Origin of the sequence: Pseudohalocynthiibacter aestuariivivens (assembly GCF_018457175.1) — a bacterium.
Classification (GTDB): domain Bacteria; phylum Pseudomonadota; class Alphaproteobacteria; order Rhodobacterales; family Rhodobacteraceae; genus Pseudohalocynthiibacter; species Pseudohalocynthiibacter aestuariivivens.
In genome coordinates this window covers 1-57671 of record NZ_JAGFNU010000005.1, presented here as the reverse complement: position 1 = coordinate 57671, position 57671 = coordinate 1, and the positions used below count along the sequence as shown (strand labels likewise).

The window sequence follows — 57671 nt, the reverse complement described above, 5'->3', positions numbered from 1 at the left end:
ACTATATGCGCCCTGCAACCCCGGGGCAGCGCATAACTGCACGGGCAGATTGTTACCACGTAACAAGGAGCGTTGCCTTTGTGCGCGCCACTGCGTTTGACGAAGATACAGAACGTCCGGTTGCCAGCGCCACAGGTGCCTTCACGATAGAAGCCGGGAAACCAGAACAGGGGGATCGAGAATGACAAAGCAACCCGAACCCGTTCAGATCGTAAAACAACGCCGTGATGCTGCGTTGAAGGCGTTGGCAGACGGTGTTCCTTACATCGGGTTTCTTGGTATTGGCTTTGACCGCCGCGGGGATGAACTTACGGCGGTACTGCCTTTCGATCAGAAACTCATAGGCAACCCGTTTCTTCCGGCGATTCATGGAGGAGTGACAGCAGCGTTCCTGGAAGTCACTGCGATTATCGAGCTAAGTTGGTCAGTGCTTTGGAATGAAATCGAAAGCGGCGAGGTTTCCGCGGCAGAGATGGTGGCAGGAAACTATCCGCGCCTGCCTAAAACGATTGACTTTACAGTCGATTACCTACGCAGCGGCCTGCCACGCGATGCTTATGCGCGTGCGCGCGTGAACCGGTCTGGCCGTCGATATGCAAGCGTGCATGTCGAAGCCTGGCAAGACAACCGTTCGCGTCTTTTTGCGCAGGCAACTGGGCATTTTCTGATGCCCAACCGCAATGGCTGAAACCGTCCATCTGACACACAGGCGGGTGCTGAACATCGCGCTTCCAATCGTGCTGTCAAACGCAACGGTGCCGATATTGGGTGCTGTCGATACAGGGGTTGTTGGACAGATCGGACTGGCGGCACCTATCGGGGCCGTTGGGATTGGTGCGATCATCCTGACTGCGCTGTATTGGATTTTTGGTTTTCTGCGGATGGGGACGGTTGGATTGACCGGGCAAGCCTTGGGCTCGGGAGATTCAGACGAAGTTCAGGCAATGCTGTCGCGCGCGCTGATGATTGGTGGAGCCGCTGGTTTCTGCGTCATCCTGATGCAATTGCCGTTGTTCTGGGCAGCATTTCATCTCTCGCCCGCCTCGGCAGAGGTCGAGGGCATGGCACGAAGTTACATGCGCATCCGCGTCTATTCCGCCCCGGCCGCAATTGCGCTTTATGGTATTACGGGGTGGTTGATTGCGCAGGAACGTACGCGGGGCGTTCTGGTGCTTCAGCTTTGGATGAACCTGCTCAACATCGTGCTTGATCTGTGGTTTGTTTTGGGCCTCGATTGGGGGGTGGAGGGTGTTGCCTTTGCAACGTTCCTTGCGGAATGGAGCGGTCTGGGCCTCGGGCTTTGGCTGTGTCGCGACGGTTTTGCCGGTGACGCATGGCGAAGGTTTGACAATGTGTTCAACACCCGGCGGCTGAAACGCATGCTGCTTGTGAACATTGATATTCTGATCCGTTCGCTGCTTCTTCAGGCGATGTTTGTCTCTTTCCTGTTTCTGGGATCGGATTTCGGCGATGTTGAGCTGGCGGCAAATCAGATTTTATTGCAATTTCTTGAAATTACCGCCTATGCGCTAGATGGTTTTGCATTTGCTGCCGAAGCACTGGTCGGGCAGGCGCTTGGCGCGCGGAATCGGCTGCGCCTGCGACGTGCAGCCTTGATATCGAGTTTCTGGAGCGCAATTTGGGTTGTGTTGCTGACGCTGGCTTTCATGCTTTATGGCGGGAAAATCATTGACATAATGACCACCGCGCCAGAAGTGCGTGAAGCTGCGCGCACCTATCTTGGATACATGATCGCGGCACCTGCGCTGGGCATAGCAGCCTGGATGTTTGACGGAATCTTTATTGGTGCAACGCGTACAAAGGATATGCGCAACATGATGGCAATCAGCGCGGTGGTTTACCTGATTTCACTGGCGGTTCTGTTGCCGACGTTTGGAAACCACGGGCTGTGGATATCACTCTTGATCAGTTTTGTTGCGCGTGGTGTCACGCTTGCATTGCGTTACCCTGCGCTGGAACAGGAAGCAGCCTAAAGAATATCCAGAACAGATTCTGGCGGACGACCCATGGCGGCTTTGTTGTTCACAATAACAATAGGGCGTTCAATCAGGGCCGCGTGTTTGGTCATTGCATCGATCAGAATAGCGTCAGAGGCATCAACCTTCAGCTCAAGTTCTTTGAATAGCGCATCTTTCGTACGCATGATATCTGCGGGTTTTGCACTTAAAAGTGTCAGCACAGACCGGATTTCTTCGGCTGAAGGCGTGTCGTTGAGATAGAGCCGTACTTTCGGCTCAATGCCATTTTCCTCAAGCAGTGCAAGCGTTTGACGCGATTTTGAACAGCGTGGATTATGCCATATTTCAATCATAACCAATCCTCTTTTGCGGTGCCGACGGCGTCAGCAACATTTTCAAATCCATCTCGTTCCAGAAGCTGATCAAGCCCGCGGGCAATATCAGCCCCAAGCGACAGACCTTTGTAAACCATCGCTGTGTAAAGCTGTATGGCAGACGCCCCAGCACGGATTTTTGCATAAGCCTGTTCTGGGCTCGAGACGCCACCGACACCAATAAGCGGCAGTTTCCCAGCCGTGATTTCAGAGAGCTTTGCCAAAACGCGGGTGGATTTTTCAAACAGTGGGGCACCCGAAAGACCGCCTGCCTCCACACTGGCTGCGCTTGTTAAACCTTCCCGAGATAGCGTTGTGTTGGTGGCGATGATTGCATCAAGACCAGAGGCGAGTGCAACCTTGGCAATCTCTGACAGTTCACTATCAGAAAGATCCGGTGCGATTTTCAGAAAAATAGGGATGGAACGGGGCAGGGCTTTTCGGGCTGTCATAACGCCGGCAAGAAGACCGGCCAGCGCTTCAGAGCCTTGAAGGTCCCGCAGTTTTTCTGTGTTGGGCGAAGAAACATTGACGGTCGCAAAATCTACATATGGGCCACAATGTTCGAGAACCCGGGCGAAATCTTCAGCGCGATCTTCGCTGTCTTTGTTTGCACCCAGATTAATGCCGGCAACGCTGTTTTTGGGGCGTAAGGCAAGGCGTCGCCCGATGGCCTCCATCCCTTCATTATTAAAGCCAAACCGGTTGATAGCTGCCCGGTCTTCGGTCAGACGAAAAAGCCGTGGGCGTGGGTTGCCGGGTTGTGCATGGGGTGTTGCAGCCCCGACTTCAATAAACCCAAATCCTGCGCGGCTGAGTGGCGCGAGCGCTTCGGCGTTTTTGTCATATCCTGCTGCAAGACCAATTGGGTTTGGCAATTTAAGACCGGCAAGCGTTGTTGCAAGACGCGAGGATGTGACAGCACCGGGCAGCGGTGCGAGGCCAAGCCGCAGTGCTTTGATAGATAGGGAATGCGCGGTTTCAGGATCACAGCGATGCAAGGCCGCAAGCCCAATCCGTTCAATTAGGTTCATAGTACACCTTCTGGAAACATGTGGCTTTTACCATCGCAGGGCAGTGGCTTTACCCAAAGCATTTCGGATAACTGCAACGCGCGATAAAGGTGCGGAAACAACGCCCCACCCCTTGACGGTTCCCATTTCATATCGTCGCCAAAGACGTCGGATTCAAATGCCAGCAGCATCAAGCCGTCAGTATTGGAGAAGTGCTTTGCCGCTGTTTCGACGACTTGTGTGCCCGTGGAGAAATGGATGTAGCCGTCAGAAAGGTCGACCGGAGCACCAGCAGTCCGGCCAGCGCGTTCGAACTCATCCCATTCACTCGCGCGAAAAATCTTAAAAATTAACATGTGGCTGACATGCCGAAAGCCCGCCGATAGGTCAAGCAATTGCAGCACCGGACGTGATTGGAATTGAAGACTCCACATGCGTTCAAACTTTGACTCCTGCGCTTGTTGTCGGCAATCTGATCAGGTCCAACAAAATGGGGTATGAAATGACAGATCGATTCCTGACCGCATCTTTTGCTTTTACGCTTATGGCTGGAACGGCAAGCGCTGATTATTCGCTCACCATTTTGCATACCAATGATTTTCACGCACGGTTTGAACCTATTTCAAAATATGACTCCGGTTGTTCCGCCGAAGATAACGCAGCTGGTGAATGCTTTGGTGGGACCGCACGCCTTGTTACCGCGATTACCGAGGCCCGGACCCGAAGTAACAATGCGATCCTTGTGGACGGTGGTGACCAGTTTCAGGGCACGTTGTTTTACACGTATTACAAGGGCGCCCTTGCCGCAGAAATGATGAATAAACTGGGCTACGACGCGATGACCGTGGGTAACCACGAGTTTGATGATGGCCCCGAAGTACTGCGTGGGTTCATGGACTCAATAGATTTCCCGATATTGATGTCAAACGCGAATTATTCGAGGGAAGCTTTACTGTCAGGAACTTTGCAAAAATCAGTCGTTATAGAACGCGGTGGCGAAAAACTAGGGCTGATCGGGTTGACCCCTCAGGACACAGATGAACTGGCGAGTCCCGGTCCAAACATAGTGTTCACAGACCCTGTTGACGCAGTTCAGTCAGAAGTTGACCGGTTGGAAGACGAGGGTGTTAACAAAATCATTGTGCTGTCCCATTCGGGTTATGTCGTTGATCAACGGGTTGCGGCGGAAACCACGGGTGTGGACGTGATTGTTGGGGGCCACTCCAACACGTTGCTCAGCAATACCAACGAACGCGCCACAGGCCCTTATCCGACAATGGTTGGGAGCACTGCAATTGTTCAGGCCTATGCGTACGGGAAATTTTTGGGTGAACTAAATGTTACCTTTAACGATGCCGGCGAAGTTACAGAAGCCGTGGGTGAGCCGCTTGTTATGGATGGCTCGGTTGCTGAAGATAACGCAACGACCGACAGAATTGCGGAGCTTGCGAAGCCTCTGGATGAAATTCGCCAGCGTGTCGTCGCAGAAACAGCAGCACCAATAAACGGTGACCGCGATGTTTGCCGTGCACAGGAATGCGAGATGGGCAACCTTGTCGCCGACGCAATGTTGGCGCGTGTGAAAGATCAGGGTGTTTCGATCGCGATTGCAAATTCCGGCGGGCTTCGCGCCTCCATCGACGCGGGCGAGGTAACAATGGGTGAAGTGTTGACGGTGCTGCCATTCCAGAACACACTTTCAACATTTCAGCTTTCAGGTGCGGGTATCCTGGCGGCGCTTGAAAATGGAGTAAGTCAGGTTGAAGAAGGGGCAGGGCGCTTTCCACAGGTTGCAGGGATGAAGTTCATTTGGGATTCTTCGGTAGCAACTGGAGAGGGGCGTGTTGTCGAGGTGATGATTGCAGAGGGGGACGCTTGGGTTCCGCTGGACCCGGCGAAAATTTACGGAGTCGTCACAAACAACTATGTACGAGGCGGCGGGGATGGCTACAAAATATTCTCGACCGACGGTATGAACGCCTATGACTATGGCCCAGATCTGGCAGATGTTACGGCCGAGTACCTTACGTCGCAGGGGCCATACCGTCCCTATACCGATGGTCGTATTTCAAAGCGCTGAACAGCGGGAAAACGAGAACGCCGCCTGCTACAACATGCGCCTTTTTTACCGACGATATGGCTGCTAAAGTCATGCGATGTGCGGACGTTTTGCCAATACCCTGCCAACCGATGCTATGGCGCAGATTTTTGACGCCGTTCCCTCGAATGATCTGCCTGACGTTCCAAATTTCAACGTCTGCCCAACAACGCAGATCAGTGCCGTCACAAATGCCGAAGGGCGCAGGCTGGTTTCGATGCGATGGGGCTTTATTCCATATTGGTGTAAAAGCCCGAATGACGGGCCATTGCTGATCAACGCGCGGGCAGAAACAATTGCTGAAAAGCCAGCGTTTCGCGAGGCGTGCCGCTCACGGCGCTGTCTTATCCCGGCGACAGGTTTCTATGAATGGACAAAGACTGCAGATGGAAAGCGCCTGCCTTGGTACATACACTCAAAAGATGGTTCACCAGTTGTGTTTGCTGGTGTTTGGCAAACCTGGGAAAAGGGGGAAGCGCCCGTCGCAAGTTGCGCAATTGTGACCACAGAAGCAAACGAAGAGATGTCAAAGATACATCATCGAATGCCGGTTACGTTGCAACCTTCTCAATGGGCTTTGTGGCTGGGAGAAAGCGGAAAGGGTGCAGCGAAATTGATGCAACCCGCGTCAAACGATGTCTTTGAAGCTTACCGGGTTGCAACGCTGGTGAATTCCAACCAGTCAAGCGGGCCGGAGCTTATCGAACCGCTGTATAAATAAACAAAGCCACATCCTGAGATGCAGCTTTGCCTAGTCGGGGAAGAATCCTCGACAGCACGCGTAGGGATAGACTGCTCAGTCTACGGGTGCCGGATCGAATGTAACAGCGCCTTCAGGATTTGCTATTTCGCCGTCTTCATATGTTGTCGTATCTGCACTTTCGAAAGTCAGATCCATGCCTGAAGCTACTTGCACATCGAAAGAACCCGAAGGTGCCAGTGAATCGGTGCTCCAGCTCTCGTCTTTAGCAAGTGCTGTGCGTGCGACTGTGTCGTCATTTAGAAAACGAATTGTGTCGCCGGGGTTTGCATAAACAAGTGGCGGCATAAAGTGGTTGTCGTAGATCGTTACGACATGAATTTCGCCAAAAGCTGTGGTTGCGCCAACAGACATGAAGCCTGCAAGGGTAAGTGAGACTAAAGATTTACGCAGCATCGGAACCTCCTAGATGCCGTAGGGTGCCCGCCCAAGTGAAAAGTTAATGATTATTTATTGCATCTGAATAAGGCGGATATATGGCGGGACTGTGGCGCGCTTGTATGACTTGGGGCAGTGGATCGCCACAATAGCGGCAAGGGGTTGTCGGCACGGTTCTGCACGCTACGCGGGAATGTCCGTACCCGCCACAAGTTTTATACAAGCGATTCTCGAAGCAAGATACTCGGTTTGAGACGGCATTGATTTTTTATCTAACTTAAAGTTTTTAATGTATTAATTCGCCACCAAAACTTAGGTGGCGCAGCCGTTTGGTTGGTAGGTTTTTCAGAAATCAATACCCCAAAAAAGCGATCTGAAGCCTAAATCAATGGCCGTGGTTTGGTTAAATTAGGACATACACGTGATGTGTTAACAAACCTAATATTCTGTGTTTACGAATAGTAAACAATAGAAAATCCTCAATTTTAACTGGAATCAGCGTCTCAACAGCCTGCAACGAATCATGCCTTTTTTTCGCAGAATGGCCGCTTACGTAGGATGTGGATTCATAAATGGAATTTTGGCATTGCAGAAACCGGCGAAACAGACTGAACAGCTTAGGTGTCAGCCAAACAGTGTTCTCGCGGAAGCTGATTAGGTTCAAGAGATGGCATAGTCGTCAGTCCAAGCTGCGCGAGTGTGAGGCTCGTTTCCTGAGACAGGACATCCCATAGCTGATTCAGGCCTTTCTCTCTGCGGGTCGCCATCGCGAAAAGCAAGGGCCGGCCAAAAAAGACGAAATCAGCACCCATGGCATATGCTTTGACGACGTCTTCACCAGACCGAAGGCCTGAATCGTAAAACAAAGGAAATCCCTCGCCAACCGCCTCTCGTATCTTGCGTAAGGCAAGAATAGCAGGCGGCGCGCTATCAAGCTGGCGCCCCCCGTGGCTGGAAACCTGAACCGCGTTAATCCCGATTTTCTTTAGCTGTACTGCGTCCTCAACATTTAAAACACCTTTGACGACAAGATTGCCTTTCCATTGATCTCTAAGCTTCGCGAGATAACCCCAATCTGCCCGTGCACGGCTTTCGGTTCTGTCAAATGTTGCATGTTCCCCGCCGAAATTGGCAAGCTCTGGCCGGCCTTTAAGCAGTGTTGAAAGGGACCATGTCGGATGCAGCGCAAAGTCGACAAATTGTTGCGGCCCGAGCCGGAAGGGCATTTTGAAGCCACGGCGCAATTCGCGTGGTCTGCGGCCAACCTCTGGCACATCAAGCGTCAATACCAAGGTTTTGAACCCGGCAGCCCGCGCCCGGTCGACCAGCGTTTGTGTTCCGCTTCCATCACCACTGAAGTAGAGCTGAAACCAAGCGTGTCCTTCCGCGACTTCAATCATCTGTTCCATCGGCGTTGACGCAACTGTAGAAACGCCAAATGGAACATGATGCGTCGCCGCCAAACGGGCCAGCATCAGATCAGCACCTGGGGTTGATAAGTTGCACATCCCCATAGGGCTGATGCCAAACGGCCGCTTTGCATCGTGACCAAATACCGGGACGCTAAGATCCCTTTTTTCAACGTTGTTCAGAATGCGCGGCTGCAAGCGCAAGTCGCGAAGCACCTGTCTGTTCAGGGCTTCACCATATTCTTCTCCGGCTGCGCCGTCGATGTAGTCAAAAACCATCCATGGCAGCCGTTTCCGGGCAAGCCTGCGCGCATCAGAACTCGAGTGAATTTCGTTTGATGCAAACATACCATGTTTCCTGATAAATCTCAGCGCGACGTTTGCGTTGAGATTATGATTTGAACTTGGCGGATCATGACAAGATTTACGATTTAACCTGTTTCATGAAACGATCACGGATAACGACCGGGTCCATGGTGATCACGGGAACCTTGATGTTGCCGCTTTCGCATTTACTGACAATGATCGTCATCTTGTTTGAGGCAAGCGCATCTTCAAGAGCTTTCTTTGTGTCCTCTGCTTTGCATTCAACGACCTGTTCGCATCCACACGCAAGCGCGACAGCAGTCAGCGACGTTTTCTTGCCAGCGTAGGTCGGCTGATCCCCGGTCGAGCCATAGCTGCCGTTGTCGATGATCAGCAGGATGAAATTGTGAGCGACATTGTTAGCAATTGTTGGCAATGTGCCAAAGTTCGTCAGAACCGACCCATCCCCATCAATCGAAATGACCTTTTTATCCTGAGCCAAGGCAACGCCAAGACCGATGGAAGACGACAGCCCCATTGTTCCTAACATGTAAAAGTTTGTGGGTTGATCATCTATCAAGTGCAATTCCTGGCTGGGAAGGCCGATGTTGCAGACGACCAGATGATCCCGGATCACAGGTGCGATATCGCGCAGAATGTCAGAGCGGATCATGATCAGTATCCTTTCCAGAAAGAAGCATCTGTCAGAATGGCGACAGGTTTGTTGCACATGAAGGTGTGTTTCAGGATCGCGTCGAATTCATTGACGTCATCTTCATGGTGAAAGTGGTAGGTCGGGATGTTGAGTTGCGCCAACAGCGCCTTGGTGTGCACAGCCATTTCAACCTGGCAGGCCACCGGTTCGCCCAGTTCACCACGGTAGCTGATCAGCATCGGCAGCGGCATTCGGTAATACTGGGTTAGGGTGACAAGTGTGTTGATCGTGACCCCAATTGCGGTGTTCTGCATGATGATCGCCGGACGTTTGCCGCCCATGAACGCACCGGCACAAAGCCCCATCCCTTCGTCTTCCTTGTTCGACGGGATGTGATAAATATTCTTGCACTCGTCGATTTTTTCGATGACGCCGGCCAGTTGCTTGCAGGGCACGGTAGTCACGAATTCAACCTTGTTTGCGACAAGGTCGGATACGATTTTTTCATTTACGGACACGTTTTGTACTCCTCACGTGCTGAAATTTGTTTTTTGCATCACTGTGCAGAACTGATGCGAAGTCCCGTTTTTGGAAAGTTATTCTATCGTTTCTAGCGCAACACGTGGACCGAACAAGGCGCATGGCGCACAATTCGGGCAGCCGTCGAGCCCAGAAAATAATCGCTCAACCCCGGTTTATGCGACCCAATAACAATACAATCGGCCCCACATTCTTTTGCGTAATCGGTAATCACGCGACCGGAATGACCTTTAAGCAATAGAGCTTTTACATCGGGCGATCCAGCAACACGTTCGGCAAGGCGGTCTTTGGTTTTTTGAAGCGCCGTCGCAACGGCCTCGTCCGTGACGTAAGTGCTGACAGAACCATGAAGCGGTTCATAGACATGGACCGCAATAATCTCTCCGCCTTTATCTACAAGGCTGCGGGCAGCCTCAATGGCCGTTTGGCCTATGCCATGGTCAAGGGCCAAAGAGACGATAACTTTTTTATACATGACCGTTCCTTAATTCTGCGACACTTCGATCGCGTTTTGCGTAGATTTCAACGTTTTGTTTGCAGGTTTTTCTCAAGGCCCTGCGTGATCGGGGATCAGTACTGTTTTGGGAGCGGCAACCTTGCCTGCGCGAATGTCTTTGAACGCGCGCGCGCCCTCAGACAGGGGTTTTGTTTCAATCCAGTCGAGTGCACCGAGGCGGCCATCGAAAATTGCTTGATTCGTCTGGCGAAAATCTTCAGCTGTATAGGTATAGGTGCCAATAAAAGTGATTTCCTGAAGGGTCATACGCCGTACATCTAGCCCGCCGGCATCTTCGCCCAAGCCGATATGCATGATGACGCCACCGGGCCGTGCATGTTTAGAAGCTGTCGCGCGGGTGCTGGCAAAACCGACACCATCGATGACAATATCGAACATGTCATTGCTGTTTAACTGATCAGCCGAAATAGCATTCTGATTGCAATTACGCTGAAGGTGCAGGCGCCGCTCGGCGTTAGGTTCAACGATTTTGATATCCGACACACCCTGAGCGGCAAGGCTTAGCGCGGCCCCTAGGCCAATCGCGCCACCACCTAACACAAGTGCACGAATATTGTCATGTTCAGCGCCCAACGTTTCGAGGCCAATCCGAACGGCATGCCAGCCACAGGCGATGGGTTCAGCAAGGGCTGCCTTTTCAAGCGGCACGTCTGCGGGCACAGTAACCAGATTGCTTTCGGGCATGGTCAGCCATTCGGCAAACGCGCCTTCGCGCGGTGGCATCGAGATGATCTGGCGCTCAGGGCAAAGGTTGTCCCGGCCGGACACACAGGCCGGACAGGTGCCGCAGGTTACCAGCGGGTTGACTGTGACACGCTCGCCATCTCGCGCGCCCCCCTTGATTGCGCCTGCGGCTTCGTGCCCAAGGATCAGCGGTGCAGGTCGCCGAGTATCATGCCCCAAATAGGCATGCATGTCTGACCCACAGATACCAACGCTTTCAATCCGGATCAGCTGTTCGTTCAGCATCGGTACAGGATCAGTCACATCGCGATAATCAAGCGATTCAACGCCGGTATAGACAAGGGCTTTCATTTCGCAGTGTACCCCCCATCAACCATCAGAACCTGACCCGTCACATAGGCCGAAGCGTTCGAGCACAGGAATAGGAGCGGCCCATCGAGATCTTCGGGTTCGCCATTCCGGCCGATACAGGTTTGCGTGGCGTTTTGCGCGGCGCGCTCCGGGTCGTTGAAAACGGGTGCGGTAAGTTCAGTACGGATAAAACCCGGTCCAATCGCATTCACATTGATCCCGTGCGGCGACCAGACCTCTGCCATTGCGCGCGTTAATTGACCGATCCCGCCTTTGCTGGCGCCGTAGGCAATACCCCCAGGAAAAGCGCGGGTCATTTGAAGAGAGGCGAAATTAACGATCCTGCCCCAACCTTTTTCTTTCATCCCGCTTACCAGGTGTTGGCTAAGGAAAAACGGCGCGGTGAGGTTCAAAGACAGCGTGACATCCCAGCCTTCGGGGGTAACGGCATCTGCAGCCTCACGGGTGTTGATCCCAGCGGCATGGACAAGAATATCAGGTTGCCCAAAAGGGTCAGCGGCGCGTTCAGCCAGTTCCGGCAGGCTATCGCGGTCAGACAGATCATGCGGGATCACGGCGGTATCACCGTTCACATTTGCCTGCCAGTCGGCCAGTTGATCAGCCCGACGTGCCACGCCCACAACGCTGGCCCCAGCCAGCGCAAGCAATGTCGCTGCGCGGCGCCCCAGCCCGGAACTGGCACCCGTGACACAAGCCACGCGCCCCTTAAGATCAAAAAGACCGGGAATAGGGGATTCGTCAGCCATTTGCAGTGAGGTCGAATTGTTCATCGGGGAAGTATTTTTTCAGTCGGATATCCGCAGTACGCGCATGTCCTTCCATACCTTCCAACCTTGCGATGCGTGCGGTTGCTTCGGCAATTGGTTTTGCTCCTTCGCGGGTGGATTTTTGCCATGTGACAATCTTCATATATTTGTGCACAGACAGACCACCAGTGTACTTGGCAGAGCGGGACGTTGGCAGAACGTGGTTCGTACCTGATGCTTTGTCGCCGAATGCCACGGTGGTTTCTTCACCCAGAAACAAAGAGCCGTAGCATTGCAGCCGGTCTAGCCACCAAGGCAGGTCAGCCGCTTGTACCGTCAGGTGCTCTGGCGCGTATTCGTCAGAAGTCGCCGCCATTTCTTCGCGATCATCGCAGACTATCACTTCTGCATAGTCACGCCACGCAGCTTCGGCATTCATGCGATTTACTTCTGGCAATTCAGCAATCAATCCTGGGACCAGCTTCATGACTTTCTTTGCCAGGGTTTGGTCTGATGTCACCAGCCATACCGGTGAGTTGTATCCGTGCTCTGCCTGTCCCACCAAATCGGTCGCAACAATTTCAGCGTCCGCTGTTTTATCGGCAAGTATAAGGCTATCGGTCGGCCCGGCGATCATGTCGATCCCGACCCGGCCAAACAAAATACGTTTGGCTTCAGCTACAAACTGATTTCCCGGTCCGACCAGAATGTCGGCCTTCGGAAGACCAAACAGACCAAAGGTCATAGCGGCGACACCCTGAACACCACCCATCGAAAGAATGGAGTCCGCACCACACAGGTTTGCGGCATAGATTATTGCCGGTGCGATACCCTCTCCCATCCGAGGAGGGGAGCAGGCCACAATGTGCTGACATCCCGCAACCTTGGCGGTTGTCACCGTCATGATGGCGCTCGCAATATGGCTGTAGCGCCCACCGGGCACGTAACATCCAGCCGCAACGCACGGGATGCTTTTTTGGCCGGCGATCAGGCCGGGCACGACTTCGAGCTCGACATCGCGCATGGTTTCTTTCTGCACTTCTGCAAAGCGGCGAACGTTGTCGTGCGCAAAGGCGATATCGTCTTTTAACCGTTGAGAAACCAGAACGGATGCAGCTGCTATTTCTTCCTCTCCCAGAAGAATTTTGCCCTGATACTGATCAAACTTTTGCGCGTACCGCAGGGCAGCTTCGTCGCCACCCTTTTCGATATCGTCCAGTATAGTCTGAACTGTGTCGCGCACATCACCTGCATCGGTTGAAGCAGTCTTTGTTGCCTTTTTTAAGTAATCACGAGCCATTTAAGACGTCCTATTTAAAACTATCAGGTAGAAGGAAGGTTGAAACTGCCGGAATGTAGGCGATCATAAGAACGACTAGCAGCATAAAGAATACAAAGGGTACTGCACGGTTTGCGATCCTTAAGATGGATTCACCAGTAATCCCCGACACAACAAAAAGATTGAGACCAAGTGGAGGGGTGATGAAGCCAACTCCGAGCGATGTGATCATCATGATGCAGAACTGAATTTCGTTCATTCCGATTTCATCTGCCAATGGTTTCAAAATGGGTGCAAGGATAACGATGTTAGGCGTCGTTTCCATCACGCAACCCGCAGCGATCAGAATGCCGATCATAAGCAGGATCAGAACATAGGGGTTCTCGGTAAGCGAGGTCACAGCATAGACAAAGCCCTGCGGTACACCCATTGCAGCAAGTGTTTGTGCCAGTGGAAGTGAAAAAGCGATGATTGGCAGAATAACACCGTTCACTTTGGCAGAGCCCACAAGCATTGATGGGAAGTCTGAGAGTTTCAGCGTACCAAGGATAAAGCCCAAAATGATCGTGACGACCACTGCAGTTGCGCCTGCTTCGGTTGGTGTGAGCCGACCCGAAAATATTCCGTAAAAGATGATGCCGGGCACAAGGAATGCATACCAGCCACTTTTCAGTGCTTTACCCAGATTGCTTAGCCATTCTGCGGTTGTGATCATCCCACCGCCTTCATAGGCGTGTTTGCGATTTACGATGATATTCGTGATCAGGATGGAAAGAAGCACTAAAATGCCAGGGATCAGGGCAGCCTGAAACAGGGTCGACGCGGAAATTCCAAGCACAAGACCAATAATGATATAGGCAATCGAAGGCGGGATGAGGATGCCGGTACAAGCCCCCGCAGCAACCAGTGCGCAAGCGTAAGGGCGGGGATAGCCGCTCTCGACCAACCGATCGATTGTCATCCGCCCAACTGCAGCAGCCCCTGCCGCATCTGAACCTGAGATAGCTGAGAACATCCCGCAAACCAGAACGGTGGCAGAGCCAAAACCGCCCTTGGCCCAACAGGTCAAAGCTTCTGCAACGTCAAGAAATTTGCGGCTTAAACCCGTCCTGACGAGCACGTCACCAGTCAGGATGAAAAGCGGTACCGCCGTGAGGGCGAAGGCGTCGATCCCGTCGAACAGGGACTCGCCCAATAGTGACATCGGCAAAACATCTGAAAGTATCAGCATGCTTACTGCGCAGGCACCAATGGCTGCCCATACGGGAACGCCGAGCGCGCAAAACAGGACGAAGATCAGAACCGGGCCGTAGAACGACCAACCAAGGTCAACCGTCTGTTGCTGTAGGGTTTGCCAGAGCATGTCGAACCTCAATCAAAAAGTTTATTGCCTTCAAAGACGGGGCGGCCTGCAAAAAGGTCCGTCACATCCCGAAGCAAAGATTGCAGTAACCGAAAGACGACAAGTCCAAACCCAATTGGAACAGCCATCAGAAACCAGACTTTTGAAATTCTCAGCCCGTCAGTGACCGAGCCGTATTTCCAGCTCACCCCGACTGTCTCGAAAGACCAATAAAGTGCCAGGACTGCGATCACTAACATCACCAGATCACCAAAAATGTAGAGCAATGCTTTCATGCGCGGCCCTACATAGTGAAAAAGCACATCTATTCGAATATGTGCACGTTCCTTAACGGCTGACGCAGCGCCGATCCAAGCCAGATAGATAAAGGAGTAGCGCACAATTTCCTCGCCCCAGATTGAAGAGTAAGAAAAGAGTTCACGCCGAAGCACCTCTATCGCCATAGTCGCAACAAGCAGCGTGTAAAACACGAGCAGCGCCCAGCGTTCCGCGTTTTTGTCGATGTTACGCAATATCTGACCCATATCAGCCCCACTATCTCAAATGAATTGGCTTTGGGCAGTGTGCTGCCCAAAGCAATTGTTGTCTGGTCTATGCGTCGTGTACGTAGTAGCGGCCCATGGTGTTCGCGCCTTCTTCAAGACGATTGAACACATCCATCGATCCGGCGAGATCAGTTTTGAACTGGTCCCATTCACTCCGCTGGTAGCCGCCCGCTTCTTTCCAGGCGTTCAGCTGATCATCGCTAAGGGAGTGGAATTCCACGCCAGCTTTTGACAGTTCAGACATTGCGTAAGCGCGTGCTGCCGGAACTTTTGCCAGATTCTGCTGTGTCGTGACTTCGGATGCGAATTCAATGCCTTCTTGAACGTCTTCAGGCAGTGAATTAAACCATTCGAGGTTGCACGAGAATATCTGGCTGTCCGGCACGGCTTGCGTAAAGGTAACGTGGCTCAGAATATCCTTGAAGCCAAAGACATAAAGCGCTCCAACAGATGGGTCGAGAGCATCGGCAACACCTTGTTTGATCGCCGATGGGGTTTCACCCCAGGCAACAGGCGTCGGGTTTGCGCCAACCATGCGATAGTATTGTTGCAGCATCTGGCTACCGGGAACGCGGAACTTCACGCCGGACAAATCACTTGGCGACAAGACGGGACCGGAGCCCCCTTTGCGTACAGCAACAACGCGTGGGTCAATCACCACATAGAATAGTGGTTTAAAGCCCTTTTCTGCAATTTTTGGATGCACTTCATTTTTCCAGGCATCTGAACCCACAAGGTTCGTGAACCGCTGATTAGAACCGCAGAAATAAGGGAGGTTGATCAGGTCAATTGCCGGGGCAAATGGTGCAAAATTTGACAATGAATGTTGAGCTGCCTGGATCGTGCCACCCTGTACCTTCTGTACCAGAGCGCCGCCTGCGCCGAGTTGCCCGCCGGGGGCGAGCTTGACATATACTTTGCCGTTGGTGGCGTTTTGGATGTTCTCTTTGAGGTCCAACTGCATAATCGGATAGCTGCGTGAGGCACCCAATACATAAGCGGTTGCTATCAGCATTGTGTGGTCAGCCGCCGCCTCGCGCTCACGTTCTTCTGATGCTGTTTGCGCTACGGCTTCTGAGGACCAAAGCGTTCCTGCCGCGCCCGCAACCATGGCTGCTGTAAACGCACCGCTACCCGTAAGCTTTAAAAAATTTCGCCGTGAGGCAGAGGTCAATTCAGTTGTTTCATGTTCAGTTGTCATTAAAAATCCTCCCAGATTTCGGTATTTTGTTATTCTTTCCCAGATTTTGATCGGTCGCGGTTTTCAAACGAAATTATTGCGGCCACAAAGAAAATACTGGTCAGAAGAAGTGTCAGCATCTCTCCGACATCCGAAAGGAAGCTCGCGTTCCAAAACGCGCCTGCCAGTACATTGGTCAGAAAAGCTGCGAAAACGATTAGCGCTGCGAAGAGCGCGATGTTGCCGAATTTATGCAATTCAACTCCCTTTCTGCAAAAACCCAGGGCTCCTCCCCGTAAGAATCTGCGTCTCCCTTTATTGACTGTAAGCGCTTACATTGATTCATGCAAGCGCTTACATTAATGTCGGCTATACTAGCATCCTTGATGTCAATATCGTGCGCGTGTAACCGGATAAGTGCGCCGGAAAGGTTCGATTGTGAAAAAGATAAGAATGAAAAACACAGGATCTCCGACACTAGAGGACGTTGCAGAGGCTGCAGGTGTTTCTACCGCAACCATTTCTCGTGCACTCAATGATCCGGACAAAGTTGCCAAGGAAACACGGGAGCGGATTCAGAAAGCAGTTGATCGGCTTGGTTATACACCGAATTTCGGCGGCCGGGTGTTGGCGTCGAACAGGACAAATACGGTAGGAGCAATAATTCCATCGATGGCCAATGCGATGTTTGCGAGCGGTCTTCAGGCCTTTCAGGAAGTCCTGGCTGAATCAGGTGTCACTCTGCTAGTTGCAAGTTCAGGGTATGATACAGAGCACGAATTTCGACAAATTCGTTCTCTCATGACACATGGGGCCGACGGTTTGTTGCTGATTGGGGATGAGCGCCCTCAGAAAACAAAGGATTTTCTGGCGCTACGCAAAATCCCCTATGTAATTTCATGGTGCTACAGAAACACTCCTGATGGTTTGTACGTAGGTTTCGATAACGAAAAAGCCGCTTACAAATTGACCAATCGCGTTCTTGAGTTTGGTCATCGGGACATTGCGATGATTGCAGGGATCTCAAAAGGCAATGATCGCGCCAGAAACCGTATTGAAGGGGTCAGTCGCGCTGTTCGTGAGAACACTGATGGTGCAAGGCTGACGAAAATTGTTGAAGCCAGATACAGGTTGGAAAACGGTGCAGAAGCATTTGACGAGATTATGTCGGCTTCAGATTTACCGACCGCGATAATTTGCGGCAATGACGTTTTAGCGGCTGGTGCGATTGTTCGGGCGCGCAAAAAGGGAGCTAGAGTACCGGACGACGTTTCAATCACCGGCTTTGACGATATTGGCTTAGCCTCGGTTGTTGAGCCGGGCCTGACAACTGTACGGGTGCCGCAGATTGAAATGGGACAAGAGGCAGCAAGACAGTTGCTTAGACTTCTTTCCAATCAACCAGCCACATCAAGCATAGAAATTGAAACCGAACTGGTAATGCGGGACTCCCTTGCAGCCCCAAAGGCCTTGGCGGTTTAGTCAGGACATTTCCGATAAAAACGGCGTCATGCATGGCTTGCTGGCAACATCGCGATAGGTCGCGTTTGTGAGAAGAAAATTAATCCATCCTAAGCACTGTCGTGCCGACGTCATAGACTACATAGAGAAGTATCGCCTCAGCAGCCGAGAGTTCGTTCTGAAAATACAAAAAACCAAACCGCCTGCCAAGAGACGAGATTTTGAAAGAACTTGAACCAAGGGTAGATTAAGATGTTCTTACTGGCTTCGGATGCTTTAGTTACCATGTTCAATTTGGACTCTGCGGTTCTTTGTTCTCGGGTAAGCAGTGTTTTCTTTCCCCGGCAAACCCCTAACCCTTTGGACAAAATAGAACCGTATGTTTGATTTTTTGAAATATTTCTCAACAGACAATAACTTTTTCGAATGAACCCTTTAGGATAAAAACAGAAGGTTTTTAGTTTACGATCGGCAAACAATTGCTTTCGTATTCAAACTGAATGCTTCGATCAAGAATTGGATCATGCATGACGGCTCGGAATCTTTTTGCGCTGCGAACGCTGTTGATTGCAGAAAAGGTACCACAAAGCATTGCGGAGTTATCCGGCATGTCGGCATCTTCGCGCAGTGTTTCTAGGGGTATCAGTTGGGCCAATCGCCCGTCCTGATAAAGTTGCCAATCGCTATTTTCCCATATCCAGGACCGTATTTCAATTTTGTCCAGATGCTGCGACAAGGCTCCGAAATCCCAAAGAATTGTTGCGCAGGGTTTTTGACAGGCTTGTTTTGACGCCGCAACAGATGTCACCTCAAGTTGCCTGTCGGTATGGTCAGATCCAAGGCCCAGCCAGATCTTGCCGTGGCTTTGAACCAACATTGGTTCTGCTTCGCCCGAGGTTTTTTCTCCTAAAACATTGATCTTAGTTTGCGCCGTCAAAAGCGTGTTTGACACCCGATAATACAGCGGAACTTTCGAAGGTGGAGAAACACCAATCGCCGCCAATTCGTCAATATGGTGTTGTACTGCGTCTTTATTGCGACCGGTCCAACCTGCGATAAAGAGGTGATCCACCTCGATTTCCACGGGACCATGTTCTGTTGTAAATTGCATCTGGATTGCGAACTTTCCTGAAAACTAGGTTACAGAGAGTGTGTGCACTGCAATAGTGTCCAGCACAACATTCAATCAGTTTGCGGAGAAACCCATTGACGTTTGATCAGCTCAAAACTTTTTTCTGGGTGGCTCGACTTGGTGGATTCAGACGGGCGTCTGAAAGGCTAAACCTTTCTCAGCCCGCGATTTCAACACGCGTTGGAACTCTGGAAGATGAATTGGGGGTTAAACTTCTCGAACGAACCTCAAAGGGAATAGTCCTTACAAAACCCGGAACACTACTTTTAGGGTACGCAGAACAAATGCTGTTTGTTCAAGAAGAGATCATGAAACGTGTCGCCGATACATCCGAGATTGAAGGGCTGTTTCGTGTTGGATCGTCTGAGACGATTGCACAATCATGGTTGACCGGCTTTCTTAAGGCATTCAGCGAGGAATATCCTCGGGTGAATATTGAACTGACCGTTGATATTTCGGGTAACTTGCGCAACAGCCTGCTTGAAAGAAAAGTCGATCTTGTTTTTCTGATGGGGCCAGTTTCTGAGTTTACCGTGGAAAATGTTCCGCTGCCGAAGTTCAATTTGCATTGGTTCAAATCAACAAAAAGCGGTCCGGTAGACCTGAACGAAACACCGGTTATTTCCTATGCTGCCAAGACACGGCCCTACCGTGAATTGATCGCTGAACTCGCGCGGCGTATTGGGCCGAATGTGCGTGTCTATTCATCTGCATCCTTGTCAGCCAGCCTGCAAATGATAGCGGCGGGAATTGCCGTTGGACCTTATCCTCGGGCGTTGGCCGCAAGCCTTTTGGAGTCAAACCAAATCGAGGAGTTTGACCCGGGATTTCAACCAAGCCCTCTTGAATTCACGGCGTCTTTTCTTAGTGAACCCCGCAGCTTTCTGGCAGAACGTGGGGCTGAGATTGCACATGTCGTTGCAACTCAATGGGATAAAGATCACGAGAATTAGATTGGGCTATCCAAATTATTTATCAAAAGTGATACAAAATGATAATTTGAGGGAATGTTAAAGCTGTGCGAGGCTCTTTTTCAAGTTTTGAAAGGTACTTGCGATGCCTCTACATGCTGCCCTTTACTCGGAGCTTCGGAAACGTGATGCGCAGGCAGTGCGCGCCGCGATCAGGGAAGGTAGCTATGATCGACATACCGCAGGTCTCGCTCCGGGCAAGTTGCAATGTAACCTTGCGATTGTATCAGAAAACGTTGCTTTGGATTTCCTGAGGTTTTGTCAGCGCAATCCAAAACCTTGCCCGGTTGTCGGTGTTGGAAACACCGGAGATCCATTTCTTCCGATACTCGGCAAAGATATCGACATTCGGACGGATGTTCCAAGGTATAGGGTGTTTCGCGACGGTCAGCTGGCCGAGGAAGTAACGAGTATCGGGCATTTGTGGTCAGATGACCTGGTTACAGTTGCACTTGGATGTTCCTTCACTTTTGAGAATGCTTTGATCGCGAACGGTATTCCGGTTCGCCATATCGAGCAGGACAAAACAGTTCCGATGTTCCGCACCAGCATCCCGCTGGTTCCGGCAGGTGTTTTTGCTGGTGAAATGGTGGCAACCATGCGGCCGATTCACAAGGATCGCGTCGAAGATGCCTATCGTATTAGCGCTGCATTTCCGCATGCTCATGGGGCCCCGATCGCACAAGGGAATCCGGCAGATATCGGAATTGCAGATTTGAACAAACCGGATTGGGGTGATCCGGTTGATGTCGGAAATGACGAAGTCCCAGTTTATTGGGCCTGTGGCGTGACACCGCAAAACGTTTTGCTCAATGCCAAATTGCCGCTCTGTATTACCCATGCGCCCGGCCACATGCTGATCGCGGATGTCGATGAAACCTTGGAAGGTCCAGCCTTTCAGACCATGAAACAAACTTAAAAGAGCGAACTCAACAAGGAGAAAATCAATGCGTAAGACACTTGCAATACTCGCTGCCTCAACAGCGCTTGCAGCGCCCGCAGCTGCAGAAGACCTCGCCGTCGTTGGTAGTTGGTCTGGACTGCCGCTGCACAAACAGTACGAAGCACCCTTTTGGGGCACCACCTTGCCTGAGGCATCGGGTGGGTCGATCAATGTCGAATTGACGACGCACAATCAAATGGGACTAGGTCTTGGCGATATCTACAACCTGCTTGGTCAGGGTGTTTTTGATGTCGGTATGACCGTTGCTGATTATGCTGTGGCAGACGCCCCCGAGCTTGAAGGTCTTGACGTGCCGCTGCTCGCCCTAACTGCGGACGAAGCGCGCGCGATGGTCGATGCTGCGCGCCCGATGGTCAACGACATCTACCGCGACCGTTTCAATTCGCACGTTTTGGCTATTGCGCCTTATCCGCCTCAAGTTGTTTTTTGTAATGCAGAGATCGCAGGGTTGGATGATCTTCAGGGTTTGAAAGTACGCGCTTCTGGCCGTATGACCGCGAAATTGCTGGAGGCGCTTGGCGCTGAAGGTGTGAACGTATCGTTCTCGGAGGTGCCTGGCGCACTACAAAAAGGTGTTGTTGATTGTGCCGTTACAGGGGCAGGGTCAGGCTATAGTGCCGGATGGTGGGAAGTTTCGACCCACCTGATGCCTCTGCCTTTGGGCGGATGGGACCCCGTTGTTACAGCAATCAATATGGATAAATGGAACAGCCTCAGTAAAGAGACCCAGTCACTGATTGAAACCTCTATCAAATCCGACTTTGAAGACCCTGCTTGGGCCAGTGCACAAAACGCTCTTGTGGACGACATAGCATGTCTGACCGGCAATGGTGAATGCCCTGCTGGTGACGCGCGTTCCATGACTTTGGTAGAGGCATCAGATGCGGATTTTGCCAAGGCCCGGAATATACTTGAAACAGAAGTTTTGCCTGAATGGGCAGAGCGCGCTGGCCAGGACTGGGCCGACCGTTGGAACGCGTCTGTTGGCAAAGTGGTTGGCGTATCCATCAACTGATAGGGACGTTTCTCTCAGAGGATCTCAGTGACATGAAACTTTTAGAAACACTAAGAACAGTAAATCGCGGGGTAGCCCTTCTTGTTGGCGTCATGCTTCTGGCCTGTGCCGCCTTCGTTTTGCTGGATATTGTTTTACGTCAGTTGGGGTCCTCGTTTGGGGGGACTGATGAAATCAGCGGGTATGTGATGGCCATCGCAACGTCGTGGGGTATGGCCTATACTATGCTTGAACTTGGCCATGTCCGGATCGATTTGCTGCGCAGCCGCCGTCAGGCGCTGGGCCGCAGCCTGTTTGATCTTTTATCGATGCTCGTCCTCAGCGGGACAATTGTGTTGATCGCAATCAGGTGTTGGCCGGTTCTTGAGCGTTCCTTAAAGAATTCGTCCACAGCAAACACACCGCTGGAAACGCCATTGGCACTTGTTCAGGGGCCTTGGTTTGCCGGTTGGTTATGGTTCGCGATCATGGCGTGCCTCACGACATTAGCTGCCCTGCGATTAATTCTTAAAGGGCAATTCGCACAATCCGAGGCTGCGATTGGCGCCTTCGCAGAGCAGGATACAGTACAATGATCACCTATGTTTCTGTTGGCTTGCTTGCGCTTCTAAGTCTTTCGATTCCAGTCGGTATCGTGCTTTTTCTGCTGGGTTTTGGGATTGATTTCTTTTTCAGTAGTTTTCCGTTGATCCGTGGGCTGGGCCAAATGGTCTGGTCTTCGTCAAACAGCGCAACCCTGATCGCGATCCCGTTTTTTGTGTTGTTAGGGGAAATACTTGTCCGAAGTGGTGTCGCAACCCGTACCTATGCAGCGCTTGATCGTTGGGTGTCTTGGCTTCCAGGTGGCTTGGTGCACGCCAATATCGCAACGGCAACCATGTTTTCAGCAACGTCCGGATCATCTGTTGCTACAGCAGCCACAGTTGCAACAGTCGCAATGCCGCAAGCTGAAAAGCTGGGCTATGACCCAAAGCTTTTTTCCGGTGCGATTGCAGCGGGTGGCACCTTGGGCATTATGATCCCGCCGTCAATCAACCTGATTGTTTATGGTTTCTTGACCCAAACCTCGATCCCGCAACTCTTTCTTGCGGGTTTGGTACCCGGGCTTGGGCTTGCCTTTGCCTTTATTGTTGCGGTTGCAATCATCTGCACCGTGCGGCCAGAGCTAGGTGGTGAAAGACGGGTATTTTCATTCTCTGAGATGATGAATGCATTGGTTCATCTTCTGCCAATCATTTTACTCTTCGCGATGATCATCGGATCCATATACAACGGTTGGGCCACACCCACGGAAGCCGCCGCCGTCGGTGTTGCCGGTGCCTTCCTGATTGCGGGCTTTTTCGGGGGCGTGTCGTTTCAGATGATCTCTGACAGTTTGTATGGGACAGTAAAGATCACCTCGATGATTATGCTCGTTGTAATCGGTGCTTCGTTTCTGAACTTCACGCTCGCTTCTGCAGGGCTGGGGCAGGAACTGGAAGCTTTTCTGTCGAACCTTGGGCTTTCGCCATTCGGGACGATCCTCGTTATTGTGATGATTTATATCGTCCTTGGTTTCTTTATCGAAACGCTATCGTTGATGGTTGTCACGATTCCAATCATCGTACCGCTTGTTGTTGAGCAGGGTTATGACCCGATCTGGTTTGGCATTCTGATGATTGTTTTGATCGAGATGGCCTTGATAACACCGCCTGTTGGCCTAAATCTCTATGTGGTTCAAGGCGCGCGTAAAAGCGGTAATATGTCAGAGGTTATGCTTGGCACGATTCCGTTTGTTCTGGTCATGCTCGCTATGGTCGCGGCTCTTATAGCCTTTCCTCAGATTGCGCTCTTCTTGCCGGAGGCGCTAAAGTAGCCCGCCGTTTACTGCTGGATAATCTGTGCGACGCGTGCGCCAATCGCGGCGCTACCTCTGACAGATGGGTGGATCATATCAACCGTGTGGAAAGACCGATCTCCGTTAGGAACCAAATCTTTCAAAGAAAGAAAATAAACACCTTCGTCTTGATTGGCAAAATTGTTGATCCTGCGTTCCAACTCATCACCTTCGTCCTTGCAGTGCTCAATCAATGAATTGACGCCGGGACTACGCAGATAGCCAACAAAAATGACGCGGGCGCCTGTTTTACGCAGATCAGAGATCAGGGCTGGTATCTTACCACTTTCACCATCATCTGCGATCAACCGGTTGAGTTTTCTGTTACACAGGATGCACCCGCAACCAAGCCACAGATCATTCCCGCCACCATTGAGAACAACCCAATCCCAGTTCCCAGGTCTGTACTGCTTGGAGATGTTCATTCCCATAGCTCCGGAAATAGGCAGGGCATAAAAGAATCGTGCGCCCGCAACCGAGCGGTCGATGACAGGTTCCCCTAAAAATTCTTCGATTGCATGCGAAACGGATTTGCCTGACATCTCATGCGTGGCGAGCAAAGAGTCACCCATCGCGAGAATTCTAGGATTAAGATCGCGGGAAACGGGTTCGGTACAGCCAAGAAGGAAAAAGGCGAGCATGGTTAGCTGTAAAAAGAGTTTTCTCATAGCTTTCTTCCTGTCTGCCAATCTAGCTTAAACAATCGTCTGACCCTGGCTACTTACCATTGCAGTGTTATTCTGGGGTTCTTCTTGATTTTATTGAAAAAAATTACTGTTTAAATTTCGTTAATCAACGGGCACATTTTTTCGAACCTTAACACCTCCAAATGATTCATGAATTATCTTGTCAAAGCGATACGCCTTTGGCTAGGCACGAAGGTCATTTAGGATCGTAAAATGATACAACACAGCCTCTTTCGCAGTTTTGTAGAGAGAACCCAAACAATCCGCCTGGAACAGGTGTTGGCAGCATCAGCTATGGTTGTTTTACAGCGTTGAACCCGGGTTTTGATGTTCGCGCAACATTTCGACAGACCGACGAACGACATCAGAAATCTGTAAGAGCTGATTGGCCAAAAGGCTTTGTTTCCGCCAGATCATTCCAATTGTGCGTGATGGCTGTGGGCTTTCGAAACGAGCGACCGAAACTGAAGCCGAACGTGTTTCCACAGGCACAGCAATTTCCGGGATCAATGTGACACCGATACCGGCACTTACCATTTGAACAAGCGTGGACAGCGAGCTCGCATCAAGCCCTTCTTTAGGTGTCGCGGATTGAATCTTGCAGAACGACAGCGCCTGATCTCGAAAGCAATGTCCCTCTTCAAGTAACAGCAGTCTCATTTCGCGTAACGCTTCGTTGTTGGGTACGGGTTTTCCTGCGTCTTCACGTGGCCGGACCAGCATGAAATTCTCATCAAACAGTGGCACCTCGGTAAATGAAGCTTCGGACACCGGCAAAGCCACGATTGCTGTGTCAATCCGACCTTCGGCCAGCTCTTGTATCAGCTTCGACGTCAGGGTCTCACGAACATGAATGTCGAGTCCGATGTAAGTTTGGGAAAGCTCTCTGATAATTGTGGGCAGCAGATAGGGGGCAATCGTCGGGATCACGCCGATACGCAGCCGACCAACAAGCCGGTCTTTTGCGGTGCGCGCCAAATCTCCCAGTTCATCGACTGATCGCACGATATCACGGACCCGGAGAGCGAACTCTTCTCCGAAGTTGGTAAGCCGGACCTTTCGTGCACCTCTCTCGAATAATACTATCCCGAGCGTTTCTTCCAGTTCTTTGATCTGCATAGACAAGGCTGGCTGTGAGATCGCACAAGCATCTGCTGCGCGCCCAAAGTGGCCATGACGTGCCAAAGCTTCAAAATAGCGAAGCTGCTTAAGGGTTAAATTCACCATCAGATTAACTTATCGCAACAATTAGTAAATTCAACTTAAACTAATGAAGCTGATTTGATATACGACTCCTAGAAAAGAAGAGGATTAGCCCGTGTTGCAAAGACCCCGCGTACGAATTGCTAAGGTGCGCTGGTCATGGGGAAGCCTAAATTGAAGTATGCTGGCGCCGGTTTAACACCGTTGCGGCTTGGCGTTCAGCTTCTGAGAAAACCGCGGCGATCAGGATGTTCGGCTTAATGACACCTAAGTCATCTCGCTGCGCATAAAACCGGATTGCTTTCAAAGAAATTATGGTCTTTGTCCAAGGACAAGTTCAGTCAATGTAGTTATGATCGGAGAGAATCATGGATGGAAACAACGCAGGTCAATGCCCGGTGATGCACGGGGCCACAAAATTTGGTGTCAGATCGAATCGCGATTGGTGGCCAAACCAGCTAAACCTTAGGATTCTACATCAAAATTCTTCGCTGTCCGATCCGATGGGTGCATCGTTCAACTACGCGGAAGAGTTCAAGAAACTCGACCTTAAGGCATTGAAAAAAGACCTTAACGCGCTGATGACTGACTCGCAGGACTGGTGGCCAGCCGACTATGGACACTACGGGCCGCTTTTCATTCGGATGGCGTGGCACAGCGCAGGCACGTACCGGACAGCAGATGGCCGTGGTGGCGCATGCTCGGGCTCGCAGCGTTTCGCGCCTCTGAACAGCTGGCCTGATAACGTAAACCTAGACAAAGCGCGTCGGCTTCTTTGGCCGGTCAAGCAGAAATATGGCAACAAAATCTCTTGGGCTGATCTCATGATCCTCGCCGGAAACTGCGCGATTGAGTCGATGGGGGGCAAGACGTTTGGTTTTGCTGGCGGACGTGAGGACATCTGGGAACCCGAAGAAGATATCTACTGGGGGGCGGAAACAGAGTGGCTTGGCGACAAGCGCTACGAAGGTGATCGCAACCTTGAGAATCCCCTTGCCGCCGTGCAGATGGGCCTGATTTACGTGAACCCAGAAGGGCCGAACGGTGAGCCTAGCATTCTGGCCTCTGGCAAGGATATTCGGGAAACCTTTGGCCGCATGGCGATGAACGACGAAGAGACTGTTGCGCTCGTCGCCGGTGGTCACACATTTGGCAAATGTCACGGCGCGGACGACGCTGCGTATGTTGGGCCTGAGCCCGAGGGTGCACCCCTTGAAGAAATGGGCTTTGGTTGGGTCTCGAGCCACGGCAGCGGAAATGGCGGCGACACGATCAGCAGCGGAATTGAAGGCGCGTGGACCCCGAATCCTATCAAATGGGACAACGGCTACTTCGACGTTCTGTTCGGCTATGATTGGGATCTTGTAAAGAGTCCCGCTGGCGCTTGGCAGTGGGTTCCGGTCAATCCGGACGATGCAGACCTCGCACCGGCTGCGCATGATCCGTCGAAGCGCGTGACAACGATCATGACCACCGCCGACATGGCGATGCGGATGGACCCGATATATGGACCGATTTCGAAGCGGTTCCACGAGAACCCGGATGAGTTCGCAGAGGCCTTCGCTCGCGCGTGGTTCAAACTGACGCACCGGGATATGGGCCCCAGTTCACGTTATCTAGGTTCGGAAGTGCCAGCAGAAGAACTGATCTGGCAGGATCCCATCCCTGACGTTGACCACGATCTTATTGATGCGCTGGACGTTGCTGACCTCAAGGGCAAGATCCTTGCCACGGGTCTGTCGATCTCCGAACTTGTCTCGATTGCTTGGGCGTCAGCCGCAACCTTCCGCGGCTCTGACAAACGTGGCGGTGCGAATGGCGCGCGCATCCGCCTCGCGCCACAGAGGGATTGGGAAGTTAACCAACCTGCCCAGCTGACAAAAGCGCTCGAAGCACTTGAAGGTGTCCAAAAGGCGTTTAACAGCTCACAATCTGGCGGGAAAAAGGTTTCGCTGGCTGATCTTATCGTTCTTGGTGGATGCGCCGCCGTTGAGCAAGCAGCGAAAAATGCCGGTCACGAAGTGGAAGTTCCCTTCACGCCTGGTCGTACGGACGCATCGCAGGACCAAACGGATGTGGAGTCCTTTGAGGTGCTAGAACCAATGGCAGACGGGTTTCGCAACTACCTTAAGACCGAATACGCCGTATCCGCAGAAGAACTGTTGGTTGACCGGGCGCAATTGCTGACACTGACCGCGCCAGAGATGACAGTCTTGGTCGGCGGTATGCGCGTTTTGGGTGCCAATACTAGACAGTCCAAGCATGGTGTCTTCACTGACCGTCCAGAGACTCTCAGCACCGACTTCTTCGTAAACCTGCTTGATATGGGAACAGAATGGAAAGCGGCTTCAGATTCTGAAAATGTGTTTGAAGGTCGTGACCGCGCAACGGGCAAAGTGAAGTGGACCGGCACCCGTGTGGACCTTGTCTTTGGGTCTAACTCACAGCTTCGGGCTCTTGCTGAAGTTTATGCAAGCGATGACTCGCAAGAGGCATTCGTAGCTGAGTTTGTGGCCGCATGGACCAAGGTTATGAATGCGGATCGTTTTGATCTTGCCTGATTGAAGGCAAAGCCTTCCTAGGCACTGCAGGCCTGCGTTTGTCCCAAACGCTGGTAATTGTAGCGACAGAAAATAAGAGCGGCGTTTTCTAACTGAAACGCCGCTCTAGTTTGTATGAGGTCAGAACTCGTGGGACAGATTTGAGAAATTAGCATCAGGAGGATTTCTGGTTCAACTTGGGTTTCTTTTTGAACGGGCTACTTTCGTCGACTGAGAGGCTTTTATTACTCGCATCTTTAAACGGCGTCGCCGTCTAAAAGGCTGTCTGCCAGTCACCTGACACACCAAATATGTTGGAGTGAGTAAGTCAGATAGCCGACTAAACATCGCCGAACTGAAAAGGATGACAGAAATCGCTGCTTGTGTTCTGATGTAAGGCAAATGAGTTTAAAGAGTTAAGCATGGATAAACATACAACTCGCAAGAAACAGATGCCGCATGTCAAACGGCGGTGTCACCGCTGCCATGGCACCGGTCGTGCGCCGTGCCAGATTTGCGGCGGATCAGGCCGGGTGGTTACAGGTAAAGATCTTAATAGCAACCCACTGTTTGGCCGCTGTGAAGGGTGTATGGGGACCAAATCCAGACGTTGCTTGTCATGTGGTGGCGAGGGTTTCGCCTAGCCGATCATGCGGAACGACCGTGTACACGGTGGGCACTGCGGGTGGCAGTGATATTTTAGTCTTTTTGAAGCAACGGAGTCTTGGGCATTCAGCATCAAGGCTGGTTGGTCGGCAATTGCGCGAACGCGCCTTGGCTGTACCCGATTGGGAGGAGCCAGCATTTACAGGAGGGAACGAGATTGAGCGCATTCAGCAAGGAGCTTAACCAACTTGCCTGCTTTGATATCAGATCCGACACCCAGTTCGGATTTCAGGATAGTGCGGTGTCCGGCTATTCCCCTGGCGAGACGATCTCTGAAAGGAGTATTTCCTTTGAACACTTTGGAGTGGACTTTTTCCAAAAAGGGTTATTTTTGAGGTAATTCTTGTGTTGAAGTTTTTACCTTCGGTCTGCATTTGAATGCTTTGGAGTACGCCAAGCGATTTGTTCTGGGCGCTACTTCAAAACGCTGGCTTCTTTTGCCAGTTGTCCGATTTTATCCCATTTTTTTGCCTTCACCAGATCAGGGGAAGCAACCCAGCTCCCTCCGGCGCACAGTACGTTCATCAGGCTCAGGTAAGTGGGTGCATTTGTAACGCTGATCCCACCGGTGGGACAGAACGTTATTTGAGGTAGCGGCGCTCCGAGTGCTTTAAGCGCTGGTACCCCCCCCGAGGCTTCGGCAGGAAAGAATTTCAGCATGTCATAACCACGCTCCAGCAGGCGCATTGCCTCGCTTGCGGTGGCTGCGCCGGGCAACAGGGGCAGTGTCGCGGCCTCGCTGGCTGCTAGCAATGCGTTCGTTGCTCCTGGAGAAACGCCAAATTTTGCTCCGGCCTCTTTTGCTGCGTGCACGTCTTCAGGGGTAACCAGTGTGCCCGCGCCGACAATTCCACCCGGTACTTTGGCCATCTCGCGGATCGCACCCAGTGCAGCGGGTGTGCGTAGCGTGACTTCCAGCACTGGCAAGCCACCCGCGATGAGTGCCTCTGCTAAAGGTCGGGCGTCCTCGACGTTGTGAATAACCAGCACGGGAACAATGGGTGCAAGCGCACAAATCTCGCGGGTGAAATGACTGGCATCTTTTGCAGTGAGAGTCATGGGTCAGTCTCCAAAAACGGTTGCACCTGCGTTGGCTGGGCCAACGGCACGGCGAAAAGCGGTGAATAGATCGCGTCCTGTTCCTGCCTCATTGGCGCTCAGATCGGCCTGAGCGGCGGGGCGGGCGTGCACGCCTTCGGTCAGTATTTCCAGCGTACCAGCGCGCGCATCAACGCACAGCAGGTCGCCGTCACGCAGTTGCGCAATCGCGCCACCTTCAAGTGCTTCGGGACAGACGTGAATCGCAGCAGGTACCTTGCCTGATGCGCCTGACATTCTGCCGTCGGTGACCAATGCCACCTTCTGCCCACGGCCCTGCAGAATCGATAGTAGCGGAGTCAGACTATGCAATTCTGGCATGCCGTTCGCCTTTGGTCCCTGAAAGCGCACGACAATAATCACGTCGCCAGTTAACTCGCCAGCTTTAAAGGCGTCTTTCACCTCGTTCTGATCGTGAAAGACACGCACTGGGGCCTCGACCACGTGATGTTCTTCTGCCACAGCAGACACCTTCATCACCGCTGTTCCCAGCGACCCGGTTAACCGCTTCAGCCCCCCGGTTGTCTGAAAGGGGTCGCTAACGGGGCGAAGAATCTTTTCGTTGAGACTTTGCCCGGCACCAGTCTGCCAGCGAAGATCTCCGTCAATTAGTTTGGGTTCGCGGGTGTATTCCGCAAGGCCCACTCCGGCGATTGTTTGCGTATCGGGATGCAAAAGTCCGCCTTCCAGCAAGCTACCAATCATGTACCCGAGCCCCCCTGCAGCGTGGAAATGATTCACATCTGCCAACCCGTTGGGATAAACGCGGGCGATGAGCGGTGTTACGTCTGAAATATCGGAAAAATCCTTCCAATCCAAAATAATACCACCTGCACGGGCCATTGCGACCAGATGGATCAGAAGATTCGTTGAACCACCCGTGGCATTCAGCCCGACAATTCCGTTAACGAATGCCCGTTCGTCAAGGATATCGCAAACTGGTGTGTAGTTTTCCCCGAGCGCACTTAAAGACAGTGCCCGTTGCGCGCCTGCGACTGTCAAAGCATCGCGGAGTCTGGTTCCCGGAGGAACGAAGCTCGCGCCAGGCAAATGCAACCCCATGAATTCCATCAGCATCTGGTTGGTGTTGGCTGTGCCATAGAACGTGCAAGTGCCCGGGCCGTGGTAGGCCGCCATTTCTGCCTCCATCAGCGCTTGCCTGCCCGCCTCTCCAGCGGCGAATTTCTGGCGCACCTTGGCCTTTTCTTCATTGGGCAACCCGCTGGTCATTGGACCTGCTGGCAGGAAAACTGCAGGCAGGTGGCCAAAGCTTTGCGCCGCGATCACCAGCCCTGGAACGATCTTATCGCAAACACCAAGGAATACGGCAGCATCAAACGTGTTGTGGCTGAGCGCGACTCCGGCAGCCATGGCGATAACGTCGCGCGAGAACAAGCTCAGTTCCATCCCGGCAGTGCCCTGTGTCACGCCATCACACATGGCAGGGACACCGCCAGCAACCTGTGCAGTACCCCCCACCTTGCGCACAGCTTCGCGGATCAACTCGGGGTAGCGTTCATATGGTTGGTGGGCAGAGAGCATGTCATTGTAAGTCGTGATTATACCAAGATTTCCGGCATTTGTTTTCGCCAACCGGTCCTTGTCAACACCTGCTGCGGCAAAAGCATGGGCCTGCCCGCTACAAGAAAGATGCGCCCGCGCCGGACCATTGGCCCGTGCTTCGCGCATTCGATCCAGATAGATCTGACGCGTTGGGGCGCTGCGGGCGACAATTCGGTCCGTTACGCTTTTCAATGTCTTGTTCAGTGCCATTGTGTTCGACCTTTTCGTTTCGGCGTGTTTGTTTTGCAGGACTAACGGATCGGTTAGAGGTCACGGTGGTTGGTGTCGTGCGACGGCTGGTCACCGGTGAAGGAATGGATAGTTGTCATGTATCCTGTTTTGATGCCGAAGGCCTCGTCGAGAACCATGGCTACTGGAGCGAGACAGTTGGTCGTGCAGGAGGCATTGGAGACAATCACGTCATTTGCAGTCAGATCGGTGTGATTAACCCCAAAGACGACAGTTCGGTCCACATCCGTCCCGGGTGCAGTAATAAACACACGGCCATATCCGTTCTGAAGGTGCAATGCTGCTTTCTCGCGTGTCGTGAACAATTCTGTGCACTCATAGGCAATGTCACATCCTGCCGAGTTGTGTATGGCAGTCAAGCGAATCGGATACCCTTCTATTTCAAGTACATTGCCCTTAACTTTGACCTTGGCTTTTAGGCGGCCATGAACGCTGTTGTATTTAAACAGAGGGGCGAGGTTTTCGGAAAAGCCAAATCGTTGATGGCGACCACCTCAACATCCTGAGTTCGGTTTCAATCAAAGCGCGCAGCACTCTGCGCCCAATGCGCCCAAATCCGTCAATTGCGATCCTCAGAGTCATTTTGCCTTCCCGAAATAATTCGTTGTCTTTTGGGTAAAGTGCAGTGTTAACTGTATTTTTGTTAGCGCTAACAAACATGTTTTTAGACAAGAATCAACGATTTTTATGTCGCAGTCCTCAACTCTGTCGCACGAGTGCTGACCTCAGACACCAAAAACCGAGCATATTGTTCCCGATAAATTCTTTGATTTGTTTCCAGTTCTCAATGAAATGCAAAATCGGCGCGGCGGGGATATCGCGGGCGATCAGCAACAGCAGCTATCCATTGCCCGCGCTCTAATCATAAAACCTAAACTTTTGCTGTTGGACGAACCAACTGAAAGAATTCAGCCAAACATCATTCAGCAGATTGGGAAGGTCATCACCTGTCTGGGTGGCTGGGTTGATATGGCAATTTTACTCGTCGAACAGTATTTCGATTTCACGTTTGAGCACGCAGGAATTTTCTTCATGTTACGCCGCGGAAGGGTGGTTGGATCGGGCACTAAAAAGGGCACGGTTCGGGCGCAGTTTATGGATGCTGTCTCAGTTTAAACCGCGTCTCGGAATTATTAGCTATTCACAAAATAACACGCGAAAAGTGGAAATAATACTGTACGGCGCTACCGGCGTGTTAGGGTCAGGCGAGTTTCAATATTGTCGAGACCCAGCCCTTTTCTCCACGTCGCGATCACCAGCTCCTTGACCGCAAAAAGAACGAGGAACTCTTGCCGAAGTACGGCTTCGTTGCGTTGACTTCGATTGCAGCTCTCAGGAGGCACCGACAGTCGTGAAGATTGCCGCTTTGTCATCAGTTAATGCGATCTAGCGATTGCTCGAAAACAGCAATACGCAAACCGCTTGAGATGAGTTGTAGCGCGTGTACGCAGCGATTTTCTTGGATGTAGTAGGTGCTAAAACATTCCACTCAATAACCTGTTTCTACCATAAAATGCAGCGGTCTGTATTACGAGGCGAAGATCAATCCAAAGAGCCAGACGAAAATTGATGCAAATTAACTTATTAATTTGTCTCAGTAAAAATCTGAATTTCCACCATTTTGATGTACGTCCATCAAAAATTGATAGACTCGAGGTACGTACCTCAATTAGTCTTGCTCGTGCGTACCGCGAATCGAAATTGAAAATGAAGACTGCGGGGTCGCACAGATGGGAGGACGAAATGAATAGTCATAAATTGGCGACAGCTAGTGTGATTGCGATTGCTGCTGCAACCTTTGCCAATACTGCTCAAGCCGAAGAACTAACGCTGTGTTGGGCTGCTTGGGACCCGGCAAACGCATTGGTGGAACTCAGTAAAGAATTCGAGGCCGAAAGCGGCCACTCGATGAGTTTTGAGTTCGTGCCTTGGCCGAACTTTGCAGACCGGATGTTGAACGAGCTGAACTCGGGCGGGCAGCTTTGCGATCTTTTGATCGGGGATAGCCAGTGGATCGGAGGTGGTGCAGAAAACGGCCACTACGTGAAGCTGAATGATTTCTTCGACACAGCGGGCATCAGCATGGACGATTTCGCGGATGCAACCGTCTATGCCTATTCAACATGGCCAAAGGGAACGCCGAACTATTATGCGCTTCCTGCTATGGGTGACGCGAATGGCTGGTTCTACCGTAAAGATTGGTTTGAACGTGAAGACATCCGTGCGGCGTTCATGGAACAGACGGGGCGCGAGCTTGCAGAGCCCGCCTCTCAGTTGGAGCTCCTGGAGATTGCACAGTTTTTCCAAGGACGCGAAATTGACGGTAACACTGTTTATGGTGCAGCAATCTTTACCGAACGCGGTTCTGAAGGCATCACAATGGGTGTTACTGGTGCGCTTTACCCATGGGGATTTAAATACGAGAATACTCCAGGGTCTTATGATATGGAGGGCGCTGTTAATTCGCCAGAAGCTGTCGAGGCCCTTGAGTTTTATAAAGAATTCTATCAAACCGCCACACCGCCCGGATACACCAATGCCTATATGGGCGAGAGTCTTGATGCCTTTAAATCAGGTCAGGTCGCTATGGCGATGAACTGGTTTGCGTTCTTCCCGGGACTTTATGCAGATCCAGGAGTCGGTGGCGATAAGATCGACTTCTTTGTAAATCCACCACAAAACAATGCAGGGTCGACTTTGGGTGGTCAGGGCATTTCCGTTGTTAGCTATTCGGACAAACAGGATGCTGCTCTCGAATACATTGCCTGGTTCGCCCAGCCCGAAGTTCAGGCCAAATGGTGGGGTCTTGGTGGCTACTCTGCGCATAATTCGGTGCTTAACGATCCTGGTTTTGAAGCGAGCGCACCCTTTGCTGGCGATTTTCTGGTTGCAATGCAGGATGTTAAGGATTTTTGGCAAGAGCCCGTTTACGCTGAACTTTTGCTATCTATGCAAAAGCGGATGCATGACTACGTTGTTGCGGACCAAGGCACAGCCCAAGAAGCTCTTGATCTTCTGATCCAGGATTGGACAGAGGTTTTTGAGGACGAAGGAAAGCTGTAAATCTAAAACAGTGCCAGCGACTTTGGTTGCTGGCACTCCTGCTGATGCTGTGCTGTGATTTGCCCAGCGTATTGCAAAACAATAACAAGGTCGCACCAGAATGTCTGACAAGACAATAAATCGCGTTGCCAAGGCGACGCCCCGTCGGCTTGCCCGCAAAGTTCGGGGTCTTTCAGACCGGGCGATCACCTGGATATTTGTCGGGCCGACGATTTTCTTATTGCTGGCGATCAATATTTTCCCGCTGATCTGGACGATCAATCTGAGCTTTACGAATTTCAAAGCAAACCGCATAAACCGGGCTGTCGATTACATCGGTCTGCGAAACTATGAACGCATTCTGACAGATGGCGATATTTGGCTGTCGATGCAGGCAACCGCGCATTTCCTATTTTGGACGATATTTTTTCAGGTGCTTATCGGGTTTACGCTGGCTTGGCTGATCAACCGCAAGTTCAAGGGCAATGACATCTGGACCACAATCATAGTTCTGCCGATGATGCTTTCGCCAGCAGTGGTCGGCAACTTCTGGACATTCCTGTACCAACCCCAGATAGGCCTGTTCAATTATGTTGTTGCGTTCTTTACAGGCGCTGATCCATCAAGTTTTGAAATGCTGGGATCCGTCGATCTGGCGCCATGGTCCATAGTGATTGTGGATACGTGGATGTGGACGCCCTTCGTCATGTTGATTTGCCTCGCAGGCCTGAGAAGTATTCCAGACTATATCTATGAAGCTGCAGAAGTTGACCGGGCTTCAAAGCTTCGGCAATTTTTCACGATTACCATTCCGATGGTTATGCCCTTCCTTATGCTCGCGGTGTTGTTTCGCGGGATCGAGAATTTCAAGATGTTTGATCTGGTCGTGCAACTGACTGGCGGTGGACCAGGTTCAACCACTGAACTTGCATCAATTAATCTTAAGCGCGAGGCGTTTGAAAAATGGCGGACCGGGTATTCCAGTGCCTTTGCCATCATCCTGTTCGTGACCGTCTTTGGACTGGCATCGATCTACGTCAAGGCTTTGAACAAGGTTAAAGAACGATGACCTACTCTGTTACTGAACCCACTAAGCGACAGAAATGGTTCGCCGGAACTCTGGTCATTCTGTATGCGATCATAACAATTCTCCCGCTTGCCTGGATCATGATGACGGGATTCAAGACCCCTCCGGATAGCATAAGTTATCCACCAAAAGTGTATTTTGAACCCTCGCTTGAAGGCTACGTAAACCTTTTCACGACGCGAACACGGGTCAGTCAGGAAACTCTGGAAAACCTTCCGCCGCCACAGAACTTTGCGGAAGAAATTGTTCGTAACCGCGGTATGGTGATTGCCGGACCTTCGAAATTTGGGCAGCGGTTCCTGAACTCTGTCATCATCGGCTTTGGTTCCACTTTCTTATCGATATTTCTAGGAACGCTGGCAGCGTACGCATTTTCACGCTTCAAAATACCTTTGGCGGATGATCTGCTGTTCTTCATCCTGTCAACACGGATGATGCCGCCCATTGCCGTCGCCATCCCGATCTTCTTGATGTACCGGAAATTGGGACTGTCAGACACACATTTAGGTATGATACTTCTTTATACAGGAGTGAACATATCTCTGGCCGTCTGGCTTCTTAAGGGGTTTATCGACGAAATCCCGCGCGAGTATGAAGAGGCAGCGTTGATCGATGGCTACACCCGCTTTCAGGCGTTCTATAAGATCGTCCTGCCTCAGGCCGCGACGGGCATCGCTTCAACTGCAATCTTTTGTCTGATCTTTGCCTGGAACGAGTATGCCTTTGCAGTTCTTTTGACCTCTGGCACCGCTCAAACTGCGCCGCCGTTCATTCCGACAATTATTGGCGTTGGGGGCCTTGATTGGCCCGCTGTCGCTGCGGGTGCCACGATTTTCCTTCTGCCGGTCATGATTTTCACGATCCTTCTTCGCAAGCACCTGCTGCGTGGGATTACATTCGGAGCTGTGCGAAAATGAATAAATTTATTAATGGCTTGATGCGTTTGCGTCGTGGACCATGGGAATTGGTTGCCACCATTTTTATCGTATTCGGGGTGTTTATGCTGATGCAGCCTTTCGTGATGTGGGCCTTTACCTATTCGTTCATTGTCACCCTTGTTGGCACGGTGATGTTCATCATCGTCAGCCATTTTCCGGAGTAAACCATGGCGGAGATTGTCATAAAGAACCTGCGCAAGAACTTCGGTGATTTCACGGCTGTCAAGGAAAGCTCATTCACCATTGAAGATGGGGAGTTCTTCATGTTGCTTGGCCCATCAGGATGCGGCAAGACAACGACGCTTCGGATGATTGCAGGGCTCGAACTGCCAACTTCAGGTGAAATTTATCTGGATGGTGAAGAGATCAGCCAGCAACCCCCGTCAAAACGGGACATCGCCTTTGTTTTTCAAATGTTCGCGCTTTACCCACATATGAATGTGCGGCGCAACATCAGTTATCCTTTGGTGAGCCAGGGCATGCCGAAGCGTGATGTAAAGACCAAGGTCGCGGAAGTAGCAGGCATTCTTGGAATTGAAGATATTCTTGATCGACCTGTCGGTGGTTTGTCAGGGGGCGACCGTCAACGCGTAGCCCTTGGACGCGCCATTGTGCGCGATCCCAAGGCATTCATGATGGACGAACCGCTTGGCGCGCTGGATGCGGAATTTCGCGAGCGTATGGCAGAAGAACTGCGCGCGTTGCATGATCGAATGAACGCGACCACGGTTTACGTAACCCATGATCAGCTTGAGGCAATGCAGATGGGTGACAAAATTGTTGTCATGAACAACGCAGTTGTCGAGCAGTTCGGTACTCCACAAGAAATTTACGACAAGCCCGCAACCATGTTTGTGGCTGATTTTATCGGCTCACCATCAATGAATTTTCTGCATTTCAACGGTGCGGCTCATCAAGGTGCCGCGCAGGTATCAATGAATGGTTCTTCCTACGCCGTCCCGAAGTTACACCAAAACGCAAAGGGTAACCTTGTCTTTGGGGTTCGACCTGAACACGTAAAGCTTTCAGATCAGGGCGCATTGCGTGCAAAGGTACTCGCATCGGAATATCTGGGGACCACCCAGATCATAACGCTTGAGAGCGAGAGCGGAACCCTAAAAGCGCGCGTAGACTCCCACCAATCAGTGCGTGTCGGTGAAATGATCGGGTTAGATTTCAAACCTGAAACGATCACTTTGTTCGACGCTGACTCGGGCAATGCCCTTGCCTCCGAACTTAACAAAGGAGTGGTTGCGTATGGCTGAAGTTGTTCTCAGAAATATCTGCAAGACATTTGGTGCCAACAAGGCAATCGATGATGTGTCGATGACCATTCCCGATGGGGCGTTTGTGGTCTTGCTCGGACCAACGGGTGCTGGAAAAACCACGACCTTGCGTTTGATTTCAGGGTTGGAGAAACTTAGTTCCGGCAGTATCGAAATCGGCGGACGCACAGTGAACAATGAGACACCAGCGCAGAGGGATGTGGCCATGGTGTTTCAGCAGTATTCGCTTTATCCACATATGAGTGTCCGGGAAAATCTGGAGTTTCCACTGCGCTCCCCGATCTTGAAAACACCAGAGGATGTCATTGCGCAACAAGTGGCTGAAGTGGCCGAGATTCTGCAGATATCGCACAAGCTCGACAACAAAGTGACGGAGCTTTCGGGTGGCGAAATGCAGCGGGTATCCATTGGTCGCGCGCTGGTTCGGGAACCTTCCATTTACCTGATGGACGAGCCGCTAAGCTCTTTGGATGCGAAGTTGCGGAACGATTTGCGTGTGGAATTGAAGCGTATACAGGCAAGCCTCGGCGCGACGATACTTTATGTCACTCACGATCAAATTGAAGCCATGACAATGGCGACCCATGTCGGCGTACTGCACGAAGGCAAACTCGTGCAGTTTGGAACTCCGCGTGAAATTTACGAAGATCCAAAGAGCATATATGTCGCGAGCCGCCTTGGCCTCCCGCGAATAAATATCTTGCCGGCAAATCTGTTTGATACCACGCGAAACGGTGAACATACGATTGGCCTTCGCCCGGAGAACATTCTGCAGGGGCAAGGCAAGCCAGCGCAGATTCAGCGGGTGGAACATCTGGGTGATCAGACCAGATTGCACCTGATGCTGGAAGGCCACGCCATTACGACTATTGCGGCGGCGGGTCAGGATTACCCCGCTGGTACAACGATCAATATCGAACCGAAAAACCCGCTATTTTTTAAAGCGGATGGATCGCGAATTTACTAGGGAGGCGACTGGATGGTACAGTTTGTGAACTCAAAAGACAGCTTGGTAACAGAAGCAATCGATGGGATACTGGCAGCGTCTGGCGGTGCACTTACGCGTTTGGACGGATACCCGCACATCAAGGTTGTCTATCGGTCGGATTTGGATAAGTCCAAAGTCGCCCTGATTTCTGGTGGCGGGTCCGGCCATGAACCGGCACATATCGGTTTTGTGGGGCAGGGCATGCTAACAGCAGCAGTGTGTGGCGATGTTTTTGCCTCACCGTCAGTGGAGGCTGTCCTTGCCGGCATTCTTGCCGTAACGGGCGAAGCAGGATGTTTGCTGATTGTCAAAAATTACACGGGTGATCGCCTGAACTTCGGTCTGGCGGCAGAGCGCGCACGTGCTTTGGGTCGAAATGTGGAAATGGTTGTGGTCGACGATGATATCGCCTTACCTGACTTGCCACAGGCACGGGGCGTCGCAGGTACGTTGTTTGTCCACAAAATCGCAGGTGCCGCTGCAGAAGCGGGCGAACCTCTGGCCAAGGTCAAAGAAAAGGCCAGTGCTGTGATTTCTGCAGTTCGTTCGATTGGCATGTCGCTCGATACCTGCACCATTCCGGGCTCCGAAAAGGAAAACCGGATTAAACGAGGTATGGCAGAACTCGGTCTTGGTATTCATGGCGAGGCAGGAGTTGAGCAAGTTGCCTTTGACACTGCAAAATCGGCGATGGTAACCGTACTGGACAAGCTTAGTGGGCATTTGCAGCCCGGTCCGCACATCGTACTTCTTAATAACCTGGGCTCTACCATGCCCTTGGAAATGTCCGTCCTTTCTTATGAACTTGCAACGGCTGAACGTTCAGAAGATTTCAAGTTTATAATAGGACCCGCCCAGCTGATGACATCGCTGGACATGCATGGGTTTTCAGTTTCAGTGTTGCCTGCCAAGGATGAATGGGTCACGGCAATGCAAGAGCCTGTTGCACTCGCAGCATGGCCGCAGATGCGGGCGATTGCGCGTGTGAAAAGTGCCGCGTTGCCAGATGGCCTGAGCCCAATCCGTCCAATTCCGTCAGAGAACGCCGACACGCGCTCAACGATAGAGGCGATCTGCGACCTTCTAATTGAGTCCGAACGATCCTTGAATGAACTTGATGCCAAGTCTGGAGACGGAGATACAGGCAGCACGCTGGCCAGTGCAGCCCGTGCTTTGAAGGGTGCTATGGACCAAATGCCCTTGGCAGATCTGACCCAACTTTTCCCAGCGCTTGGTAATGAATTGAGTCAGACCATGGGCGGGTCGTCTGGCGTAATTCTTGCAATCTATTTTGGCGCAGCTGGCGATGCATGTGCAAGCGGTCTGACAATATCAGAAGCGCTGAGTGCTGGGCTTGCGCGTGTCAGCCAAGTTGGCGGAGCTGTTAAAGGAGATCGAACCATGATTGATGCGTTGGACCCGGCGCTTGCTGCATTATCTGAGGGCATTAAGAGCGCTGCCCTGGCAGCGCGAGAAGGTGCGGATTTGACAGCAAAAATAGGAACTGCCAAGGCCGGCCGGGCCGCTTATGTCCCTGAAGAAAACCTGATCGGGTACAACGATCCGGGTGCTGAAGCCATCGCACGTGTCTTCGAAGGCCTTGCGCGTGAAATAGGTTGAATTAGAGGTTTCTTTGACAAAGCTCGTGCCAGAAAAAACCGGCAAACCAACGGTCAACGATGTTGCCCGCGTTGCAGGGGTCAGTCTTGCAACCGTCGATCGCGTCCTGAACGCGCGCCCTGGTGTGCGGTCTGTTACGATCGAACGCGTGAACAAAGCTATCCGAGATCTCAGCTATGTCCGTGACACTGCGGCTGCCAACTTGGCGCGTCGGCGCATTTACAACCTTCTGTTTGTATTGCCAGCGACCCAAAATGAGTTTGTCGCAGCTCTTGAAGCTCAGATTGCAGCGCAGTCAGAGAATTTGCAGACTGATCGAACCCGGCTTAGCATCGTCAAGGTACCCGCCTTTGATCCGCAGGAACTCGTCCGAATTGTCGAAAGTATTGATCCGGCAAAAATTGACGGCATCGCCGTCTTCGGGCCAGAGACACCGTCGGTTCGTGATGCCCTTCACCACGTAAAGGAAAAGGGAATCGCAGTTGTCTCGCTGGTATCAGATTTGCCAAGTTCGTCGCGTGACCATTTTGTTGGTATAGACAACGTCTCGGCAGGTAAGACCGCAGCCCAGTTGATGGGTCGGTTCGTGCCGGGAAATCACGGTAAGATTCTTGTAATAACTGGCTCAAGATTGGCGCGTGATCATCTGGAGCGGCGTCATGGTTTTGACGAAGTCATGGCCAGTGAGTTCCCTGAATTTAAGATATTGCCATCGCTTGAAGGACGCGATGATGCAGATCTACTATTAAAGTTGTTACCCCCTTTGTTTGCGAAACATCCTGATATTCGCGGGATTTACTCTTCAGCGGCAGGGAATGACGGGCTTATACAGTTTCTTCGCGAAAATGCCCTTGATCAAGAAATTGTCGTTGTTGGGCATGAGTTAACACCACTATCCCGCGCAGCCTTGGAGACGGGGATATTCGACGTAATAATTTCGCAGGATACCGGGCACCTGGTGCGTAGCGCTGTACGGCTTTTGCGGGCGACTGCGGATGATGCTCCGTTCAACCCGGCGCAGGAACGAATCCGAATTGATATTTACCTGAAGGAAAACATGCCCCCTGAATGAGGGACGGAATTATTTATAATGGGAGAATAAGATGAAAACGATCAAGGGACCGGCGTTGTTTTTAGCGCAGTTTGTCGGGGATGACGCGCCTTTCAACTCTTGGGATTCCATTACGAAGTGGGCGGCGAATTGCGGTTACCTTGGCGTTCAAGTTCCCAGTTGGGATGCCCGGCTGATTGATCTGGACAAGGCTGCATCGTCCAAAGATTACTGTGATGAGTTTAAAGGCAAAGCGCGTGAAAATGGCGTCGAAGTCACGGAGCTTTCAACCCATCTGCAAGGGCAACTTGTAGCGGTACACCCCGCGTATGATACTGCATTTGACGGATTTGCAGATCCGTCGGTGCACGGCAATCCCAAGGCGCGTCAGGAATGGGCTGTTGAGCAAGTCAAGATGGCTTTGAGCGCGTCAAAGAACATGGGGATTGGCGAACATGTTTCTTTCTCGGGTGCTTTGGCCTGGCCTTATGTTTATCCATGGCCGCAGCGACCTGCAGGTTTAATTGAAACCGCGTTTGATGAACTGGCGGCGCGCTGGCTCCCTATTCTGGACCATGCAGAAGCATGTGGTGTGAATATTTGTTACGAAATTCACCCCGGCGAAGACCTGCATGATGGTGTTACATTTGAAATGTTTCTGGAGCGAGTGAATAATCATGCTCGTTGCAACATGCTTTACGATCCGTCGCACTATGTGCTGCAATGCCTTGATTATTTGGACAATATCGACATTTACCGCGATCGCATCAAGATGTTCCACGTCAAAGATGCAGAGTTTAACCCGACCGGACGGCAGGGCGTTTACGGTGGATACCAAAGCTGGGTAGATCGCGCAGGACGGTTCCGGTCTCTGGGCGACGGGCAAGTTGATTTCGGGGCGGTCTTTTCAAAGATGGCGGCAAATGATTTTGATGGCTGGGCCGTGGTGGAATGGGAATGTGCATTGAAACATCCGGAAGACGGTGCCCGAGAAGGTGCCGACTTTGTTCGTGATTACATTATCCGCGTAACGGAACGTGCATTTGATGATTTTGCAGAGACAGGTGCCGATACAGCTGCAAACCGAAAAATGCTGGGGCTGGATTGATGCGAACGGATTTTGTTCCTTTGCTGCCGTCTGCTTTTGTCCACGATCGGGCGCTGAAATACTTTGATGGAGATTTGATATGAAACATGCAATTCGCCTCGGTATGGTCGGAGGTGGAAATGACGCCTTTATAGGTGCGGTGCACCGAATTGCTGCGCGCATTGACGGCAAATTCGAATTGGTGGCCGGGGCGCTTTCATCATCCGCGGAAAAGTCACGCGCATCGGGTGAGGCACTGGGTTTGCCTGCAGACCGCATTTACGAAGATTTCAAGCGAATGGCCATTCGTGAGGCTCGCTTGAAAAACGGGATTGAGGCGGTCGCTATCGTTACCCCGAACCACGTTCACTATGCTGCAGCCCGCGAGTTTCTGAAACGCGGCATTCATGTGATTTGTGACAAGCCGCTGACCTCGACACTTGCTGATGCCAGAAAGCTTGTGAAGATCGCAGAGGCGTCTGACGCGTTGTTTGTGCTTACCCACAATTACACCGGTTATCCCATGGTTCGTCAAGCCAAGGAAATGGTTGCGGGCGGGGCGCTGGGCAAAATTCGGGTCGTGCAGGCGGAGTATCCGCAGGATTGGTTGACTATACATCAGGATTTCAAACAGGCGGAGTGGCGGACCGACCCGGCAAGGTCTGGTGCGGGTGGTTCGACCGGCGACATTGGCACCCATGCATTCAATCTTGCTTGCTTTGTTACGGGGCTGGAGCTGGAAAGTCTGGCGGCTGACATCCAAGCCTTTGTTCCGGGACGGCAGATAGATGACAATGCTCATGTCATGTTGCGGTTCGAGGGCGGCGCGCGGGGAATGCTTTGGTGCAGCCAAGTTGCGCCAGGAAACGAAAACGCGCTGCGCTTGCGGGTTTATGGCGAAAAGGGAGGTCTTGAATGGGTACAGGAAGATCCAAATTATCTTTGGCACACACCCTTCGGTGAACCCAAGCGTCTGATCACCCGAAATGGGGCTGGCGCAGGTGAAGCTGCCGCAAGAATGAGCCGAGTTCCACCCGGGCATCCCGAAGGATATCTGGAAGGATTTGCAAATATTTACTCTGAAGCCGCAGCGGCAATCATTGCCAAACGCAACAACCGGACAACACCTCAGGATGTCACCTATCCAACCGTCCATGATGGGCTGAAAGGTGTTCAATTCGTTGATGCATGTGTCAGATCCTCGGCGCGAAACGCTGCCTGGGTCATGTTAAAGTAGAGGAATGTAGATGTATCTGGGGTTGGATCTTGGCACCTCTGGGCTTCGCGGACTGCTGGTTTCAGAAGACGGAACCGTCGTTGGTGATGCTACGAAGTCATATGACGTCCAATCTCCGAAATCGGGTTGGGCTGAACAAGACCCCGCCGTATGGGTCGGTGCTTGCTTGGGCGTGCTGTCTAAACTCGCCACCGGCTTTCCCGCAGAGTACCGCGCCTTAAAAGGCATAGGAGTCGCGGGGCATATGCACGGTGCAACGATGCTTGATCACTCAGGCAAGGTTATTCGCCCCTGTATCCTTTGGAACGATACCCGCGCGGCGAAAGAAGCGGCAGAGCTTGATGAAACACCTGGGTTTCGCGAATTGTCCGGCAATATTGTTTTTCCGGGCTTTACTGCCCCCAAACTGTTGTGGATGGCGCGGAACGAGCCTGAAAACTATGCACTTGTCAGTAAGGTGCTGTTACCAAAAGATTATCTTGTTTTCTGGCTCACAGGCGAAATGAGCAGTGAAATGTCGGATGCGTCAGGGACCAGTTGGTTAAATGTCGAGGAAAGGGCATGGTCTGAAATCTTGATCAATGGCTCCGGCATGCGGCGGGATCAGCTACCTGATGTTGTTGAGGGATCCGATGTGGTTGGTCAGCTAAGCGTTGAGCGGGCGCAGCAAATCGGCCTGTCGACTGATGTCTCTGTGGTGGCAGGTGCTGCAGATAATGCCGCAGCAGCCTGTGGTGTCGGGGCGTTTGAGGAAGGGCAAGGCTTTGTTTCGCTTGGGACATCCGGCGTAATCCTAGCCGCCAAGGACCGCTATGCTCCTGATCCTTCTACGGCTGTACATACCTTTTGCCATGCCATGCCAATGAAATGGTACCAGATGGGCGTGATCCTGTCGGCAACAGACAGCCTGAATTGGCTGGCCGACAATCTTGGGCATAGCCCGGAAGAACTGGCTGATTTACTACCGGATAAACCCTTTGGGCCGGGCGCTGTCCGGTTTTTGCCTTATCTGTCGGGTGAGCGGACACCACATAACGACGCCAATACCGGAGGTGCCTTCCTGGGCCTTTCGCGCGGTAGTGATCAGGCCGCATTGGTACAGGCTGTTATGGAAGGTGTCAGTTTTGCGCTTCGTGATTGCCTTGAAGCCTTGCATTCGACCGGCACAAGTCTTGGGTCCGCTCTTGTTATTGGGGGTGGGTCCAAATCTGCTTTTTGGGTTCAGACCTTGGCAAACACGCTGGGGATAACCCTACATCTTCCGGCCAAGGGCGATTTTGGTGCTTCAATGGGGGCTGCGCGGCTTGCCATGATTGGGGCAGGCGGGCTTTCTCCGCAAGAGGTTATGGTCCCTGCTGCGATTGAGGTGGAAATAAAGCCGGATAGGGTTTTGACAGATGCCTACGACGTCTCCTACCGCGCATACAAACAAACATATGAAGCCATTAAGGACTTGCCATGAGTACCAGATTTTTTCCAACCAACGCCATTGCGTTTGAAGGTTTCGCAAGCACCAATCCGCTTGCCTTCCGTCACTATGACCGGAACGAAAATCTGCGTGGAAAGCGGATGGAAGACCATTTGCGCTTCGCTTGTGCCTATTGGCATTCTTTCGCATGGCCCGGTGGAGACCCCTTCGGTGGGCAAACTTTTGATCGTCCGTGGTTTCCTGACCGTATGAGCGATGAGATGGCCGCAGCGAAGCTGAAGGCCGACATCGCATTCGAAATGTTCACCACGCTTGGTGTGCCCTATTTCTGTTTTCACGATGCGGATGTACGCCCCGAAGGTTCCAGCTTTGCAGAAAACACTGCAAATCTTGAAATCATGACCGAGATATTTGCCGAGAGAATGGAACAGACAGGAGTGAAGCTTCTGTGGGGGACGGCCAATCTGTTTTCGCACCGCCGTTTTATGTCGGGTGCTTCGACTAATCCGGACCCAGATGTTTTTGCCTACGCTGCAGCCACAATAAAAACCTGCATGGATGCAACGCACAAACTGGGTGGGGAAAATTACGTGCTTTGGGGAGGGCGCGAAGGATACGAAACCCTGTTGAATACTGATTTGGCGCGTGAGGATCAGCAAATGGGCCGGATGCTGAACATGGTCGTGGATTACAAGCACAAGATAGGTTTCAAAGGCGCAATATTGGTCGAGCCAAAACCACAGGAACCAACGAAACACCAGTATGACTATGATGTCGCAACTGTTTATGGGTTTCTGAAACGCCATGGACTGGAAAATGAAATTAAACTCAACATCGAACAGGGCCATGCCATATTGGCTGGGCATTCGTTTGAGCATGAAATTGCAACGGCCAATGCTCTTGGTATTTTTGGTTCGATAGACATGAACCGCAATGACTACCAGTCAGGCTGGGACACGGACCAGTTCCCGAATAACACACCCGAAGTGGCACTCGCGTACTATCAAATCCTGCGAGCGGGTGGATTTACCACCGGCGGAACAAATTTCGATGCAAAGTTGCGGCGTCAATCACTTGATCCTGTTGATCTTTTGGCCGCACATGTCGGCGCCATGGATGTCTGCGCGCGTGCGCTGAAATCGGCAGTAGCGATGCTTGAGGATGGAGGATTAGAGACAGCATTGAAAGAACGCTATGCCGGATGGTCGGACCCTTTTGCCCAGAAAATCCTGTCAGGGGATTGCGATTTGGAGGAATTGGTAGACCATGTCGAGAAAAAAGACCTGAACCCCGAACCAGTTTCAGGAAAGCAGGAAATTCTGGAAAACTACGTTAACCGGTATGTTTGAAGAAACTGCAAGCTGACTGATCCAATTCCTATTCGGGCCACGCGATCAGACAATTTGTAAATATCTGGACCTGCACGTCCCGAAAGCAAGTGCTGAGCTTGAAGAACACATAACCATGCACGCTTGGCTTTCGCTTCCGGCAATAGCCGAACGTCGGTTCTGGCTGTAGCAAACGACGGAATGAAGCCCAAAACCCTATTTTCATGCATTTAATCATCCGATATATTTACTGCCTAGAAGGAGTTGACAGATGGCTGGTGGCTAGGCGCGAGACGGTGCTGTAAACGAACAGATTGAAAGCTCGATTAAGGATGAACTGGCGCGCATGCAGGCGCGTAGGTCTCCTATCGGTGAGAGTTTGACCAAATTGCGCTGAGTGCGATGAGCCGATCCCAGAAGCCCGCCGAACTGCGATCCCCGGTGTAAAGCTATGCATCGACTGCCAGAAGGAGCGGGACGGTGTCTATGAGGCTCGTGGAGGGATCAACCGGAGGGGCAGCAAGGACAGTCAGCTGAAGTGATGTCCGGTAACGCAAGTATCGCGGGCGCATAGGGGGTTTGGGCAAATCTTCTCGCCAGGAAAAGCGACAGATCAGGGCGCTTTGCCTCGGCATTTGCGGCGTTCCACAGGAAAAAGAACTCTTTTGCTTTAGCACCCTTGCTGTCTTGATCCGGAAGGTCAGGCAACAGTCGCACGCGGCGCAGTACACGTTCCTCGCTGATCTTCAGCATTGAACAAAGCGTCTGGGTGGGTTTCGCCGCCGGGTTTTCTGACGCGTGTCTTTCATCCTGACGCGCCTTTCGCAGCAACTTGGCATCGAAGAAACAGATATTTCGTAAGCCATGCCACCCGATAATGCGGCTTTGGCGGAATGGGTTATAGGTTTGGCACAGTTTGCAAGTATGCAACCAAGGGTTTCTGAGGCAAGGTTCCATCGGTGCTACGAATCTTGGCTGGAGAAGCGCGAATGAGACTGACCGTAAACGGAAAGACACATGAGGTAGATGTCGAAGGCGACATGCCGCTTCTGTGGGTTCTCAGAGACGATTTGGGGATCACCGGCCCAAAGTACGGTTGCGGTGTTGCCGCCTGCGGTGCCTGCACAGTGCATATCGACGGTGTCGCGGTGCGTTCCTGTCAGGTTCCGGCAGCGGATGTGGACGGTGAGGTTACGACGATTGAGGGTTTGGGTACGCCTGAGGCGTTGCATGCCATTCAGGCGGCCTGGGTTGAACATCAGGTCGCCCAGTGCGGCTATTGTCAGTCCGGACAGATTATGCAAGCCGCCGACCTTTTGACTAATGTTCCCGATCCTACGGATGCCGATATTGATGATGCTATGTCTGGGAACCTCTGCCGTTGTGGTACCTATCCGCGCATCCGAACCGCAATCAAATCCGCCGCAGCAAAAATCAACGGAGCCTGAAGTCATAAGCCGTATTGGAAAAATCGCGCGCCGCAGCTTCCTGATCGGATCCGCCACAATAGCTGGTGGTGTTGCCTTCGGAATCTACAAAATTCGAACGCCCTATCCAAATCCGCTTGAAGACGGGCTTGCGGAAGGCACCGCCTCCTTTAACCCATGGGTTCTGATCGACAGGGAAAGAGTCACTCTAATCACACCACATGCCGACAAGGGGCAGGGTGTGGTGTCGTCCCAGGCCGCGCTGATAGCCGAGGAACTGGATATTGAATTCGGTCAGTTTGACGTAAATTTTGGCGAACCGGACAAGGCCTATTGGAACACAGCAATGGCCGATGAAGCTGTGCCTTTCATGTCAACGGACGAAAGCTTTGCCGCAGAGTCGATGCGCAGCGCAATGGGCGGGGTGCTGAAACTCTTGGGCATGCAGGGCACGGGTGGTTCGACGACGATACCGGACAGCTTTAACAAGTTGCGCCGTGCGGGTGCTGTTGCGCGCGAAACACTGAAACTGGCGGCATCTCAGCAATCCGGCGTTCCGGTCACTCAACTCAAGACGGCTAATGGTGCCGTCCAGCTGCCAGACGGCTCAGAGCTGAAATACACCGAACTGGCCGCAACTGCAGCCGGGATCGAACCGGTCACAGATGTTGAATTGCGCGCACCTGATCAGTGGCGATTGATCGGCAAGCCGATGCAGCGGCTTGACATAGTCGCCAAATCAACCGGCACCATGGACTACGGGATCGACCTCAGGATCGAGGGCATGGTCCATGCCGCTGTTAAGATGAATCCTCGCCAAGGGGGCACTCTTCGCAGCTACGACGCCTCGGAAGTTGAAGACATGCGCGGAGTGCGGAAAATTGTTCCGATCACCAATGGTGTCGCGGTTATCGCCAATAATACCTGGCGCGCGATTCAGGCGGCAGAAGCAATCACATTCGACTGGGATTCAGCACCTTATCCCGCCGAACAGGATGCACATTGGGAAACAATTTCGAAGTCTTTCTCCGAAGAAAACCTCGATTCCAAATGGCGCGACGACGGCGATGCCGAACAAGCGATTGCAAAAGGCGAGGTGGTTTCCGCTGAATACCGGGCACCATATGTGGCACACGCTCCGCTCGAGCCGCTCAATGCCACAATACTTGTAACGGATGATGCGGTCGAGATCTGGAGCGGTCATCAGTTACCTCGCATGCTGCAGCAGATCGTCGCCAGTATTACCGAGCATGAAGCAGAACAAGTGAAGTTCCACAATCAATTTATCGGCGGTAGTTTCGGCCACAGGCTGGAATTTGAACATTTGAAGCAAGCCGCCGAAATCGCCACCCAGATGCGCGGCACACCCGTCAAGCTGACCTATAGCCGGGAAGAGGATTTTGCCCACGACTTCCCGCGTCATATTGGTATGGCTCAAGGTACGGGTGCGGTTGTCGATGGTAAGGTTGAGGCGATCGATCTGCAGGTTGCGATGCCATCAGTGATCTCATCGCAAATGGGGCGGGCTGGCCTTTCCATTCCCGGACCGGATTCTCAGATCGCCGCCGGTTCCTGGAACAATCCTTACAACTTGCCGAACTACCGCATGCGTGCCTATCGGGTGCCAGAACTTGCACCGGTGTCGTCCTGGCGTTCGGTCGGCGCTTCAGCTAACGGTTTTTTCTTCGACAGCTTTCTCGACGAACTAATCCAAGCAGCGGGTGCAGATCCAATGGAAGAACGCATCCGGTTGATGGGTCATGACACCTCGCGCAGGGTGCTCGAGGCCGTGGCCGAGATGTCTTCGTGGGGTGGTAAGCTAGCAGCAAACAAGGGCCGCGGTGTTTCGTTTGTCGAAAGCTTCGGCACACCCGTGGCCGAGGTGGTTGAAGTCACGAACACCGACGATGGGATCCGCATCGACAAAGTGTGGGTGGCCGCAGACGTGGGCCAGATCGTTGACCCGGTGAATTTCGAGAATCTTGTACAGGGCGGCGTCGTTTTCGGCTTAGGCCACGCGATGAACTGCGAAATCACCTATACCGATGGCATGGCGGAACAGGCGAACTTTTGGGATGCAGAAGGGATGCGCATGTACCAATGCCCGGAGATTTTTGTAAGAGGGCTGGAAAACGGCGACAAGGTGCGTGGCATCGGTGAGCCCCCGGTTCCACCTGCGGCTCCGGCGCTTGCGGCTGCGATCTTTGACGCCACCGGACAGCGCCTCCGTGAGATGCCATTTAATAAATTTGTTGATTTCGTTTGAGCGGAGACATTTGAATTTTCAGCGGACGCTCCATCCGATGTGGCGCGCCTGCCTATTGGAGTGCCACATCTGAGTGACTTGAACTAAAGACCAACGGTTTGAATGATTGAATATCGGTTTCATGATGCAAATCGCAGTTTCGTCAGAATCTAATCATTGACAGAAAGCCTTTCACTTTATCCAGCTCATTTTTCCGCCCCCGTGGTTGTTCAGACTGGTGCCCAGCCTGCACTGTTTGGCGTCGCTAATAAGGGGAAAAGGAGGGCCGAGACGTCATATAGGGTATCAGGCGCATTAGATGGGGTCTAACAACCTGACTTCAATTTCTGCTTCTTTTCCATATCATCCCGTATTGTTTTCGGTCGCTTAAACCGCAGTGGAAAGAGCACGAACAATCTGAACACGCCTGCGGGTTTGTTTGCCTTTGCCGGATCGGGAGGGTTCGGCGCATCTGGACATGCACCGACAATGGTTTATGCAAGTATATGAATTTCCAAGGACTAAGAGATAGTGGTTTCGATTTGAGCACATCGTCAGGGCGTCACATCCCACGGCGCGAGATTAATGCCGCGCAACGTATCATGGCTTCGCCCATTGGCGAAATTCTGGCGCGCCGCTGGCTGGACTGGTTAATATTGCAAGGTCTCAAACGGCTGTTCTTCCCGTTTTCGCGGCTTTGGGCGGCCGCCAGGGCAGCGAATGGAGAGGTTGATGAGTTCGCTGCCGCTGCTCCGCTCACACGTGAAATCAGATACAAGGCTAAACTGCGCCGGGCTTTGAGGATTTTTGAGCGCGAACGTGCCAATATCAACAGTGTCGAGCTTTTTTGGCAGGAGAATTTTTTCGGGTCCGGTGATGTTCCGGAAAAACATCTTATCTCGCTTGAAGAAGCACGCCTTCATGCACGCAGCCGCTACAATGTAACCCGGCGGCATTTCACCTATCTGCGTCATTGGCTGGCAACGACGGTGTTTCCGAGTTTCGTCACCCCGCAAGAGTTTGAGGCGGTTTATGGTGTCAGCGGAGAAAAGTTTGAGCAGTTGTTCGCCCCACCTGTAATGATGCCGAAGGTGGAGAGATCTCGCAGCATTGCGACCGCTTCGGGGCGGGATAGCTGGATCCGCTTTGCCTCTCCGGCGGCACATATGGGTGATGACGTCTATGCCCGGGTGCATGAACCTGTCGGTATCGAAAACCCACCCACCCTGATCTTTGGTCATGGGATATGTGTCGAGTTCGACCATTGGCGCAACCTGGTTGACCCGATTGCTAACTTGCCACGCTGGGGCATCCGCGTGATACGGCCCGAAGGCCCGTGGCACGGACGCCGGGTACCTGAGGGGTACTATGGGGGTGAGCCTTTCCTGTCCAGGGCACCAAAGGGCGAATTTGACTACTTTACAGCCCAGCATCGCGAATGGGCTGTGCTCATGGATTGGTCGCGGCGCACCAGCACGGGGCCTGTCGCCTTCGGCGGTAGCAGCCTAGGCGCACAATCAGCCCAGATGACATCAATAAGGGCCCGCAACTGGCCCAAACACCTGCAACCGGATGCTTTGTTCTTGATGACCCATTGCGAACATGTGGGTGACGTGGCAACGGACAGCGATCTGTCCGATATCTGGGGGCTACACGAACCTTTGGGGGCTTTGGGATGGCGCCGGGACATGCAGAAGGAATGGCTGGCTAAACTTGATCCATCTGGTGCGCCCGTAGTGCCACCAAGTAGGATTGTCAGCGTTCTGGGTCGACATGACCGGGTCACACATTTTTCCTCTGGTCAAAAGCTGCAGGAAAAGTGGCGATTGCCCCCGGAAAATCGGTTTGTATGGCCATGCGGTCATTTCACCGTTCCTTTGCGTTTGGGTCATGACACACGCCCGCTGGATCGGCTGCAGGAAATTTTCGATGAGATTGCAGTGCGGGAGACCCGGTAGTGCTCGGATACCCGATCACACTGCCCTTGTGGGCAGCAGTACCCACGCTCGTATTGGCTGCGTTGGGGGCAAAAGCATTCATTTTCGACCCGATTATCCGCCGCGTCTTGAATCGGCGGGAACGGGATCTCAAGGCACACCTGAATACTACGCTCATCCGCCCCTTACCCGCGGTTTTGCAGGTTCCGCGTCGTGTTTTGATGGAACGGCTTTTCAACGACGCGGAAGTGCAGGCCGCTATTGATCTTGCTGCCGATACAAGGGGGCGTGACGCCGCAGAAAAGGAAGCGCGAACCTATGTAGACGAAATGATGCCGTCCTTTTTTGCACTCTTTTATTTTCACGTCGGCTACTGGCTCGCGCGCCGGTACCTGCGGTCGATGTATGATATTCAAATCGCACAACAACCGCCACCGGGCGCCTATACGGACATTCCAGAGGACGCCAGTATCGTTCTGGTGGGCAACCACCGGTCGAACATGGATGTCGCGGTTCTGAGCTATCTGGCGTCGCGCACCAGTATGGTATCTTTCGCGGCGGGAGAATGGGCCGCAGTGTGGCCGGTAAACCGGATCATGCATATGAGCGGGTCGTATATCATCCGCCGCGAAGCCCAAAGTCGCCTCTACAAAAAGGTACTCGCCCGCTACATCCATATGATGATCGGGGCACATATGCCTCAGGGGATCTTTCTGGAAGGCGGGTTAAGCCGGGATGGTGCTATCCAGCCCGTCAAGCTGGGGCTGATGCGCTATATTCTTGCGGGTCTCGGAAAAGGCGGTACGCGCGATATTGTCTTCATTCCCGTGGCTTTCAACTATGACAGGGTTCCCGAGGACCTGACCTTGCTTGCTCATCAGGATCACGGCTTTGCCAGGAAGTCGAAATTTTACACACTTAAAAGCACGATTTGGCATTCCTTCGGAGTGAGCGCTCGCCTGCTGCGCATAAGCCGTCGTCGCTATGGACAAGCGGCCGTTAGCTTTGGCCCTGCGCTTTCAGCGAGGGACTGGCTAGCTGAACACGGCGGATCGGTCGAGGCCCTTGATGATGAACAACGCAAGGCAATCGTTGCACCAATAGCGGAATCGATTATCGGACGCATCAGCGATATCATCCCGGTCTTGCCGGTTTCGCTGGTCGCGACGGTAATCCATGAATCCGGCAGCGACATCCTCCAAAAAACGGAAATCAAACAGGGTGTCTTGCGCTTGCTCGAAAGATTGCGCCAACGTAACGTGCCGATGGCGATAGACGAACTGGATGGCGAAACAACCTACCGGAAAGGATTGGATGTTCTTCTGTCGCGTGAAGTTCTTATCCAGGACGAGGGACACTTGTACCGTAACCCGGACAAGAAAGCCCTATTGGCCTATTTCGCCCGCACCATAGCCCACTATTTCGAAGACTTGAGTGAGGAGAATAAAGCCACCGCCCCGCTATATAGTATTCTAACCGTATCAGAGCCGGAAACACCAACCTGAGACGGCTAACGATCTTCTGGCCTTCAGCGTTCGGATCACGACAACACGCAGATTGCTCTTTTTTGCCAATGAATTCCACCAAGAAAAAGTTATTTTCTTTGTATTTTCGAGTGTTGCACAGACTTCCGTTCAAAGTTCACGTCAATCGTATTAACGCAAAGAAAATTAGGGCATTCGACATGCTGTCAGCCATCGCGTGATGGCTTCCTTCTGCGGGTGGTCCGTCGCAAAAGTGGCATAATATGCTTTACCCGTGCTCAGCCGCATGTTGGGCAGTTCTACTAACCATCCATTAGATAAATATGGTTCGGTCAGGTGCGCCCAGGCCAGAGCGACACCTTTACCTTCCGTCGCCGCCTGAAGGATGAAGTGATAGCTTGGCACAGGATGGATTTCGGGCAATTGTTCGCATTTGATCCCAAAAGCACGAAACAGATCTGACCAACTTACCCAGCCAAATTCACCAAAATCTTGTGCTATTAAAGGCAGCGCAGACAAATCACCGGGCTGAACCATCTCTTGCTGCAGCCGGTTCGCGCTCAGCAAAGCAGGTGCGCAGACCGGAAAGACCTCTTCTTCAAAAAGCAAGGACGCATGCATACCGGCCCAGTCGCCTGATCCGAAGCGGATGACGATATCTGCATCGTCGAAATCAGCATCCTGTGGTTGGTCTGACGTATTCAGCCGGATATCCCAACCCGGCAGCAGCGCCCTAAGCGGTTCCATACGTGGAAGTACCCACATATGGGCAAACCCGTGTGTGCAGACGATGGACAGGCGGTCTATTGTCTGCCCGCGCATTAGCGTTTCCACAACAGCGCGGATATGTCCCAATCCTAGCTCAGTCGCCTTAACGAGCTCGTCACCCGCCGGAGTCATTTCGATCCGATTGTGTCGGCGATGAATTAAAGGCGTTCCAATGAAGCTTTCCAGATTGGCGATAAAACGGCTGACAGAAGGCTGCGGCATGCCAAGATGATGTGCTGCTCTGGTAAAGCTTTGCTCGCGTGCTACAGCTTCAAAGACATAAAGAGCTTTCAGGACCGGCTGGATGCTTTTGCGTTTATACATATATTTATTATATAATAGTTATGTTTTTATTCCATCTTTATGGCCGGTAGTATTATTTTATAATGTATTAATGATATGACTAACGGAATCCTGATGATGAAACATACAGCACAGAACACATTGGATGTCACTTCGGCTGATGTTCTGGAATTTCCTAATGGCATTCGCATGCTTCAGGCTTGGCAGGATGCTGACGCAACCCGCATGGATGAATTGAAGCAGGTGTTTTTGGATACTGTCGAAGGCAAGTTCGACAGTGATTTCGCGTGGAATGGACCAACAGATGCGATTCATATCGGTGGGTCTATCAACTTGATGACGTTGACCATCATGCATGATCTGTTTGGATATGACTCATCTGAATTCTACAAAGGTAATCCCGAACGGTATGTGCGTACAACACTGATGACTCGGCGTTTATTGGGGATGAATAAGCTGTACCTGAGTTGGCCGGTTTACGCTTTCACAGCCGAGGCCATGGGCCAGCAGACCATGTATCCTGACAAATTTCCTCCGGGGTCGGATCCTGATTTGACGTTGCTCAACCGGGAAAACTGGCAGCAGCCGCGAACACCCGACTTTACCAAGGGTATACCAGCCATAATCGAAGAAATGATCCGAGTTTACGTCAGCTTGACTGGCCTGGAGCCGGTACTTCACCTGTCAGCGCCTTACAGTTTGGCTGCGGATACGTTCGGGCAAGAGCCGCTTCTGGCCGCACTGGTGCGCGAACCTGAGTTCGCAAAAGATTTACTGAGGCATCTGGCCGATACTGTCCATCGCCCATGGATCAACGACTTCATATCCAAATTTCCCAACGGCTGGATCGAATTGTCGGATGCGTCGGGGTCGCCCTTCTTTGTCGGGCCAAGGAATTGCCGTGATATTTCTATAGACGCGATCAGGTATCTTGCAAAGAACGAGCCCTGGGGTGATCGTGTGTATGACGCCAACTATCGTGGCGACTACGTGACTCAGGCGCAGCAGAAAAACCGATGCAACGCACGAAAAGGCGGCACCTCTGCAGCAACGAACCCAGCGGTGACACTGGATGAATTGACTGAGGCCAAACATTCTGTCTGCCGCCACTATGTACAGCGCCTGCACGATGACAGAGTGCCTGTTGACTACTACCGCGACAAGGCGATTGAATGGAACGTGCCGCTTTTTGCGGGTGTGGGTTCATCACAAATTGACCGCAATAGTGTGGCCGATATGGATGCAGCAAAGGCTGATCTGCGCTCAGTTACCCGCTGTGATGTCGACGCAGTGAAAACCGTCGCGCGTACGATACGTGACAACGGGTACAGCATCACAAATCCACCTTGGCCGGGTACGATTTATTTTGAAGATGTCAGCTCAGAATCCAGCATGGAGCTGATCGAAGTAATAGTCCAAACAGCGCTGAATGAAGGGCGCTATTGAGAACGCGACCTGATCGCAGAGCGGACATTGGATTTGCCGCCGAAACCGGGTACTTCGGGCTCAATCCAGTTGATCGCTGCGTGATCAACGGCTTCTGTGCGGGACAATCGTGCCGTTTGCAGCACATACAGGTTTTCTTATCAACCTGCCCTCAGTTCTCATAGCTGGTTATTTTAACCATGTCGGTGCAGGTTTTATTTCCCCTACAGTCGCCCTAAGAGAGTTTTCGACCGAGGGTGCTATGTGTTCTCCAAGTTGGCTTTTCTCAGCGTCCGACAGGATACCAAGGTGGTCGAGAATTGCCAGCAACGCGGCCCCGCGAGGTCGTGCGTTGCCGTCCGCTATCTTCAGTGCAATGCCAAGCCCCTGCGCGGGCAGGGCTGCGACGAGTATGCCTTCGGCACCGGTTTTAGCCAGGACCACGCCCTTGGTTGCAGCAATCAAGGCGCTGACGATTGTGCCATGGCCCGCCGCATGGAGCGGGTTTTGGGCGATAACCGGCATGCAACCGAAAAATTGCACTGGTTCGCTCCGCACTCAGATAGGCAGGATTGCTGAACCGGGCGATGGCATGCTCCAGCCTTGCCAAGGGCATCGTGATCGCCGGAAAGCCGCAGCCGTCGATTCCCACGGGAAATTTTCTCAAGTCTATCTCTGCGAGGTCAGAGAGAATATCTAAGGCGCGCTGTTGCAGAGGGTGCCCGATCAGATGATAGTCGGCGGTTGGTAGTCCGAGATGCAGCGCATTGGTCAGAAAGCCCGCGTGTTTGCCCGAGCAATTGTGATGCGAACGGCGGCCATGCTGGCCCGAGGCCAGAACATGGTTGGCGCTTTCGATATCGTCGGGCAGCACACTGCCACAAGCCAGGTCATCATTGCCAAGCCCCAGACGGTGCAGCCAGGCTTCGACCAGGTTTTGGTGCATCGGCTCGCCCTGGTGTGATGCGCAAGCCAGGGTCAGTTCGGCGTCACTCAGCCCAAACCTGTCACAGGCGCCGCATTCGATCAGATCGATCGCCAGCATTGGTTTCATAGCAGAGCGCGGGAAAACAAGCTGCTCTGGTTCCCCCCAGCTTTCCAGCAGGTTGCCTTTGTGATCGCATACGACCGCCGCGCCGAAATGACGGCTTTCGACGGTTTTATTTCGTGTGACTTCGACAAATAATTCAAAGGACATGTCGCATCTCGGTCACTGGAGTAAAGGGGATTTTGGTCAAAGAATCTGACTGAGGAACATTTTGGTGCGCTCGTGTTGCGGATTGTCGAAAAACTCGATCGGGCCACTTTGCTCGACGATGTCGCCCTCATCCATAAATATCACCTGATCGGCGATGGTCCGCGCGAAG

Annotated in this window: 53 protein-coding genes and 4 pseudogenes (1 of these 57 running past the window's edge); 31 read left to right on the top strand and 26 right to left on the bottom strand. The window is 52.2% G+C overall.

Going from position 1 to position 57671, the window contains the following annotated elements; all coding sequences use genetic code 11:
• The 3 genes in view from J4E70_RS09080 to J4E70_RS09070 are tightly spaced (each overlapping or abutting the next) and all read left to right on the top strand, a layout consistent with a single transcriptional unit that may run on beyond the window.
• Positions 1–185, top strand: the end of a protein-coding gene (locus tag J4E70_RS09080) for a PaaI family thioesterase (protein ID WP_213888787.1). Its footprint begins 262 nt before the window's first position; the window shows 185 of its 447 coding nt (coding positions 263–447); the start codon falls outside the window, past its left edge; it ends in the stop codon at positions 183–185.
• Positions 182–688 carry a PaaI family thioesterase gene (locus J4E70_RS09075; RefSeq protein WP_213888786.1) on the top strand — a complete coding sequence of 169 codons (507 nt, stop codon included), beginning with the start codon at positions 182–184 and terminating at the stop codon, positions 686–688. The genes J4E70_RS09080 and J4E70_RS09075 overlap by 4 nt, the downstream gene beginning before the upstream one ends.
• On the top strand, positions 681–1994 hold the full coding sequence (locus tag J4E70_RS09070) for an MATE family efflux transporter (protein WP_213888785.1): 1314 nt from the start codon (positions 681–683) through the stop codon (positions 1992–1994). Before J4E70_RS09075 ends, J4E70_RS09070 begins: the two co-directional genes overlap by 8 nt.
• On the opposite strand, the gene arsC is transcribed toward J4E70_RS09070, so the two are convergent.
• Genes arsC through J4E70_RS09055 form a run of 3 tightly spaced genes read right to left on the bottom strand, consistent with a single transcriptional unit; the run spans position 1991 to position 3722 of the window.
• Entirely contained in the window at positions 1991–2332 is a 342-nt protein-coding gene (gene arsC, locus J4E70_RS09065) for an arsenate reductase (glutaredoxin) (protein WP_213888784.1), read from the bottom strand. The two genes, J4E70_RS09070 and arsC, sit on opposite strands and share 4 nt — an antisense overlap.
• Positions 2329–3387: a quinone-dependent dihydroorotate dehydrogenase gene (locus J4E70_RS09060; protein WP_213888783.1), complete on the bottom strand. Its 1059-nt coding sequence runs from the start codon at positions 3385–3387 to the stop codon at positions 2329–2331. Before J4E70_RS09060 ends, arsC begins: the two co-directional genes overlap by 4 nt.
• Positions 3384–3722 (bottom strand): DUF952 domain-containing protein, encoded by a 339-nt coding sequence (locus J4E70_RS09055; protein ID WP_213889085.1) that lies wholly within the window; start codon positions 3720–3722, stop codon positions 3384–3386. The genes J4E70_RS09060 and J4E70_RS09055 overlap by 4 nt, the downstream gene beginning before the upstream one ends.
• Before the next feature lie 146 nt (positions 3723–3868).
• On the opposite strand from J4E70_RS09055, the gene J4E70_RS09050 reads away from it, so the two are divergent.
• Together J4E70_RS09050 and J4E70_RS09045 are read left to right on the top strand one after the other, a co-directional pair.
• The gene (locus J4E70_RS09050; RefSeq protein WP_213888782.1) at positions 3869–5446 is read left to right on the top strand and encodes a bifunctional metallophosphatase/5'-nucleotidase; all 1578 of its coding nucleotides are present in this window, start codon (positions 3869–3871) and stop codon (positions 5444–5446) included.
• A 76-nt stretch (positions 5447–5522) separates the two neighbouring features.
• Positions 5523–6185 (top strand): SOS response-associated peptidase, encoded by a 663-nt coding sequence (locus J4E70_RS09045; RefSeq protein WP_213888781.1) that lies wholly within the window; start codon positions 5523–5525, stop codon positions 6183–6185.
• A 75-nt stretch (positions 6186–6260) separates the two neighbouring features.
• Here J4E70_RS09045 and J4E70_RS09040 read toward each other — a convergent pair whose 3' ends face one another.
• The 12 genes from J4E70_RS09040 to J4E70_RS08985 form a co-directional block, all read right to left on the bottom strand.
• Positions 6261–6620, bottom strand: coding sequence for a cupredoxin domain-containing protein (locus tag J4E70_RS09040; RefSeq protein WP_213888780.1), 360 nt, complete (start codon positions 6618–6620; stop codon positions 6261–6263).
• A 599-nt stretch (positions 6621–7219) separates the two neighbouring features.
• Positions 7220–8359, bottom strand: a complete 1140-nt coding sequence (locus J4E70_RS09035) for an alpha-hydroxy acid oxidase (protein ID WP_213888779.1) — start codon at positions 8357–8359, stop codon at positions 7220–7222.
• A gap of 76 nt (positions 8360–8435) precedes the next feature.
• Positions 8436–8990, bottom strand: coding sequence for a sulfopyruvate decarboxylase subunit beta (gene comE, locus J4E70_RS09030; RefSeq protein WP_213888778.1), 555 nt, complete (start codon positions 8988–8990; stop codon positions 8436–8438).
• 2 nt (positions 8991–8992) lie between these two features.
• Positions 8993–9490, bottom strand: a complete 498-nt coding sequence (gene comD, locus J4E70_RS09025; protein ID WP_213888777.1) for a sulfopyruvate decarboxylase subunit alpha — start codon at positions 9488–9490, stop codon at positions 8993–8995.
• A gap of 92 nt (positions 9491–9582) precedes the next feature.
• Complete coding sequence (locus tag J4E70_RS09020; protein WP_213888776.1) at positions 9583–9987, bottom strand: universal stress protein; 405 nt, start codon at positions 9985–9987, stop codon at positions 9583–9585.
• A 72-nt stretch (positions 9988–10059) separates the two neighbouring features.
• On the bottom strand, positions 10060–11064 hold the full coding sequence (locus tag J4E70_RS09015) for a zinc-dependent alcohol dehydrogenase (protein ID WP_213888775.1): 1005 nt from the start codon (positions 11062–11064) through the stop codon (positions 10060–10062).
• Positions 11061–11855: an SDR family NAD(P)-dependent oxidoreductase gene (locus J4E70_RS09010; RefSeq protein ID WP_377608477.1), complete on the bottom strand. Its 795-nt coding sequence runs from the start codon at positions 11853–11855 to the stop codon at positions 11061–11063. Before J4E70_RS09010 ends, J4E70_RS09015 begins: the two co-directional genes overlap by 4 nt.
• The gene (gene hisD, locus J4E70_RS09005) at positions 11824–13131 is read right to left on the bottom strand and encodes a histidinol dehydrogenase (RefSeq protein ID WP_213888774.1); all 1308 of its coding nucleotides are present in this window, start codon (positions 13129–13131) and stop codon (positions 11824–11826) included. The genes J4E70_RS09010 and hisD overlap by 32 nt, the downstream gene beginning before the upstream one ends.
• A gap of 10 nt (positions 13132–13141) precedes the next feature.
• Positions 13142–14473, bottom strand: coding sequence for a TRAP transporter large permease (locus J4E70_RS09000; RefSeq protein WP_213888773.1), 1332 nt, complete (start codon positions 14471–14473; stop codon positions 13142–13144).
• An 8-nt stretch (positions 14474–14481) separates the two neighbouring features.
• The gene (locus J4E70_RS08995) at positions 14482–14997 is read right to left on the bottom strand and encodes a TRAP transporter small permease (RefSeq protein ID WP_213888772.1); all 516 of its coding nucleotides are present in this window, start codon (positions 14995–14997) and stop codon (positions 14482–14484) included.
• Between the two features lie 67 nt (positions 14998–15064).
• A complete protein-coding gene (locus tag J4E70_RS08990) occupies positions 15065–16219 on the bottom strand; it encodes a TRAP transporter substrate-binding protein (RefSeq protein ID WP_213888771.1) in 1155 nt (384 codons plus the stop codon).
• A gap of 29 nt (positions 16220–16248) precedes the next feature.
• The gene (locus J4E70_RS08985; protein WP_246531682.1) at positions 16249–16455 is read right to left on the bottom strand and encodes a hypothetical protein; all 207 of its coding nucleotides are present in this window, start codon (positions 16453–16455) and stop codon (positions 16249–16251) included.
• A gap of 196 nt (positions 16456–16651) precedes the next feature.
• Between J4E70_RS08985 and J4E70_RS08980 the strand changes: the two genes are divergently transcribed.
• Positions 16652–17680, top strand: a complete 1029-nt coding sequence (locus J4E70_RS08980) for a LacI family DNA-binding transcriptional regulator (protein ID WP_213888770.1) — start codon at positions 16652–16654, stop codon at positions 17678–17680.
• A 436-nt stretch (positions 17681–18116) separates the two neighbouring features.
• Here J4E70_RS08980 and J4E70_RS08975 read toward each other — a convergent pair whose 3' ends face one another.
• Positions 18117–18770, bottom strand: a complete 654-nt coding sequence (locus J4E70_RS08975) for a DUF2848 domain-containing protein (protein ID WP_213888769.1) — start codon at positions 18768–18770, stop codon at positions 18117–18119.
• 95 nt (positions 18771–18865) lie between these two features.
• Between J4E70_RS08975 and J4E70_RS08970 the strand changes: the two genes are divergently transcribed.
• The 5 genes from J4E70_RS08970 (at position 18866) to J4E70_RS08950 (ending at position 23596) form a co-directional block, all read left to right on the top strand.
• Positions 18866–19744: a LysR family transcriptional regulator gene (locus J4E70_RS08970; RefSeq protein WP_213888768.1), complete on the top strand. Its 879-nt coding sequence runs from the start codon at positions 18866–18868 to the stop codon at positions 19742–19744.
• A 103-nt stretch (positions 19745–19847) separates the two neighbouring features.
• The gene (locus J4E70_RS08965; RefSeq protein ID WP_213888767.1) at positions 19848–20681 is read left to right on the top strand and encodes a putative hydro-lyase; all 834 of its coding nucleotides are present in this window, start codon (positions 19848–19850) and stop codon (positions 20679–20681) included.
• A gap of 28 nt (positions 20682–20709) precedes the next feature.
• Positions 20710–21741 (top strand): TRAP transporter substrate-binding protein, encoded by a 1032-nt coding sequence (locus J4E70_RS08960; protein WP_213888766.1) that lies wholly within the window; start codon positions 20710–20712, stop codon positions 21739–21741.
• A 32-nt stretch (positions 21742–21773) separates the two neighbouring features.
• Positions 21774–22316 (top strand): TRAP transporter small permease subunit, encoded by a 543-nt coding sequence (locus J4E70_RS08955; RefSeq protein WP_213888765.1) that lies wholly within the window; start codon positions 21774–21776, stop codon positions 22314–22316.
• Positions 22313–23596, top strand: a complete 1284-nt coding sequence (locus tag J4E70_RS08950) for a TRAP transporter large permease (protein ID WP_213888764.1) — start codon at positions 22313–22315, stop codon at positions 23594–23596. The genes J4E70_RS08955 and J4E70_RS08950 overlap by 4 nt, the downstream gene beginning before the upstream one ends.
• Before the next feature lie 8 nt (positions 23597–23604).
• Here the strand turns inward: J4E70_RS08950 and J4E70_RS08945 are convergent, their stop codons facing one another.
• The gene (locus J4E70_RS08945; RefSeq protein WP_213888763.1) at positions 23605–24285 is read right to left on the bottom strand and encodes an SGNH/GDSL hydrolase family protein; all 681 of its coding nucleotides are present in this window, start codon (positions 24283–24285) and stop codon (positions 23605–23607) included.
• 321 nt (positions 24286–24606) lie between these two features.
• Positions 24607–25530, bottom strand: coding sequence for a LysR substrate-binding domain-containing protein (locus J4E70_RS08940; protein ID WP_213888762.1), 924 nt, complete (start codon positions 25528–25530; stop codon positions 24607–24609).
• 344 nt (positions 25531–25874) lie between these two features.
• On the opposite strand from J4E70_RS08940, the gene katG reads away from it, so the two are divergent.
• The gene (gene katG, locus J4E70_RS08935) at positions 25875–28067 is read left to right on the top strand and encodes a catalase/peroxidase HPI (RefSeq protein ID WP_213888761.1); all 2193 of its coding nucleotides are present in this window, start codon (positions 25875–25877) and stop codon (positions 28065–28067) included.
• 1059 nt (positions 28068–29126) lie between these two features.
• Here the strand turns inward: katG and eda are convergent.
• The 3 genes and pseudogenes from eda to J4E70_RS08920 all read right to left on the bottom strand — a co-directional run.
• Positions 29127–29771: a bifunctional 4-hydroxy-2-oxoglutarate aldolase/2-dehydro-3-deoxy-phosphogluconate aldolase gene (gene eda / locus J4E70_RS08930; protein WP_213888760.1), complete on the bottom strand. Its 645-nt coding sequence runs from the start codon at positions 29769–29771 to the stop codon at positions 29127–29129.
• 3 nt (positions 29772–29774) lie between these two features.
• On the bottom strand, positions 29775–31583 hold the full coding sequence (edd, locus tag J4E70_RS08925) for a phosphogluconate dehydratase (protein ID WP_213888759.1): 1809 nt from the start codon (positions 31581–31583) through the stop codon (positions 29775–29777).
• 56 nt (positions 31584–31639) lie between these two features.
• A pseudogene (locus J4E70_RS08920) lies at positions 31640–32204 on the bottom strand (glyceraldehyde 3-phosphate dehydrogenase NAD-binding domain-containing protein); the annotation flags it as partial.
• Positions 32205–32354: 150 nt separating this feature from the next.
• On the opposite strand from J4E70_RS08920, the pseudogene J4E70_RS08915 reads away from it, so the two are divergent.
• From J4E70_RS08915 to J4E70_RS08850, 14 genes and pseudogenes are all read left to right on the top strand, one after another.
• A pseudogene (locus J4E70_RS08915) lies at positions 32355–32738 on the top strand (ATP-binding cassette domain-containing protein); the annotation flags it as partial.
• 627 nt (positions 32739–33365) lie between these two features.
• Complete coding sequence (locus J4E70_RS08910) at positions 33366–34685, top strand: ABC transporter substrate-binding protein (protein ID WP_213888757.1); 1320 nt, start codon at positions 33366–33368, stop codon at positions 34683–34685.
• Between the two features lie 100 nt (positions 34686–34785).
• A complete protein-coding gene (locus J4E70_RS08905) occupies positions 34786–35733 on the top strand; it encodes a carbohydrate ABC transporter permease (protein WP_213888756.1) in 948 nt (315 codons plus the stop codon).
• Entirely contained in the window at positions 35730–36668 is a 939-nt protein-coding gene (locus tag J4E70_RS08900; RefSeq protein ID WP_213888755.1) for a carbohydrate ABC transporter permease, read from the top strand. The genes J4E70_RS08905 and J4E70_RS08900 overlap by 4 nt, the downstream gene beginning before the upstream one ends.
• Positions 36665–36853: a hypothetical protein gene (locus tag J4E70_RS08895; RefSeq protein WP_213888754.1), complete on the top strand. Its 189-nt coding sequence runs from the start codon at positions 36665–36667 to the stop codon at positions 36851–36853. The genes J4E70_RS08900 and J4E70_RS08895 overlap by 4 nt, the downstream gene beginning before the upstream one ends.
• Before the next feature lie 3 nt (positions 36854–36856).
• On the top strand, positions 36857–37954 hold the full coding sequence (locus J4E70_RS08890; protein ID WP_213888753.1) for an ABC transporter ATP-binding protein: 1098 nt from the start codon (positions 36857–36859) through the stop codon (positions 37952–37954).
• Positions 37947–38942, top strand: coding sequence for an ABC transporter ATP-binding protein (locus J4E70_RS08885; protein WP_213888752.1), 996 nt, complete (start codon positions 37947–37949; stop codon positions 38940–38942). The genes J4E70_RS08890 and J4E70_RS08885 overlap by 8 nt, the downstream gene beginning before the upstream one ends.
• Positions 38943–38954: 12 nt before the next feature.
• On the top strand, positions 38955–40583 hold the full coding sequence (locus J4E70_RS08880; protein WP_213888751.1) for a dihydroxyacetone kinase subunit DhaK: 1629 nt from the start codon (positions 38955–38957) through the stop codon (positions 40581–40583).
• A 13-nt stretch (positions 40584–40596) separates the two neighbouring features.
• Positions 40597–41655 carry a LacI family DNA-binding transcriptional regulator gene (locus tag J4E70_RS08875; protein WP_213888750.1) on the top strand — a complete coding sequence of 353 codons (1059 nt, stop codon included), beginning with the start codon at positions 40597–40599 and terminating at the stop codon, positions 41653–41655.
• Positions 41656–41686: 31 nt separating this feature from the next.
• On the top strand, positions 41687–42742 hold the full coding sequence (locus J4E70_RS08870; RefSeq protein ID WP_213888749.1) for a sugar phosphate isomerase/epimerase family protein: 1056 nt from the start codon (positions 41687–41689) through the stop codon (positions 42740–42742).
• A gap of 79 nt (positions 42743–42821) precedes the next feature.
• Entirely contained in the window at positions 42822–43958 is a 1137-nt protein-coding gene (locus J4E70_RS08865) for a Gfo/Idh/MocA family protein (protein ID WP_246531681.1), read from the top strand.
• Positions 43959–43968: 10 nt separating this feature from the next.
• Complete coding sequence (gene xylB, locus J4E70_RS08860; RefSeq protein ID WP_213888748.1) at positions 43969–45420, top strand: xylulokinase; 1452 nt, start codon at positions 43969–43971, stop codon at positions 45418–45420.
• The gene (gene xylA, locus J4E70_RS08855; RefSeq protein ID WP_213888747.1) at positions 45417–46736 is read left to right on the top strand and encodes a xylose isomerase; all 1320 of its coding nucleotides are present in this window, start codon (positions 45417–45419) and stop codon (positions 46734–46736) included. Before xylB ends, xylA begins: the two co-directional genes overlap by 4 nt.
• A gap of 292 nt (positions 46737–47028) precedes the next feature.
• A pseudogene (locus J4E70_RS08850) lies at positions 47029–47257 on the top strand (DksA/TraR family C4-type zinc finger protein).
• On the opposite strand, the gene J4E70_RS08845 reads toward J4E70_RS08850, so the two are convergent.
• On the bottom strand, positions 47220–47645 hold the full coding sequence (locus J4E70_RS08845) for a hypothetical protein (RefSeq protein WP_213889102.1): 426 nt from the start codon (positions 47643–47645) through the stop codon (positions 47220–47222). The pseudogene J4E70_RS08850 and the gene J4E70_RS08845 sit on opposite strands and share 38 nt — an antisense overlap.
• 59 nt (positions 47646–47704) lie before the next feature.
• Here J4E70_RS08845 and J4E70_RS08840 point away from each other — a divergent pair, with 59 nt between their 5' ends.
• From J4E70_RS08840 to J4E70_RS08825, 4 genes are all read left to right on the top strand, one after another.
• Positions 47705–48163, top strand: a complete 459-nt coding sequence (locus J4E70_RS08840; RefSeq protein ID WP_213888746.1) for a (2Fe-2S)-binding protein — start codon at positions 47705–47707, stop codon at positions 48161–48163.
• 4 nt (positions 48164–48167) lie between these two features.
• On the top strand, positions 48168–50408 hold the full coding sequence (locus J4E70_RS08835; RefSeq protein ID WP_213889076.1) for a xanthine dehydrogenase family protein molybdopterin-binding subunit: 2241 nt from the start codon (positions 48168–48170) through the stop codon (positions 50406–50408).
• Positions 50409–50929: 521 nt separating this feature from the next.
• Positions 50930–52345, top strand: a complete 1416-nt coding sequence (locus J4E70_RS08830) for an alpha/beta fold hydrolase (protein ID WP_213888745.1) — start codon at positions 50930–50932, stop codon at positions 52343–52345.
• Positions 52345–53829 (top strand): 1-acyl-sn-glycerol-3-phosphate acyltransferase, encoded by a 1485-nt coding sequence (locus tag J4E70_RS08825; RefSeq protein WP_213888744.1) that lies wholly within the window; start codon positions 52345–52347, stop codon positions 53827–53829. Before J4E70_RS08830 ends, J4E70_RS08825 begins: the two co-directional genes overlap by 1 nt.
• Positions 53830–53994: 165 nt before the next feature.
• Here J4E70_RS08825 and J4E70_RS08820 read toward each other — a convergent pair whose 3' ends face one another.
• A complete protein-coding gene (locus tag J4E70_RS08820) occupies positions 53995–54900 on the bottom strand; it encodes a LysR substrate-binding domain-containing protein (protein ID WP_213888743.1) in 906 nt (301 codons plus the stop codon).
• Between the two features lie 93 nt (positions 54901–54993).
• Between J4E70_RS08820 and J4E70_RS08815 the strand changes: the two genes are divergently transcribed.
• Positions 54994–56325, top strand: coding sequence for a uroporphyrinogen decarboxylase/cobalamine-independent methonine synthase family protein (locus tag J4E70_RS08815; protein ID WP_213888742.1), 1332 nt, complete (start codon positions 54994–54996; stop codon positions 56323–56325).
• Positions 56326–56493: 168 nt separating this feature from the next.
• Here J4E70_RS08815 and J4E70_RS19520 read toward each other — a convergent pair whose 3' ends face one another.
• The 3 genes and pseudogenes from J4E70_RS19520 to J4E70_RS19315 form a co-directional block, all read right to left on the bottom strand.
• Positions 56494–56829 (bottom strand): asparaginase, encoded by a 336-nt coding sequence (locus J4E70_RS19520; protein ID WP_213888741.1) that lies wholly within the window; start codon positions 56827–56829, stop codon positions 56494–56496.
• Complete coding sequence (locus J4E70_RS08805; RefSeq protein ID WP_213888740.1) at positions 56735–57502, bottom strand: asparaginase; 768 nt, start codon at positions 57500–57502, stop codon at positions 56735–56737. Before J4E70_RS08805 ends, J4E70_RS19520 begins: the two co-directional genes overlap by 95 nt.
• A gap of 36 nt (positions 57503–57538) precedes the next feature.
• Positions 57539–57671, bottom strand: a pseudogene (locus J4E70_RS19315) (amino acid ABC transporter ATP-binding protein); the annotation flags it as partial.

Excerpts from the sequence above, each read along its gene's own strand:
- J4E70_RS09050 (WP_213888782.1), top strand. The coding sequence starts at position 3,869 with ATGACAGATCGATTCCTGACCGCATCTTTTGCTTTTACGCTTATGGCT.
- J4E70_RS08805 (WP_213888740.1), bottom strand. The coding sequence starts at position 57,502 with ATGTCCTTTGAATTATTTGTCGAAGTCACACGAAATAAAACCGTCGAA.
- J4E70_RS09045 (WP_213888781.1), top strand. The coding sequence starts at position 5,523 with ATGTGCGGACGTTTTGCCAATACCCTGCCAACCGATGCTATGGCGCAG.
- J4E70_RS08940 (WP_213888762.1), bottom strand. The coding sequence starts at position 25,530 with ATGGTGAATTTAACCCTTAAGCAGCTTCGCTATTTTGAAGCTTTGGCA.
- comE (WP_213888778.1), bottom strand. The coding sequence starts at position 8,990 with ATGATCCGCTCTGACATTCTGCGCGATATCGCACCTGTGATCCGGGAT.
- J4E70_RS09075 (WP_213888786.1), top strand. The coding sequence starts at position 182 with ATGACAAAGCAACCCGAACCCGTTCAGATCGTAAAACAACGCCGTGAT.
- J4E70_RS08960 (WP_213888766.1), top strand. The coding sequence starts at position 20,710 with ATGCGTAAGACACTTGCAATACTCGCTGCCTCAACAGCGCTTGCAGCG.
- J4E70_RS08820 (WP_213888743.1), bottom strand. The coding sequence starts at position 54,900 with ATGTATAAACGCAAAAGCATCCAGCCGGTCCTGAAAGCTCTTTATGTC.
- J4E70_RS08900 (WP_213888755.1), top strand. The coding sequence starts at position 35,730 with ATGACCTACTCTGTTACTGAACCCACTAAGCGACAGAAATGGTTCGCC.
- J4E70_RS08885 (WP_213888752.1), top strand. The coding sequence starts at position 37,947 with ATGGCTGAAGTTGTTCTCAGAAATATCTGCAAGACATTTGGTGCCAAC.
- hisD (WP_213888774.1), bottom strand. The coding sequence starts at position 13,131 with ATGGCTCGTGATTACTTAAAAAAGGCAACAAAGACTGCTTCAACCGAT.
- J4E70_RS08895 (WP_213888754.1), top strand. The coding sequence starts at position 36,665 with ATGAATAAATTTATTAATGGCTTGATGCGTTTGCGTCGTGGACCATGG.
- J4E70_RS08955 (WP_213888765.1), top strand. The coding sequence starts at position 21,774 with ATGAAACTTTTAGAAACACTAAGAACAGTAAATCGCGGGGTAGCCCTT.
- J4E70_RS09055 (WP_213889085.1), bottom strand. The coding sequence starts at position 3,722 with ATGTTAATTTTTAAGATTTTTCGCGCGAGTGAATGGGATGAGTTCGAA.
- J4E70_RS08965 (WP_213888767.1), top strand. The coding sequence starts at position 19,848 with ATGCCTCTACATGCTGCCCTTTACTCGGAGCTTCGGAAACGTGATGCG.
- J4E70_RS09010 (WP_377608477.1), bottom strand. The coding sequence starts at position 11,855 with ATGAACAATTCGACCTCACTGCAAATGGCTGACGAATCCCCTATTCCC.
- J4E70_RS08815 (WP_213888742.1), top strand. The coding sequence starts at position 54,994 with ATGATGAAACATACAGCACAGAACACATTGGATGTCACTTCGGCTGAT.
- J4E70_RS19520 (WP_213888741.1), bottom strand. The coding sequence starts at position 56,829 with ATGCCGGTTATCGCCCAAAACCCGCTCCATGCGGCGGGCCATGGCACA.
- J4E70_RS08980 (WP_213888770.1), top strand. The coding sequence starts at position 16,652 with ATGAAAAACACAGGATCTCCGACACTAGAGGACGTTGCAGAGGCTGCA.
- J4E70_RS09060 (WP_213888783.1), bottom strand. The coding sequence starts at position 3,387 with ATGAACCTAATTGAACGGATTGGGCTTGCGGCCTTGCATCGCTGTGAT.
- arsC (WP_213888784.1), bottom strand. The coding sequence starts at position 2,332 with ATGATTGAAATATGGCATAATCCACGCTGTTCAAAATCGCGTCAAACG.
- J4E70_RS09015 (WP_213888775.1), bottom strand. The coding sequence starts at position 11,064 with ATGAAAGCCCTTGTCTATACCGGCGTTGAATCGCTTGATTATCGCGAT.
- J4E70_RS08890 (WP_213888753.1), top strand. The coding sequence starts at position 36,857 with ATGGCGGAGATTGTCATAAAGAACCTGCGCAAGAACTTCGGTGATTTC.
- J4E70_RS09070 (WP_213888785.1), top strand. The coding sequence starts at position 681 with ATGGCTGAAACCGTCCATCTGACACACAGGCGGGTGCTGAACATCGCG.
- J4E70_RS08840 (WP_213888746.1), top strand. The coding sequence starts at position 47,705 with ATGAGACTGACCGTAAACGGAAAGACACATGAGGTAGATGTCGAAGGC.
- J4E70_RS08995 (WP_213888772.1), bottom strand. The coding sequence starts at position 14,997 with ATGGGTCAGATATTGCGTAACATCGACAAAAACGCGGAACGCTGGGCG.
- J4E70_RS08870 (WP_213888749.1), top strand. The coding sequence starts at position 41,687 with ATGAAAACGATCAAGGGACCGGCGTTGTTTTTAGCGCAGTTTGTCGGG.
- edd (WP_213888759.1), bottom strand. The coding sequence starts at position 31,583 with ATGGCACTGAACAAGACATTGAAAAGCGTAACGGACCGAATTGTCGCC.
- eda (WP_213888760.1), bottom strand. The coding sequence starts at position 29,771 with ATGACTCTCACTGCAAAAGATGCCAGTCATTTCACCCGCGAGATTTGT.
- J4E70_RS09020 (WP_213888776.1), bottom strand. The coding sequence starts at position 9,987 with ATGTATAAAAAAGTTATCGTCTCTTTGGCCCTTGACCATGGCATAGGC.
- J4E70_RS09040 (WP_213888780.1), bottom strand. The coding sequence starts at position 6,620 with ATGCTGCGTAAATCTTTAGTCTCACTTACCCTTGCAGGCTTCATGTCT.
- J4E70_RS09035 (WP_213888779.1), bottom strand. The coding sequence starts at position 8,359 with ATGTTTGCATCAAACGAAATTCACTCGAGTTCTGATGCGCGCAGGCTT.
- J4E70_RS08880 (WP_213888751.1), top strand. The coding sequence starts at position 38,955 with ATGGTACAGTTTGTGAACTCAAAAGACAGCTTGGTAACAGAAGCAATC.
- J4E70_RS08945 (WP_213888763.1), bottom strand. The coding sequence starts at position 24,285 with ATGAGAAAACTCTTTTTACAGCTAACCATGCTCGCCTTTTTCCTTCTT.
- J4E70_RS09000 (WP_213888773.1), bottom strand. The coding sequence starts at position 14,473 with ATGCTCTGGCAAACCCTACAGCAACAGACGGTTGACCTTGGTTGGTCG.
- J4E70_RS08905 (WP_213888756.1), top strand. The coding sequence starts at position 34,786 with ATGTCTGACAAGACAATAAATCGCGTTGCCAAGGCGACGCCCCGTCGG.
- xylB (WP_213888748.1), top strand. The coding sequence starts at position 43,969 with ATGTATCTGGGGTTGGATCTTGGCACCTCTGGGCTTCGCGGACTGCTG.
- katG (WP_213888761.1), top strand. The coding sequence starts at position 25,875 with ATGGATGGAAACAACGCAGGTCAATGCCCGGTGATGCACGGGGCCACA.
- J4E70_RS08950 (WP_213888764.1), top strand. The coding sequence starts at position 22,313 with ATGATCACCTATGTTTCTGTTGGCTTGCTTGCGCTTCTAAGTCTTTCG.
- J4E70_RS08990 (WP_213888771.1), bottom strand. The coding sequence starts at position 16,219 with ATGACAACTGAACATGAAACAACTGAATTGACCTCTGCCTCACGGCGA.
- J4E70_RS08975 (WP_213888769.1), bottom strand. The coding sequence starts at position 18,770 with ATGCAATTTACAACAGAACATGGTCCCGTGGAAATCGAGGTGGATCAC.
- xylA (WP_213888747.1), top strand. The coding sequence starts at position 45,417 with ATGAGTACCAGATTTTTTCCAACCAACGCCATTGCGTTTGAAGGTTTC.
- J4E70_RS08910 (WP_213888757.1), top strand. The coding sequence starts at position 33,366 with ATGAATAGTCATAAATTGGCGACAGCTAGTGTGATTGCGATTGCTGCT.
- J4E70_RS08865 (WP_246531681.1), top strand. The coding sequence starts at position 42,822 with ATGAAACATGCAATTCGCCTCGGTATGGTCGGAGGTGGAAATGACGCC.